41 protein-coding genes, 4 tRNA genes and 2 pseudogenes are annotated in these 42870 nt (G+C 46.8%); 36 read left to right on the top strand and 11 right to left on the bottom strand.

Going from position 1 to position 42870, the window contains the following annotated elements; translation table 11 throughout:
- Positions 1–108 precede the first annotated feature (108 nt).
- The 32 genes from ACZM6M_RS15880 to ACZM6M_RS15725 all read left to right on the top strand — a co-directional run bounded on the left by ACZM6M_RS15880 (position 109) and on the right by ACZM6M_RS15725 (position 27765).
- A tRNA-Gly gene (locus ACZM6M_RS15880) sits at positions 109–180 on the top strand.
- A 103-nt stretch (positions 181–283) separates the two neighbouring features.
- Positions 284–661, top strand: coding sequence for a VOC family protein (locus ACZM6M_RS15875; protein ID WP_178275909.1), 378 nt, complete (start codon positions 284–286; stop codon positions 659–661).
- Between the two features lie 198 nt (positions 662–859).
- Positions 860–1879 carry an ABC transporter permease gene (locus ACZM6M_RS15870; RefSeq protein ID WP_317439826.1) on the top strand — a complete coding sequence of 340 codons (1020 nt, stop codon included), beginning with the start codon at positions 860–862 and terminating at the stop codon, positions 1877–1879.
- On the top strand, positions 1879–2862 hold the full coding sequence (locus ACZM6M_RS15865) for an iron chelate uptake ABC transporter family permease subunit (protein ID WP_489490558.1): 984 nt from the start codon (positions 1879–1881) through the stop codon (positions 2860–2862). The genes ACZM6M_RS15870 and ACZM6M_RS15865 overlap by 1 nt, the downstream gene beginning before the upstream one ends.
- On the top strand, positions 2859–3611 hold the full coding sequence (locus ACZM6M_RS15860; RefSeq protein ID WP_178275910.1) for an iron ABC transporter ATP-binding protein: 753 nt from the start codon (positions 2859–2861) through the stop codon (positions 3609–3611). The genes ACZM6M_RS15865 and ACZM6M_RS15860 overlap by 4 nt, the downstream gene beginning before the upstream one ends.
- Positions 3612–3647: 36 nt before the next feature.
- Entirely contained in the window at positions 3648–4601 is a 954-nt protein-coding gene (locus tag ACZM6M_RS15855; protein ID WP_489490557.1) for a siderophore ABC transporter substrate-binding protein, read from the top strand.
- 67 nt (positions 4602–4668) lie between these two features.
- Complete coding sequence (gene truA, locus ACZM6M_RS15850; RefSeq protein WP_340277723.1) at positions 4669–5430, top strand: tRNA pseudouridine(38-40) synthase TruA; 762 nt, start codon at positions 4669–4671, stop codon at positions 5428–5430.
- On the top strand, positions 5427–6614 hold the full coding sequence (locus ACZM6M_RS15845; protein WP_066549926.1) for a cation diffusion facilitator family transporter: 1188 nt from the start codon (positions 5427–5429) through the stop codon (positions 6612–6614). Before truA ends, ACZM6M_RS15845 begins: the two co-directional genes overlap by 4 nt.
- Before the next feature lie 40 nt (positions 6615–6654).
- On the top strand, positions 6655–7170 hold the full coding sequence (locus tag ACZM6M_RS15840) for an RNA polymerase sigma factor (protein WP_066549923.1): 516 nt from the start codon (positions 6655–6657) through the stop codon (positions 7168–7170).
- Between the two features lie 54 nt (positions 7171–7224).
- A tRNA-Gln gene (locus tag ACZM6M_RS15835) sits at positions 7225–7297 on the top strand.
- A gap of 86 nt (positions 7298–7383) precedes the next feature.
- Positions 7384–7456 (top strand) — tRNA-Gln (locus tag ACZM6M_RS15830).
- Positions 7457–7492: 36 nt separating this feature from the next.
- Positions 7493–7565, top strand: a tRNA-Gln gene (locus tag ACZM6M_RS15825).
- A 113-nt stretch (positions 7566–7678) separates the two neighbouring features.
- The gene (locus ACZM6M_RS15820; RefSeq protein ID WP_066549920.1) at positions 7679–8407 is read left to right on the top strand and encodes an acyl-[acyl-carrier-protein] thioesterase; all 729 of its coding nucleotides are present in this window, start codon (positions 7679–7681) and stop codon (positions 8405–8407) included.
- Positions 8408–8422: 15 nt separating this feature from the next.
- On the top strand, positions 8423–9256 hold the full coding sequence (locus tag ACZM6M_RS15815; protein WP_066549914.1) for a CvfB family protein: 834 nt from the start codon (positions 8423–8425) through the stop codon (positions 9254–9256).
- Positions 9257–9371: 115 nt separating this feature from the next.
- Positions 9372–10229 (top strand): YitT family protein, encoded by an 858-nt coding sequence (locus ACZM6M_RS15810; RefSeq protein WP_066549907.1) that lies wholly within the window; start codon positions 9372–9374, stop codon positions 10227–10229.
- 194 nt (positions 10230–10423) lie between these two features.
- Positions 10424–11536 (top strand): ABC transporter ATP-binding protein, encoded by a 1113-nt coding sequence (locus tag ACZM6M_RS15805; RefSeq protein WP_066549900.1) that lies wholly within the window; start codon positions 10424–10426, stop codon positions 11534–11536.
- Between the two features lie 150 nt (positions 11537–11686).
- A complete protein-coding gene (locus ACZM6M_RS15800) occupies positions 11687–12775 on the top strand; it encodes a PucR family transcriptional regulator (RefSeq protein WP_066549897.1) in 1089 nt (362 codons plus the stop codon).
- Between the two features lie 15 nt (positions 12776–12790).
- Entirely contained in the window at positions 12791–13462 is a 672-nt protein-coding gene (gene ftsE, locus ACZM6M_RS15795; protein ID WP_066549895.1) for a cell division ATP-binding protein FtsE, read from the top strand.
- A gap of 57 nt (positions 13463–13519) precedes the next feature.
- Positions 13520–14422: a cell division protein FtsX gene (locus tag ACZM6M_RS15790; protein ID WP_418926605.1), complete on the top strand. Its 903-nt coding sequence runs from the start codon at positions 13520–13522 to the stop codon at positions 14420–14422.
- 19 nt (positions 14423–14441) lie between these two features.
- A complete protein-coding gene (locus ACZM6M_RS15785; protein WP_337433518.1) occupies positions 14442–15674 on the top strand; it encodes a murein hydrolase activator EnvC family protein in 1233 nt (410 codons plus the stop codon).
- 128 nt (positions 15675–15802) lie between these two features.
- A complete protein-coding gene (locus tag ACZM6M_RS15780; protein WP_489490556.1) occupies positions 15803–17068 on the top strand; it encodes a S41 family peptidase in 1266 nt (421 codons plus the stop codon).
- Between the two features lie 367 nt (positions 17069–17435).
- On the top strand, positions 17436–18476 hold the full coding sequence (locus tag ACZM6M_RS15775) for a LacI family DNA-binding transcriptional regulator (RefSeq protein ID WP_489490555.1): 1041 nt from the start codon (positions 17436–17438) through the stop codon (positions 18474–18476).
- A gap of 97 nt (positions 18477–18573) precedes the next feature.
- Positions 18574–19728 (top strand): ABC transporter substrate-binding protein, encoded by a 1155-nt coding sequence (locus ACZM6M_RS15770; protein ID WP_489490554.1) that lies wholly within the window; start codon positions 18574–18576, stop codon positions 19726–19728.
- A 72-nt stretch (positions 19729–19800) separates the two neighbouring features.
- Entirely contained in the window at positions 19801–20676 is an 876-nt protein-coding gene (locus ACZM6M_RS15765) for a branched-chain amino acid ABC transporter permease (RefSeq protein ID WP_489490553.1), read from the top strand.
- Entirely contained in the window at positions 20676–21689 is a 1014-nt protein-coding gene (locus tag ACZM6M_RS15760; protein ID WP_489490552.1) for a branched-chain amino acid ABC transporter permease, read from the top strand. The genes ACZM6M_RS15765 and ACZM6M_RS15760 overlap by 1 nt, the downstream gene beginning before the upstream one ends.
- Positions 21686–22480 (top strand): ABC transporter ATP-binding protein, encoded by a 795-nt coding sequence (locus ACZM6M_RS15755; RefSeq protein WP_489490551.1) that lies wholly within the window; start codon positions 21686–21688, stop codon positions 22478–22480. Before ACZM6M_RS15760 ends, ACZM6M_RS15755 begins: the two co-directional genes overlap by 4 nt.
- A gap of 2 nt (positions 22481–22482) precedes the next feature.
- A complete protein-coding gene (locus ACZM6M_RS15750) occupies positions 22483–23193 on the top strand; it encodes an ABC transporter ATP-binding protein (protein ID WP_337934131.1) in 711 nt (236 codons plus the stop codon).
- A 39-nt stretch (positions 23194–23232) separates the two neighbouring features.
- Positions 23233–24240, top strand: coding sequence for a dihydroxyacetone kinase subunit DhaK (locus ACZM6M_RS15745; RefSeq protein ID WP_337934132.1), 1008 nt, complete (start codon positions 23233–23235; stop codon positions 24238–24240).
- Positions 24241–24253: 13 nt separating this feature from the next.
- Positions 24254–24868: a dihydroxyacetone kinase subunit L gene (locus ACZM6M_RS15740; RefSeq protein WP_337934133.1), complete on the top strand. Its 615-nt coding sequence runs from the start codon at positions 24254–24256 to the stop codon at positions 24866–24868.
- A gap of 22 nt (positions 24869–24890) precedes the next feature.
- Positions 24891–25820, top strand: a complete 930-nt coding sequence (rbsK, locus tag ACZM6M_RS15735; protein WP_337934141.1) for a ribokinase — start codon at positions 24891–24893, stop codon at positions 25818–25820.
- A gap of 28 nt (positions 25821–25848) precedes the next feature.
- Positions 25849–26643 carry an SDR family NAD(P)-dependent oxidoreductase gene (locus tag ACZM6M_RS15730; RefSeq protein WP_337934134.1) on the top strand — a complete coding sequence of 265 codons (795 nt, stop codon included), beginning with the start codon at positions 25849–25851 and terminating at the stop codon, positions 26641–26643.
- 96 nt (positions 26644–26739) lie between these two features.
- A complete protein-coding gene (locus ACZM6M_RS15725) occupies positions 26740–27765 on the top strand; it encodes a uroporphyrinogen decarboxylase family protein (RefSeq protein ID WP_337934135.1) in 1026 nt (341 codons plus the stop codon).
- A 144-nt stretch (positions 27766–27909) separates the two neighbouring features.
- Here ACZM6M_RS15725 and ACZM6M_RS15720 read toward each other — a convergent pair whose 3' ends face one another.
- Entirely contained in the window at positions 27910–29298 is a 1389-nt protein-coding gene (locus tag ACZM6M_RS15720; RefSeq protein WP_337934136.1) for an alanine/glycine:cation symporter family protein, read from the bottom strand.
- Between the two features lie 192 nt (positions 29299–29490).
- On the opposite strand from ACZM6M_RS15720, the gene ACZM6M_RS15715 reads away from it, so the two are divergent.
- Positions 29491–29667, top strand: a complete 177-nt coding sequence (locus ACZM6M_RS15715; protein WP_167544890.1) for a hypothetical protein — start codon at positions 29491–29493, stop codon at positions 29665–29667.
- 123 nt (positions 29668–29790) lie between these two features.
- Positions 29791–31278: an AAA family ATPase gene (locus ACZM6M_RS15710; protein ID WP_489490550.1), complete on the top strand. Its 1488-nt coding sequence runs from the start codon at positions 29791–29793 to the stop codon at positions 31276–31278.
- 6 nt (positions 31279–31284) lie between these two features.
- Here ACZM6M_RS15710 and ACZM6M_RS15705 read toward each other — a convergent pair whose 3' ends face one another.
- From ACZM6M_RS15705 to ACZM6M_RS15690, 4 genes are all read right to left on the bottom strand, one after another.
- Positions 31285–32541 (bottom strand): RelA/SpoT domain-containing protein, encoded by a 1257-nt coding sequence (locus tag ACZM6M_RS15705; protein ID WP_337433517.1) that lies wholly within the window; start codon positions 32539–32541, stop codon positions 31285–31287.
- 123 nt (positions 32542–32664) lie between these two features.
- Positions 32665–33468, bottom strand: coding sequence for an ABC transporter permease (locus ACZM6M_RS15700; RefSeq protein WP_417045979.1), 804 nt, complete (start codon positions 33466–33468; stop codon positions 32665–32667).
- Positions 33461–34228 (bottom strand): ABC transporter ATP-binding protein, encoded by a 768-nt coding sequence (locus ACZM6M_RS15695; protein WP_337433515.1) that lies wholly within the window; start codon positions 34226–34228, stop codon positions 33461–33463. The genes ACZM6M_RS15700 and ACZM6M_RS15695 overlap by 8 nt, the downstream gene beginning before the upstream one ends.
- A gap of 77 nt (positions 34229–34305) precedes the next feature.
- The gene (locus tag ACZM6M_RS15690) at positions 34306–35817 is read right to left on the bottom strand and encodes a polysaccharide deacetylase (RefSeq protein WP_337433514.1); all 1512 of its coding nucleotides are present in this window, start codon (positions 35815–35817) and stop codon (positions 34306–34308) included.
- A 182-nt stretch (positions 35818–35999) separates the two neighbouring features.
- Here ACZM6M_RS15690 and ACZM6M_RS15685 point away from each other — a divergent pair, with 182 nt between their 5' ends.
- Both ACZM6M_RS15685 and ACZM6M_RS15680 read left to right on the top strand, forming a co-directional pair.
- Positions 36000–36440 carry an HIT family protein gene (locus ACZM6M_RS15685; RefSeq protein ID WP_317439370.1) on the top strand — a complete coding sequence of 147 codons (441 nt, stop codon included), beginning with the start codon at positions 36000–36002 and terminating at the stop codon, positions 36438–36440.
- Between the two features lie 135 nt (positions 36441–36575).
- A complete protein-coding gene (locus ACZM6M_RS15680) occupies positions 36576–37862 on the top strand; it encodes a D-alanyl-D-alanine carboxypeptidase family protein (RefSeq protein WP_417045978.1) in 1287 nt (428 codons plus the stop codon).
- On the opposite strand, the gene ACZM6M_RS15675 is transcribed toward ACZM6M_RS15680, so the two are convergent.
- The 6 genes and pseudogenes from ACZM6M_RS15675 to ACZM6M_RS15650 all read right to left on the bottom strand — a co-directional run.
- On the bottom strand, positions 37859–39301 hold the full coding sequence (locus tag ACZM6M_RS15675; RefSeq protein WP_337433513.1) for an amidohydrolase: 1443 nt from the start codon (positions 39299–39301) through the stop codon (positions 37859–37861). The two genes, ACZM6M_RS15680 and ACZM6M_RS15675, sit on opposite strands and share 4 nt — an antisense overlap.
- Positions 39302–39320: 19 nt before the next feature.
- Positions 39321–40082 (bottom strand): amino acid ABC transporter ATP-binding protein, encoded by a 762-nt coding sequence (locus ACZM6M_RS15670; RefSeq protein ID WP_331467962.1) that lies wholly within the window; start codon positions 40080–40082, stop codon positions 39321–39323.
- The gene (locus ACZM6M_RS15665; RefSeq protein ID WP_066549861.1) at positions 40072–40737 is read right to left on the bottom strand and encodes an amino acid ABC transporter permease; all 666 of its coding nucleotides are present in this window, start codon (positions 40735–40737) and stop codon (positions 40072–40074) included. Before ACZM6M_RS15665 ends, ACZM6M_RS15670 begins: the two co-directional genes overlap by 11 nt.
- A gap of 60 nt (positions 40738–40797) precedes the next feature.
- Positions 40798–41742: a substrate-binding periplasmic protein gene (locus ACZM6M_RS15660; protein ID WP_489490549.1), complete on the bottom strand. Its 945-nt coding sequence runs from the start codon at positions 41740–41742 to the stop codon at positions 40798–40800.
- 128 nt (positions 41743–41870) lie between these two features.
- Positions 41871–42452, bottom strand: a pseudogene (locus ACZM6M_RS15655) (ABC transporter substrate-binding protein); the annotation flags it as partial.
- A pseudogene (locus ACZM6M_RS15650) lies at positions 42424–42870 on the bottom strand (recombinase family protein); the annotation flags it as partial. The pseudogenes ACZM6M_RS15655 and ACZM6M_RS15650, both read right to left, overlap by 29 nt.

Here is a 42870-nt window from a genome sequence, read left to right as displayed (position 1 = left end):
AGCTGACTGATACTAATCGGTCGAGGGCTTGACCAGAAGGTTTAGGGAAAACGGTTGTGGCTTGGTTGTTCAGTATGTGGTTTTGAAGGTATATGTGAAAATATCAATGCGCGAGTGGCTCAGTGGTGGAGCACCACCTTGCCAAGGTGGGGGCCGCGGGTTCGAATCCCGTCTCGCGCTTTTTTTATTGGCTGGAATTGCTTGATTTTTCAAGAATTTCAGCCATTTTGTATTCTCTGAAAATTGGTAGACAGTTGTAGACAGGAAGAAAGGAAGATCGACCATGAAGCTGAGGAACATTCTTCTTGCAGTAAAAGATATCGAAAAATCAAGGCAATTTTATCACAAACTCTTTGGCCTTCAGACCGTGCTTAATAGTGAAGGAAATATGATTTTAACGGAAGGCCTTGTGCTTCAGGATGAAAAAATCTGGAGAGAAGCTCTGGGAAAGGAGATTATTCCTGAAAATAATTTCTGCGAGTTGTATTTTGAAGAGCCGGAGATAGAAGCTTTTATCTGTAAATTGGAAACACAATATCCGTCGATTCAGTATGTCAATCGGCTTACAGAGTACAGCTGGGGACAGAAGATGGTGCGGTTTTATGACTTGGATGGAAATCTGATTGAAGTAAGAACACCCATGTACAAAGGAAAGCTATAGGCATTTGGAAAACAGCTGCCGAGTTCTGCAAGATAATTCTTGACAAAAAATAAAAGTTAGTGTATTCTAATCGTGCTCATGTGCATCGACTGCGATACTTTAAAAGGTCAGCAGCAGATACACATTTTATTTTATTCAAAAGTTAGATAGAACTAACTAAAAAAAGGAGGTACTACTATTAATAGTCGATTTTTAACGGTGATTCTGGCCCTGGCTCTTTTATGCCTGTCTGCGGCATCTTTGTTCATTGGAGTAATTGATCTTACGCCATCCCATTTGATTACGGGAGGGGCAGAGCAGCTTGAGATTTTACTGATTTCCCGTCTTCCCCGCCTTCTTGCGATTCTCTGCACAGGTGTGGGAATGAGCGTAGCAGGGCTGATGATGCAGCAGCTTTGTATGAATAAATTTGTATCTCCTACCACAGGAGCTACTATTTCATCAGCGCAGTTTGGCATCCTTCTGGCACTTTTGTTTATGCCAGGTTCTACACTTTGGGGACGGGCGCTGTTTGCATTCGGAGCAGCGTTGGCAGGCACCTGGATTTTTGTCTGGTTTATTCAGAGGATACCGTTCAAGGATGCGGTTATGGTTCCGCTGGTGGGAATTATGTTTAACAATGTGATTTCCGGAATGACCAGCTATCTGGCATATAAATATGAAATGACACAGGCATTATCTTCCTGGCTGGTGGGACATTTTTCCATGGTTTTAAGAGGAAGGTATGAAATCGTTTATCTGACAGTCCCGCTGGTAATCCTGGCATTTCTTTTTGCCAATCACTTCAATATTGTGGGAATGGGACGTGATTTTTCGGAAAATCTCGGTGTGCCCTATCACCTGATCCTGTTTCTGGGGCTTACCATTTCAGCTATGATCACAGCCTCTATTGTAGTGGTGGTCGGTTCCATTTCCTATATCGGCCTTATCGTTCCCAATGTGATTTCCATGATAAAGGGGGACAGGATCAGAGGTACGCTGACAGATACCGCACTGTTTGGAGCCGTGTTTGTTCTGGCCTGTGACATGATTGGGCGAAGCGTGATTGCCCCTTATGAACTTCCAATCGAATTGATTGTAGGGATTGTAGGAAGTATCCTTTTCATTGCCATTATATTTTACAGGCTGAAGTACGGAAAAAAATCCGTTGTATTCAAGCTTCCTCAGATAAAAAATATGAGAGTTATGGAAGCAGGGAAAGGGAGGAAAATACAGTGATGCAGAAGAACGCTCATAAAACCCGGGCCGGGCTGCTCCTTATGGCAGTTCTGGCGCTTGGCGCGGCAGCCCTTTATATGCTTGTAAATGTGGATTTTGAAAATGAGAAGCTGTTTGCATATGCCATGCGTATTCGTGCTCCCAAACTGTTTGCCATGATGATCACAGCATTTGCCATTGGCGGGGCATCTCTGGTATTTCAGTCCGTTATCAATAATACCATTGTGACTCCCTGCCTTTTGGGAATGGATTCCCTCTATATGCTGATTCATACGGCAGTTATCTTTGCAGCAGGATCAGGCAGTATACTGGCTGTTAATGCAAAGGCAGCCTTTGGAGTGGATTTATTGATCATGGGAACCGCTGCAACGGTGATTTACAGCACACTGTTTAGGAAAACCGGCCATAATGTGCTCTATGTACTTCTGATCGGTACTGTGCTCAATTCATTTTTCGGCAGTGTGCAGTCTGCACTTACGCGGATTATGGACCCCAATGAGTATGACAGCCTTCTTGCAGATCTGGTAGCAAGCTTTGCAAATGTAAATTCTGAAATTATGGTCATTGCGGCTTTAGTGCTGGCGCTTGTGGTGTTTGCTCTGAGGAAGGAGTTAGCACTTCTGGATGTGATCACATTGGGAAAGGATCAGGCAGTTAATCTGGGGGTAGATTATGACAGATGCATCCGTCGTCTGCTTCTTGGAGTGGCATTATTTATCGCAGTGGCTACGGCCATGGTAGGACCGGTTTCCTTTTTAGGACTGATTCTTGCGAATCTTTCCCGTCAGCTTCTAAAGACTTACCGCCACAGCCAGTTGATTTTAGGCTCCGTATTTTTTGGGATCATCATCCTGGTGGGCGGGCAGCTGATCGTGGAGCAGGTATTTACCTATACAGTACCGGTAAGTGTTTTTATTACATTTTTTGGCGGCATTTATTTTCTATATCTGCTGCTTACTGAAAGGAGGCGTCGCGGCCTGTGAGAATTAGAGAACTGATTAAAAAATATGATGGAAAAACAGTGGTGGATTCGGTCAGCTTTCAGATCCCCAGGGGAAAGGTAACTTCCTTTATCGGCCCGAACGGAGCAGGCAAATCTACGGTTATGGGAATGATTTCCAGACTGCTTCAGAGAGACAGCGGGCTGATCGAGTTTGAGGGGAAGGATATCAAAGGCTGGAGGAGCAGGGAGTTGTCCAGACGGCTTGCAATCCTGACCCAGAGCAACCAGATCCAGATGAAACTTACCGTAGAAGAGCTGGTGGCATTTGGGCGTTTTCCCTATTCCGGAGGCCGTTTGACGGATGAGGATAAACGGATAATTGACCGGGCGATTTCCTATATGGAACTGGAGGCCTTCAGGGAGCGGTTCATAGATGAGCTGTCCGGAGGCCAGCGCCAGAGAGCCTATATTGCCATGGTAATTGCTCAGGATACAGAATATATTCTGTTGGACGAACCCACTAACAACCTGGATATTTACCATGCCACGAATCTGATGAAAATGGTGCGCCGTCTCTGTGATGAGCTGGGAAAAACAGTAGTGCTGGTGCTTCATGAGATTAATTATGCGGCCTTTTACTCTGATTATATCTGCGCATTTGCAGATGGAAAAGTAGAAAAATTTGGAAAAGTAGAAGAGGTTATCACAAAAGAGACTTTGTCAAAACTGTACAGGGTAGAGTTTGAGATTATGGAGATTGAGGGAAAACCTCTTTCAATCTGGTATTAAAAAAAGAAAACAGGATTATTGATACTTGCTGCGGTTATGGTGCTGGGGCTTTCCGCCTGCTCCGGTTCAAATGAGACAAATCAAAGCCAGACGGAGGCTGTTACAAAGGCAGAACCGTCGGTTGTTACCGTTAAAACCTTAAATGGAGATAAGAAGGAGGTGGATTTGGAGGTTCCCTTTGACCCAAAGAGGGTTGCTGTGATGGATATGGCGGCGCTGGACATTTTAGAACAGCTGGGACTGGAAGAACGGGTAGTGGGCGCTTCCGATACTTCCTTAGATTATCTTGAAAAATATATGGAAAAAGAGCAGGTTGCAGCTCTCGGCACGATTAAGGAGGCGGATATGGAGGCAGTGATGGCCAGTGGGCCGGATGTGATTTTTATAGGCGGCAGACTGGCAAAGTCTTATGATGCTTTAAGCGGGATCGCTCCTGTCGTGTATCTGTCCATAGATACCCAGCTTGGAACATTGGAAAGTGTCCGAAAAAATGCCGGGATCATTGCGTCCATATTTGGATTGGAGGAGCAGGCAGACCAGCTGCTTGAGGGATTTGAGGAATGGCTTGCAGCGCTGGCTGGATTTTCAACGGATAAGACAGCGATTGTGGGGATGGTTACAAGCGGAGGTTTTAATGTTCTTGGGAATGACGGCAGATGCTCCCTGATCAGCCGGGAAGCCGGATTTGAGAATATTGGAGTTGATGCAGAGATTGACACATCAACTCATGGAAATGAAGCATCCTTTGAGTTTGTTGTGGAAAAGGAGCCGGATTATGTGTTTGTACTGGACCGGGATGCTGCAGTGGGAACAGAGGGCGCGAAGCTTGCACAGGAGATTATGGAAAATGAGCTGATAATGGGAACAGAAGCGTATCGGAATGGAAATCTGATTTATCTGTCCAATCCGGCTGTATGGTATACCGCAGAGGGCGGTATCCGTGCTCTGGATCAGATGATCGGGGATCTGGAATTTGCACTGTTAAAATAAAGTTGTAATAGCCGGTTTTTTGTACTATAATAGGCGGGATACTTAATAGTTAGAAAGGACAGAGCAGATGAATTACAAGATGATTCTGGCCTATGACGGTACCCGGTACAATGGCTGGCAGAAGCAGGGAAATACAGACCGGACCATTCAGGGAAAATTAGAGCAGATTCTTACCAGGATGGCAGGCAGACCCATAGAGGTTTTCGGCTCCGGGCGCACGGACAGGGGTGTTCATGCGGAAGGTCAGACAGCAAATTTCCATTTAAAGCAGACAGAAGAATATGAAGACAAAAGTTTACAGATTCTGGAATATATCAACACCTACCTTCCTGAGGATATTGCGGTTCTTTCCTGTGAGGCAGTACCGGAACGCTTTCACAGCCGTTTAAGCGCAGCGAGAAAGACGTACCGTTACCAGATTGAGATGAGCCCTAAAAAGAACGTATTTCAAAGAGATTATTATTATGGTCTTGGTTGCAGGCTGGATCAGAAAAAAATGGAAGAAGCGGCAGCGTTTCTTATCGGAACCCATGATTTTAAGAGTTTTTGCGGCAACAGCCGGATGAAAAAATCAACCGTCCGCCGGATAGACTCCATTGAATTTGAAGCAGCGGGAGAGAGCCGCCTGCATATCCGCTATACAGGAAATGGCTTTTTGCAGCAGATGGTTCGGATTCTTACAGGAACGCTCATCGAAGCAGGGCTGGGAAAGAGAGAGCCTGAGCAGATGAAGGCCGTTCTGGAAGCCCTGAACCGCCAGGCAGCAGGGTTTACGGCTCCGGCTCAGGGGCTTTTTCTGGAAAAGGTTGAATATGGTGAGGGAAAATGACAGAATTTCTGGTAAAACATTTTGTAAAAGGATATGAAAATACGGAAAAAGATGAGGTGCGGACTTCCTACGGCATTTTAGCGAGTATCGTAGGAATCTTCTGCAATCTTCTTCTCTTTGGAGCCAAGCTTTTTATCGGGCTTCTGGTAAACAGCGTTTCTGTTATGGCAGATGCATTTAACAACCTGTCCGATGCGGCCTCCTCCATCATCGGCTTTATCGGCGTGAAGATGGCAGGTAAGCCGGCCGATGCGGATCACCCCTTTGGACACGGAAGAATTGAATATATTTCTGCTTTTATCGTGGCATTTCTGGTCATCCAGGTGGGCTTTTCTCTGTTTAAAACATCTGTGGGAAAGATCCTTCACCCGGAGCCTATGACCTTTAAATGGATTTCGGTAGTGATTCTGATTTTATCAATCTGCGTGAAATTCTGGCTTTCCGCGTTTAACCGGAAGCTGGGAAAGCGGATCAATTCAAAGGTGATGCTTGCCACAGCTGCAGACGCAATGGGAGATGTGGTCACAACGGGAGCAGCAGCCCTGTCTCTTCTGGTATTTGGCCTCTGGAATGTAAATATTGATGGCATTACAGGTCTTATGGTGTCAGCAGCAGTGCTTTTTGCAGGCTACAATATTGCAAAGGATACGCTGGCGCCTTTGATCGGAGAAGCCATTCCTCCTGAGGTCTATGAGGAAATATCCAGCTTTGTAGAAGGGTTTGACGGTATTTTGGGTACCCATGATCTCATTGTTCACAACTACGGTCCATCCAAAAGCATGGCCTCTATTCACGCAGAGGTTTCAGCGGGCGCGGAAATTGCAGAATCCCATGCGATCGTAGACCGGATTGAGAGGGAAGCCGCCCGGAAAATGGGACTTTTGCTGGTAATCCATATGGATCCGGTAGAAACAGATAATGAGCGGTTAAATACATACAGGAAAATGCTGGAAAATGTTTTGGCAGATGTGGATGTACGTCTGTCCTTCCATGATTTCCGCATGGTAGGGAAGGATAAAAATGTCTGTCTGATTTTTGATCTGGTGATTCCAAGAGAATATAAAGACGGTGCAGTGGGAAAACTGAGAACAAGGATCAGCAATGAAATGCGCCGGAGAGATCCGGACTGCCGTTGTGCTATTACAGTAGAAAACAGCTACCGTTCAGAAGAAGGAGTAAAGTAGGGTTTCATAAAAAGCTGATCCCTGAAAGGGGATACCATTGATGAAAGAGGAATGGATACAGAAGATCGCGGAGGGAGACAGGGATACCTTCCGCGATTTTTATAAAGAGGCTGCGGGGCCGGTATACAGCTTTATCCTGTCTCTCACAAGGGATGTCCATGAGGCAGAGGATCTGATGCAGGATACCTTCTTATGCGTATGGGACAGGGCAGAGGACTATGAACCGCAGGGAAAGCCCCTGGCCTGGGTGTTTACCATAGCCAGACATCTGTGCTACATGAGATTCAGACAGCGCAGGAGGGAAACGGAGCTTTCTGAATGGGATAAAGAGGAAGAGGGGGAGGTATACGCGGCATTGGAACAGGCGCCGGAACGTAAGGTTTTGTCTGATGCTCTGGCTGCCTTAAGGGAAGAGGATCGGCAGATCGTGCTTCTTCATGCGGCAGCAGGCTTAAAACACAGGGAAGTGGCTTCAGCTTTGGGCCTTCCTCTGGCTACAGAGCTGTCAAAATACAACCGCTCCATGAAAAAGCTTCAAAAAATCCTGCAAAAATAAAAAAATACTTGACGTGACTCTATAGCTGATATATAATATATAACGTTGTATTGATGGGCTATCGCCAAATGGTAAGGCAACGGACTCTGACTCCGTCATTTTCAAGGTTCGAATCCTTGTAGCCCAGCTAAAGCATTTTTATAAAAAGTGCTTGACGAAATTTGTTATTCTGTGTATAATAATTTTCGCAGCTGCGGATGCGGCAAAGAATAATGGGCTATCGCCAAATGGTAAGGCAACGGACTCTGACTCCGTCATTTTCAAGGTTCGAATCCTTGTAGCCCAGCTGAGAAGCATATGGCGTCTCTACATAATTAAATAGTGGGCTATCGCCAAATGGTAAGGCAACGGACTCTGACTCCGTCATTTTCAAGGTTCGAATCCTTGTAGCCCAGTTGAAAAGCCTTTAGATGCAGATGCATTTGGAGGCTTTTGTTTTGCCTGAAAGTATGATATACTTACAGAATAGGAGATTTGGCCTGAGGGCCCAAAGCAGAGAGAGGCAGCTATGTATCAGTTTAAGAGCAGGATCCGGTACAGCGAAACAGATGAAACAGGACGGCTGAGCGTACCGGGAATTATCAATTATATGCAGGATTGCAGTACCTTTCAGTCAGAGGATGGCAGAATGGGAATAAGCTATCTGAAGGAGCATCATCGCGCATGGCTTCTTTCAGGCTGGCGGATCGTGATTGACCGTTATCCGAAGCTGGGGGAGGAGATTACTGCGGGAACCTGGCACTGCGGCAGCAAAGGGTTTTACGGGTATCGTGATTTTGTGCTGCTGGATCAGGAAAATAACCCTCTGGTCCGGGCAAATTCTCTCTGGTTTTTCTATGATACAGAAAAAAATATGCCGGTGCGTATCCAGCCAGAAGATATCCTTCCTTACGGAATACCGCAGCCGTCTCAGGATCTGGGAGAAGCACCCAGAAAGATTCTCATTCCGGAGAAATACGAAACAGCAGCAGCTGTAGTGATCGGCCGTCATCATCTTGACACCAATCATCATGTAAATAATTCCCAGTATGTGGAGATTGCAAAGGATGCCATCCCTGTGGGGCTTAAGATCCGTGAAATCCGGGCAGACTATAAAAAGGCAGCTCGTCTGGGCGATACGGTGATTCCCAGAATCACGCCGGCAGGCCAGGGCCAGTGGACTGTGGCCCTTGTAAATGAAACGGGAGAGCTTTATGCAGCGGTATGGCTTGGAGGACAGGAGCAGCCGGGACAGTAAAAGAGGAGCAGACATATGATAGAATTAGGAAAAGTACAGGAGCTTGAGATCGTCAGGACAAAGGAATTCGGCGTATACTTAAGCGAAAAAGCAGGAGATGAGGCAGCAGTCCTTCTTCCGAAGAAACAGGTTCCCCAGGGAGCGCAGATCGGAGATAAGGTGGAGGTTTTTGTATACAAGGATTCCTCGGATCGCTTGATCTCTACCACAGCCAGACCGAAGCTTCAGGTGGGGGAATGTGCCATTTTGGAGGTAAAGGATGTAGGAAAGATAGGAGCATTTTTGGATATGGGACTGGAAAAGGATCTGCTTCTTCCCTTTAAAGAGCAGAGCCATCCGGTGCGTCGGGGAGAAAAATGCCTGGTCTGCCTTTATGTGGACAAGAGCAGCCGTCTGGCAGCTACCATGAAGGTATATTCCCATATGAGCAATCAGTCTCCTTATAAGGCAGAGGATTGGGTGGAAGGTACGATCTATGAGATCAACGAACAGATCGGAGCCTTTGTAGCAGTGGACAACCGGTATTATGGTTTGATCCCCAAAATAGAGATGTACGGCCGTTTCAGAGAAGGCGATCAGATAAAAGCCAGAGTCATGAGGGTTCGTGAGGACGGCAAACTGGATCTGTGCGTAAGGGAAAGAGCCTATGTCCAGATGGGAGCAGATGCAGAGCAGGTTTTAAAGGTCATTGACGAATTTGACGGAGTTCTCCCTTTTAATGACAAGGCGCGTCCTGAAACGATTCTCAGGGAGTTTAACATGAGTAAAAATGCCTTTAAGCGTGCCGTGGGCCGCCTTTTAAAGGAAGGAAAGATAGAGATTACAGAAAAGACCATCCGCCGGATCTGATTGATGTGTGTTTACAGGATACCAGGATCAAACGATCACAGGGTGGAGATTACAGGGCAGTTCTAAAAGGGCTGCTCTTTTTTTACAGGAAGTCCGGACAGAAGGAGGTTTGGTTATGACAGAAAAGAAACAGCAGATTCGGGATTATCTTGCAATTACCGTAGGAACGATCCTTATCGCGTTTGCTATTAAAAATATTTTTGATCCTGTGAGCATGGTAACCGGAGGCGTTTCGGGCGCGGCCATTATTTTAAAAGAACTCTGGCAGGTTCCTCTGTGGCTGACTAATACGGTTTTGAATATCCCACTGTTTTTGGCTGCCTTTCGTATGATGGGCTGGCAGTTTATCGGACGCACTTTGTACTCCACGGCCATGCTGTCTGCGGCTTTGTATGTGCTTCCGGAGATGGGACTTGTGAAGGAAGATATGATTTTATCGGCTCTTTTTGGCGGTGTTCTCAGCGGCGTGGGGACAGGGCTTGTATTCCTTGGAGGCTGTACCACAGGCGGAACGGATATGCTGGCCGTGCTGATCCGGGGAAGGCTGCGCCACTATTCATCGGCACAGATCATGCAGGTTTTGGACGGAGGTATTGTAGCAGCCGGCGCTCTTGTGTTCGGGATCAGGCCTTCTTTATATGCGATGATCGCCATTGTCTGCGTATCCAGAGTTACGGATCGCCTGATCGAAGGAATGAAGTTTTCAAAAGAGGCCTGGATCATTTCAAAACAGGACAAAGAGATTGCGGAAGCGGTGATGGAACGCCTGGGAAGAGGAGTTACCAGCATAAAAGCAGTGGGTATGTATTCAAAAGAAGAGAAAAACCTGCTGTTTTGCGTGGTTTCTCCCAAGGAAATTGTAAAAATCAAGTCAATTGTGCGTGAGTTTGATCCGCATGCGTTTTTTGTTGTCAGCGACGCTCGTGAAGTTTTCGGGGAAGGGTTTATCGAGAAGGAAGACAGGATAACATAATAAACAAAATTTTTTCAGAAAATATTGGAATGTGTTGACAGATTGGATATTTTTTTTATTCGATATACAATTTAGCTAAAACACAAAATTGAACTTTGTGGATTTACAATATGGATTAAAAAGGGACTTTCATGTATGATATAGGCAAGTCGCAAATGAGTTTACAAAAACCCAATTCAGGAGGAAATTATAATATGGCAAGCTTATCCCTTAGAAATGTTACCAAGAAGTACCCCAACGGTTTCGTTGCTGTTAAGGACTTTAACCTTGAGATTGCAGATAAGGAATTTATCATCTTCGTAGGTCCGTCCGGCTGCGGTAAGTCCACTACCCTTCGTATGATCGCAGGTCTGGAGGATATTTCCTCTGGTGAGCTGTACATCGACGGCAAGCTGGTAAATGACGTTGAGCCAAAGGACAGAGATATCGCGATGGTATTCCAGAACTACGCTCTGTATCCTCATATGTCCGTATATGACAACATGGCATTCGGCCTGAAGTTAAGAAAGACTCCAAAGGATGAGATCGATAAGAAGGTTCATGATGCAGCCAAGATCCTGGATCTGGAGCATCTGTTAGACCGTAAGCCAAAGGCTCTGTCCGGCGGTCAGAGACAGCGAGTAGCTATGGGTCGTGCGATTGTCCGCAGTCCTAAGGTATTCCTGATGGATGAGCCTCTGTCCAACCTGGATGCAAAGTTAAGAGGACAGATGCGTGTTGAGATTTCCAAGCTGCATCAGAGACTGGAAACAACGATTATCTACGTTACACATGACCAGACCGAGGCTATGACACTGGGTACCAGAATCGTTGTTATGAAGGACGGCGTGGTACAGCAGGTAGACAGCCCTCAGAATCTGTATGACAGACCGTGCAACAAGTTCGTTGCAGGTTTCATCGGCGCTCCTCAGATGAACATGATCGATGCTCAGGTTGCAAAGGCTGGTTCTGACATTACCTTATCCTTCGGCGGTCACACAGTAGCGCTTCCTGCTGCAAAGGGCAAGGGCTTAGAAGAGGGCGGCTACATTGGAAAGACCGTTACTCTGGGTATCCGTCCAGAGGATCTGCATGATGAGGAAGCATTCCTTGAGGCAAATCCAAAGAGCATTTTCCAGGCTGAGATCCGTGTATACGAGATGTTAGGTTCTGAGGTTCTTCTGTACTTCGATATCGATGATGCTAACTTTACTGCAAAGGTAAATCCTCGTACAACTGCAAGACCTGGCGATTCCATCAAGGTTGCTATGGATCTGGATAAGGTACATATCTTCGATAAGGAAACAGAGAAGGTAATCATCAACTAATAGGGCAGCAGATTTCATAAATGAAAAAATCTGATTGTAAAAAAAGGCAGGAGAGGTGACAACTCTCTTGCTTTTTTTGTAATTTTGCATTAAAATATGAAAATAGAGAAAGTGGAAACTTTTGAAATACGTCAAAAAGGAGAGTATGGAATGATTTCAAATCAGATACTCCAGACTACACTGGATGGATTAAAAGCAATCACAAGAATTGATTTAGGTATTTGCGACACAGAAGGAAAGGTGCTGGCATCCACCTTTACAGACGCGGAAGAGTCAGAAAGTTCGATCCTGGTATTTGTGGATTCTCCGGCAGACAGCCAGGTGATCCAGGGATACCAGTTCTTTAAGGTATTTGACGAGCATCAGCTTGAGTATATCCTGCTTGCAAAGGGAGCCAGCGATGATGTATATATGGTAGGAAAGCTGGCTGCATTCCAGATCCAGAACCTTCTGGTGGCCTATAAGGAGCGCTTTGATAAGGACAACTTTATCAAGAACCTGCTCCTTGACAATCTGCTGTTAGTAGATATCTATAACCGTGCCAAGAAGCTTCATATTGAAACAGATGTGAAGCGCGTGGTATTTATCATTGAAACACACAATGAAAAGGATGTAAATGCTCTTGAGACCGTGCGCAGCCTTTTTGCATCCAAGACAAAGGACTTCATTACAGCAGTGGATGAGAAGAATATTATCCTTGTAAAAGAGGTTCGTCAGGGAGAGTCTTACGGAGAGCTGGACAAGACTGCCAACACAATTTTGGATATGATGAATACGGAGGCTATGACAAAGGTTCGCGTATCCTATGGTACGGTGATCAATGATATTAAGGAAGTGTCACGTTCCTACAAGGAGGCCAAGATGGCTCTGGATGTAGGCCGCATCTTCTATGCAAACAAAAATGTAATCGCTTACAGCAATCTGGGTATCGGCCGTCTGATCTATCAGCTTCCCATCCCGCTGTGCAAGATGTTTATCCGCGAGGTATTTGACGGCAAGTCACCGGATGAGTTTGACGAGGAGACCCTGGCTACGATCAACAAGTTCTTTGAGAACAGCCTGAACGTATCCGAGACTTCCAGACAGCTGTATATCCACAGAAATACCCTGGTTTACCGTCTGGATAAGCTGCAGAAGAGCACCGGACTGGATCTTCGCGTATTTGAGGATGCCATTACCTTTAAGATCGCGCTTATGGTAGCCAAATACATGAAGTATATGGAAAGCCTGGATTATTAAAATGAGGTCGGGGAAATGATAGAACTCAGTCATGTGAACAAGGTCTACAGCGAGGGAAACCGGGCTGTGAAGGATCTGAGCCTGACCATAGATGACGGAGAATTTGCCTTTATCGTAGGACGAAGCGGCTCCGGAAAGAGTACGCTTTTAAAGCTCCTTTTAAAGGAGCTTGAGCCTACTTCCGGGCGGATTGTGGTCAATGATATGGATCTGGGGAAGATGCCCCGAAGATATGTTCCGAAATACCGGAGAAAATTAGGTGTGGTCTTTCAGGATTTCCGTCTCCTGAAAGACCTTACTGTCTTTGAAAACGTTGCATTTGCTCAGAGAGTCATCGGCGTGCCGGGAAGGGTGATCCGTGACACCGTGCCCGAGATGCTGCGTCTTGTGGGGCTTTCTGCCAAATACAAGGCATATCCGGCTCAGCTTTCCGGAGGAGAGCAGCAGCGCGTGGCCATTGCAAGGGCATTGATCAACCGGCCGGAGGTTCTTCTGGCAGATGAGCCTACAGGCAATTTAGACAGCTTTAACGCCCATGAAATTATGCATCTGCTGGAGGAGATCAATCAGCGTGGAACCACGATGATCGTGGTGACACACAGCCATGAGATGGTGCAGCAGATGAAAAAACGGGTCATTACCATGGAACGCGGGGCAGTGATTCAGGATGAAGGCGGATCCAGATAAGAAAATGAGGCGCTTAAGCGTCCGGACGGGTCTGCCGGAAAGGCATAATGATTAAAAATGAGTACATTCTGGTATTGCCTGAAACAGGGCATTGCTAATATATGCAGAAATATTTTGTTTTCGCTGGCATCCATAGCGACGATTTCTGCATGTATTTTTTTATTCTGCCTTTTTTTCTCACTGGCAGCCAATGTGATCCATGGCGCCAGGACAGCCCAGGAAACGGTGGGAATCTCTGTCTTTTTCGATGAGGGGATGACAGAGGATGAAATTCTGGCAGCGGGAGAAGAAATAAAAGGCTGGAAAGAGGTGCGTCAGGCAGAGTACACCTCAGCCGAGGAAGCCTGGGATACATTTAAGGCTCAGTACTTTGAGGGAGCCGAAGATTTGGCCGAAGGGTTTGAAAACGATAATCCTCTGGCAAATTCTGCTTCCTTTGAGATTTTTTTAAACGATATTTCCGATCAGGAGTCGGTTGCAGACCGCCTGGAGGCCATGGATGGGGTGCGCCGGGTGCGGTATTCCAGTACCCTGGCAGCAGGATTTACAAGCGTTGGAAAGATGATCGGATTGATTTCGGCTCTGATCATCGGCGTGCTTCTTGCGGTAGCTGTTTTTTTGATCAGCAATACTATTTCTGTGGCAGCGGCATTCCGCAGGCGGGAAAATGAGATCATGCGCTATATAGGAGCCACTAACTTTATGATACGGGCGCCCTTTCTGGTAGAAGGCCTGCTTCTGGGACTTCTGGGAGCTCTTGTGCCTCTTGGGGGCATATGGGTTCTCTATGAAAAAGGAATGTTGTATCTGGAAGAAAATTATTCCATGATCACAGATCTGGTTGAGCCACTTGCGCTGGGAACCATATTCCCCTATATGACAGGGGGAGCTTTAATGTTAGGCGTCGGAATCGGACTTTTAGTAAGCTTTGTGACGATCCAGCGCCATCTGAGAGTTTAGGCAGGATAAACGAGGGCATATGAGAAAAAAGAAGATAGCGGTTTTGGCAGCAGCGGCCGCCTTGACCTTGGGAACGGTATTTTCCTCCTATGCCACCAGTAAGGCTATAGAGGATGCGAAAAAAAAGGTTTCTTCCATGGAGGAGGAAAAGAAAAAGGTAGAGTCTACTTTAAAGGAGCTGGAGGGAAAGAAGTCAGATACAGCGGCCTATGTAAAGGAGCTGGATCGAAATCTGTCCGCCCTGGCAGGGGAGCTTACAAAGCTGGAGGGAGATATTTCCCAGAAGGAAGAGCAGATAGAGGAAGCGAAAGTGGAGCTGGAAACAGCCAAAATTACGGAGAACCGCCAGTATGAGGACATGAAGCTGCGGATCCAGTATATGTATGAAAATGGTCAGACTGGCCTGTTGGAGTCCATGATGCAGTCAGAGAGCATTGCAGAGCTTTTAAACCGGGCAGAGTATGCCAGCCAGATTACCTCCTATGACAGGAAAATGCTGGAGGAGTACAGAAAAACCAGGCAGGAGGTGGCTTTAAAGGAGGAAGCTCTTAAGACGGAGCATCAGGAGCTTCTTACCCTTCAGGATTCCACGAAGGCAAAGCAGAGCTCGGTAAAGACACTGATGGCTTCCAAGGAGGCAGAGCTGGCTTCCTATGAGACGAAGATCGCTTCTGCACAGGGAGAGATTGACCAGTATAATGCGGATATCAAAGCCCAGGAGGAGCATATGGCCCGTGTGGAGGCGGAGATACGGAGAAAGGAAGAGGAAGCCAGAAAAGCAGAAGAAGCCAGAAGGGCAGAAGAAGCCAAGAAAAATCAGTCTTCTGCCGGTGGGGATAGTACGGTAAAAAAAGGGAACACTAATTTTATATGGCCCTGTCCTGCAAGCGGACGGATTTCATCCGCGTTTGGGGACCGGAGCTCACCGACCGAGGGAGCTTCTACCAATCATAAGGGAATTGACATTCCGGCGCCGTCCGGTTCCTCTATTGTGGCGGCAGCAGATGGCAAGGTAGTGATCTCTACATACAGCTATTCGGCCGGAAATTATATTATGATCGATCATGGCGGCGGGCTTACTACTGTATATATGCACTGCTCTCAGCTTCTCGTGAAGGAAGGGGAGACTGTAAAACAGGGACAGACTATTGCAAAGGTAGGATCGACAGGATATTCCACAGGGCCTCATCTGCATTTTGGCGTTCGGTCCGGCGGAAGCTATGTAAATCCTTCCGGTTATGTAAGTCCATAAAGGGGCATACAGTGTAACAGGACAGAGAGGCCCCTTAAAGGCCAGATAGGAGACAAAAAGTGGAAGATCAAAGATATGACAGACAAAGCGAGAGAGGAAAGGCGGCAGGAAGCCAGAACCGGTTCTGGATGGGAGTTCTTACGGGAGCTCTCGTCATGGCGTTTGTGGGGCTGATCATCGTAGGTATGTCTGCGGGAATCTACCTGTTCGGACGGCGGGTGATCAGCCGTCAGCCTCAGCCCGGCGCTCCCTCTATTACGGAGGAGCCTGCAAAGAGAGTGGACTTTGAGCAGGTGACCTCAAAGATGGAGATGATCCAGCAGATCATAGACCAGGTATTTCTTTATGACGAGGACGCTCAGAATGTAGAGGATTTTATCTACCGCGGTATGATGGCAGGCCTGGATGATCCCTATTCTGTATATTATTCCGAAGAGGATTATAAGCTGATGCAGGAAAGCACCAGCGGCACCTATTCCGGAATCGGGGCTATGATTAGCCAGAACCGCACTACCGGCCTTTGTACGGTGGTAAAGGTATTTGACGGCTCTCCGGCTCTGGAGGCAGGGATGCGGCCGGGGGATGTGGTCTATAAGGTAGAAGATACGTTAGTAGCAGGGGAAAGCCTGGATGTGATCGTGAGTAATTATGTAAAGGGAGAAGAAGGAACTCCGGTGCAGATTACCGTATACCGGGCAGACGAGGACGCCTATGTGGATCTGACTCTTACCAGAAAGAAAATAGAGGTTCCTACTGTGGAGTCCCGGATGCTGGAAGAAACAACAGGTTATGTGGCTGTGAGCGAATTTGATCTGATTACAGTAGATCAGTTTAAAACAGCCATTGATGACCTGACGGCAGAGGGAATGAAGCAGCTGGTGATCGATCTGCGGAATAATCCCGGAGGTATATTAGACAGCGCCGTAGCCATGGTGGACTATCTGATTCCGGATGATATGATGGATTTTAAGAAGGGAGAGGGAAAATCGCTCATTGTTTATACGGCTGACCGAAACGGAGAAGGGGAAACCTATACCGCTTCCGATGGCCATGCAGTGGATCTTCCTATCGCCATTCTGGTAAATGGTGATTCTGCAAGCGCTTCGGAGGTGTTTACAGGTGCGATGAAGGATTATGGAAGAGCAGTCGTGGTAGGAACTACCAGCTACGGAAAGGGAATTGTTCAGAATCTCATTCCTCTGGGAGATGGTTCTGCCATTAAGCTTACGACCGCCCACTATTATACGCCGAGCGGTTTTGACCTTCATGAAAAAGGAATTGTGCCGGATGTGGAGGTTCCTTTGGATGAAGCTTTAAGAACGCAGGCAGTAATTCGCCCGGAGGATGACAATCAGCTTAAAAAGGCTGTGGAGGTTTTAAATAACGGGCAGTAGGATGAAAATAAAAACGGCAGTGCCGGACAGACTTGAAAGGAAGTCTTACGGTACTGCCGTTTTTATGACGTTTGGGAAACATAAGGATTGAAGCGAGTGATTTAACAGCTATGTGAGAAATAGAAAAGTAAGCGCTTACTTTTAAAGTGAAAAATGAGCAGAAAAATGATGTGTCATATAGGCAAAGTTTACAAAAAGCATGAAATAAAACTGACAATATAACTAAAAATAGATTTAGATTTGAAAAAACAAATGGGCAGTATTGACATAAAAAGGAAGAGGGTGTATGATGAGTGCATAGAAAAGAAAACGGTTACAAAAATGGCGAGTTAGTATTATCAGTTGCATAAAAAGAGGAAGACAAACGATGAAGCACCAGGAAACGAGTATTTATACAATTGCAGAAGATGCGGGAGTGTCTATAGCAACAGTTTCCCGCGTGATTAATCAAATTCCGTCTGTCAGCGAAAAGAACAGGCAAAAGGTTCTTGCTTCAATTAAAAAGTTTAACTACATTCCAAATGTTTCGGCAAGAAACCTAAGTACATCACGTACAACTTCAGTGGGTGTGTTTGTTCCAGATATTTCAAACCGATATTTTATGCAGCTTTTGCGGGGAATTACAAAAGAAGCAGATGAATTGGGCTACAACATTGTCCTGTTTGACACGGCAAATGATGTGATGCGTGAACGAAAGCTGCTTGATTCTGCAAGAGAATTGCGTTTGTGCGGAATCATTATTGCGCCAGTTTCCTATATAGGCTGGATCAATATACAGAAAATGAAAGATTTGGAAGCATTTGGTATCCCGATTGTTTTGATGGATCGAGAATTGATCGTAGATGAGTTTGACCGTGTTGTTTCAACAGATGAGGAGGGAAGCTTTCAGGCGGTATCGGAGCTGATTCGTTTGGGCCATCAGAAAATTGCGTTAATCAGCGGACCGGAAACCGTTTACAATGTTTGCAAAAGAATGAATGGATATTATAACGCAATGCGGGCTGCAGGGATTATGGTAAGGGAGGAATACATCAGAAAAGGTGATTTTACAGTTGACACTGCATACCATGAAGCAATGATATTGTGCAGATTGCCTGATCCGCCAACAGCAATCTTCTCTTTTAATTATGATACAACATATGGTTGTCTGAAGGCATTTGCAGAGTTAAATTTGAGAGTTGGTGAAGACATTGCACTGATTGGTTTTGATGATATCGAAGAATTGGAACACCTTCACTATAATATTACAGTGGTTAGCAGGGATGCGCCGCATATGGGGAGACTTGCGGTAAGACAGCTGTCGAAACGAATTACACTGGAGGAAACGAAAAAAGAAACAACAACAGCTTTTGTGGAAACAGAACTGATTTTAAGAGGGTCTGAGAAGTATCCTTTGAGAACAGTTTAATGAAAGTTTTCAAAATATTTATGGAAAGGGGGAAAGATGATTTCGTTTCTTAATTAGGTTGCAATATATATAATGTAAAAATGGAGGAAAAGCAAAAATGAAAAAATTAGTTGCAGTTACACTCTGCGCCGCTCTGTCAGTGGGGATGATGACCGGTTGTGGAAAAGAAGAAAAGAAAGCAGATGACAGTGTAATCAAAATTGGTGTGCTGGCGCCGCTTACTGGAACCAACGCCGAGTATGGCAAGGGTTTTGAGATAGGAACCCAGATGGCGGCTGATCGTATCAATGCGGCAGGCGGTGTGAACGGACGTAAGATTGAGATGGTTGTAAAAGACTCTAAGGGAGATTCAAAAGAGAGTTCTGATCTTTGCCGTATGTTTGCAGATGATGAAGAAATTATGGCGATCATCGGAGATTTTACCAGTGGGGCTTGTATGGCAAATGCGCCGATTGTTGATGAGGCACAGATCGTACAGCTGTCTCCAACCGCATCTAACCCTGATTATGCAGGCATGAGTGATTATTGCTTCAGTATCATGGGACGTCAGGATGGAGAAGCACCGTTTTATGCAAAATATATTTTAAATAAGTACATGGGTGCAAAACGCCTTGGTGTTATTTATATCAACAGTGACTGGGGTAAATCCTGTTTTGATAACTTCAAGGTACAGTGTGATGCAGATGGCTTGGAAATCGTAGAAGCTGTTAACTATGTACAGGATGAGAAGGATTTCTCCTCTCTTATTACAAAGCTGAAAGCAGCGGATCCTGATGTTATCTGTATTATGGATCAGGGTGCGGTTCCACAGGTAATTAATCAGATCAGAAGTTCCGGCTGGACCGATATTCCGATTACAACTTTAGGCCCTGGAACATCTCAGCAGCTGATTGACCTGTGTGGTGAAAATGCAGAGGGACTGCTGTTAACATCACCATTCTTCTTTGATCCGAAAGATGAAGAATTAATGGCCTGGAAAGACGAGTTTGTTTCCAAGGCAGGATTTGAGCCTACGATCCATCCGGTTGACGCATTTGACTGTGTTTACCTGTTAGCAGAAGCAATTGAAGCCTGCGGAGATGATATAAACCGTGTCAGCATTCGTGACAACCTTGCAAAGGTTGAAATGACAGGCGTATCCGGCCCGATTAAATTTAACGAAGATGGAGATATTACACGTCAGTATTTAATCTGCGGCGTAGAAAATGGAGAATATGTCATCAAAGAAGGATTTGAATATTCCCAGGAATAAAATTGATAAAAGCAAGCAATGCCTACTCGTGTCGGCATGGGCAGGCATTGCTTTTGTTCAGAGGAGGACAGTATGGAATATTTTTTGAATCAGTTGGTCAATGGACTGTGTCAAGGATCCATGTATGCCTTGATGGCCATTGGTTATTCCGTTGTCGTCGGTGTCGTAGGTATGGTTACATTTACCCACGGTGAAGTAATTATGATTGGCGCCTTTGCTGCATTTTATATGTTTAACGCATTCGGCAACAATCTGTTACTGGGAATTATAGCGAGCTTCTGTGCATCTTGGCTTATCGGTATGTTAGTCTATAAAGTCTGCTATGAACATTTCTTCAATGCACCACGTCACATTTCACTTATCTGTACCATTGGAATCAGCACCTTAATTAAAAATCTGGCACAAATCGTGTTTGGGCCAAACCAAATGCCAATGCTGAATATCGTTGAAAACAGCATCTACGAGATTGGACCGATTCAAATTTCAAGTGTTCAGATTCTTGTACTTGTTATTGTTATTATTTTGGCGGGCACCCTTTCTGTCGTATTTAACAGAACAAAGTGGGGCATTGCGCTTCGTGCTGTCAGCCAGGATAAAACGGCAGCATATATGGTGGGTATCAATGTAAAACGCACAGCAATGATTGGAAACTGTATTGGCTGCGGACTCGGCGGCGTAGCAGGTATGCTGTTATCGATTTACTATCAGAGCCTGAGCGCTACCATGGGAGGACCTTACGGTATGAAAGCGTTTGCTTCCTCTGTGCTGGGTGGTCTGACAGATGTTCGTTTTTCTGCAATCGGCGGCGTATGTATCGGAATCATCGAGAACATTGGAATCACAATTTCTTCCGCAAGTTTCCGAGACGTATTTGCATTTGGTTTCCTGATCCTGGTTCTGATTATCAGGCCTCAGGGATTTACATCTAAGAAGGGAGCACGTCCATAATGAGAGAACTGGTTTATAAAATCGAGGAATTCTACCAAAAGCACAAACTGGTGGTTTTGCTTGGCGTATTGATTGTTCTTGCACTGCTGCCTTTCGTGTTTACAAAAAGTTATATTCTGGGTGTATTTTGCCGTATGCTTTTATATGCAACACTGGCGGGCTCTTTGAATGCGATCAATGGATACAGTGGTCAAACCTGTATTGGACATGCCGGATTTTTCTGTATCGGAGCCTATACAGAGGCGATTTTGGCAACGCGCCTTGGTGTACCGTTCTGGGTTGCTTTAGTTGCCGGCGGTGTGGTAACCGCAGTATTCGGCGGACTGGTTGCATTGCCGACACTGAAAATGAAAGGTGTTTATCTTTCCATCGTTACACTGGGATTTTCAGAGATTGTACGTCTTGTGGCACTGAACTGGGAGCCGGTTACCGGAGGCCCTATGGGTATTAAAGGAATTCCGGTTCCAACCTTCTTTGGAATGGAGTTTTCCGGTTCACGTACATACTATTATATTTTCCTTTTCATTGCAGTACTGTTCCTTTTTATAACAAACCGTATTATTAAGTCCCGTATGGGGCGCGCGTGGGTTTCGATTCGTGAAGACGAACTGGCGGCAAAATCACTTGGCGTACAGATCTCCCGCTATAAAGCAGTAAACTTCATGTATGGTGCGTTTTGGGCAGGTATTGCTGGCGCGGCATATGCACCGTATGTACGTTTTATTGACTCTACCATGTTCTCTCTGGATGAGGGATTCAGCATTTTATCCATGGTAATCGTTGGCGGACAGGGTACTTTAATCGGACCGGTTATCGGTTCAGCGATCATCAACGGAATGACAGAGTTCCTGCGCCCGATCGGCCAGTGGAGAATGGTGGCATATGGCCTGCTGATCATCGTTATGATGTGGTGGAGGCCGCAGGGACTTGTTGGAGCATCCGACAGTATCCTTGCAGGAAATAAGGCAAATAAAAAGTCTGCCAAGAAACAGAAGAAAGGGGGATCAAAATGAGCGTTTTGTTAGAAGCACGTGATGTGTGCATGTATTTCGGCGGTTTAAAGGCAGTAGAATCTGTTAATATGTCCGTAAATCAAGGCGATATTTTTGGAATCATTGGACCGAATGGTGCAGGAAAAACCACTTTCTTTAACGTTTGCTCTGGTATTTATCAGCCAACAAAGGGTGAAATTATTTTAGACGGAAAGAAAATATCTGGTATGTCATCGGATCAGATTGCCGGCCAGGGAATGGCGAGAACGTTCCAGAATATTCAGCTGTTTCGGTATATGAGCGTTTTGGATAATGTAAAGATTGGTTTCCACAACCGAACCAAAGCCGGTCTGTGGGATGCAATTGCACATACGAAGCGCTATAAAGAAGACGAGGCATTTGTTGTAGAACAGGGAATTGAGGTTCTGAAAAAAGTAGGGCTTTTGGAATACAAAGATACCCTGGCAGGAAATTTGGCTTACGGCGTTCAGCGAAAAGTAGAAATTGCGCGTGCACTTGCACTGAATCCGAAGATTCTTCTGCTGGATGAGCCGGCAGCGGGAATGAACCCCCTGGAGACACAGTCCCTTATGGAATTTATCAAACAGCTGAATGCAAGCGGATATACAATTGTCGTTATTGAGCATGATATGAAGTTTGTTATGAATTCCTGCAATCGGATTTTGGTTTTGAACTTTGGCCAGAAAATTTGCGAGGGAACACCGGATGAAGTAAAGAATAATCGTCAGGTTCACGAGGCTTATTTCGGTAAGGGCGTGATTGCCGGAGATGTAGTGAAGGGAGATGCTTAAATATGTTGAAAATAGATCATCTTTCCGTGAATTATGGGTATATTACAGCACTGACTGATATCAGCCTGGAAGTTAAGAAGGGCGAGATCATCACACTGATCGGCGGTAACGGAGCTGGAAAGACAACAACCATGATGTCCATATCAAATCTTGTAGAAAAGGAAAGCGGAAAAATCTTTTTTAAGGATCAGGATATCACCAATACAGCGCCGGATAAAATTGTAAAAATGGGCTTGGCACATGTGCCTGAAGGGCGAAAGATTTTCCCGTCCCTGACCGTTTATGAAAACCTGCAGGCAGGAACACTGGGAAATCCGAAGCTGACAAAAGGGGAAATCAATGATTTGATCGTTCAGTGCTATGACCTGTTCCCGCGTCTGAAGGAACGCAGTACGCAGGGCGGCGGAAGCTTATCCGGCGGAGAGCAGCAGATGCTTGCCATTGCAAGAGGCCTCATGATGGATCCGGAGCTCATTATGCTGGATGAGCCGTCTCTTGGTCTGGCCCCCATTGTGGTAGAGGAAATTTTTGAGCTGATTTTAAAGATCCGAGATATGGGAAAGACGGTTTTGCTGATTGAACAGAATGCATCTATGGCTCTTTCCATTGCGGACAGGGGCTATGTTTTGGAAACAGGAAGTATTACCCTGAGCGGAAAGGGAAAAGAGCTTCTTGTGAACCCTGAGGTTATGAGGGCATATCTGGGAGCATAAATAATTTGAGAACAATTGATCGTGACAGGAGGAACTACCATGAAAAAAATAATCAATAAGCCGGAAAATTTCGTAGATGAGACCATGGAGGGAATTATCTGTGCTTATGGAGACCGGGTAAAACTGCTCAATGGAGATAAGCGTGTGCTTGTGACCAATTATCCTGTGCAGAAGGGTAAGGTTGGTATTGTGACCGCAGGCGGAAGCGGGCATTTGCCGGTATTTCTTGGATATGTAGGACAGGGAATGCTGGATGGCTGCGCAGTCGGAAATGTATTTGCATCTCCGTCTGCACAGAAGATGGCAGATATGATTCAGGCCTGTGACTACGGCAGCGGCGTTTTATGCCTCTACGGAAATTATGGCGGAGACAAAATGAACTTTGCCATGGCGTGTGAGATGGCTGAATTTGAGGATGTTGAAACCCGTACCGTACTGGTTTGTGACGATGTGTGCTCAAGCCCGAAGGAAACGGCAGAACGCCGCCGCGGTGTTGCAGGCATGGTCTATGCATTTAAGATTGCGGGTGCAGCAGCAGAAAAGATGATGAGCCTTGACGAAGTAGCGGCAGCTGCACAGAAAGCGCTTGATAATACGAGAACCATGGGCGTTGCACTGTCTCCCTGCATTGTTCCGGAAGCAGGAAAGCCAACCTTTACGATTCAGGATGATGAAATTGAGCTTGGCATGGGCATCCACGGAGAGCCCGGAATTGAAGTACGAAAGATGATGACTGCAGATGAGATTGCAGAGGTTATTTTGAATAAGATTACAGAGGATATGCCGCTTCAGGATGGAGACGAGGTTTCTGTTATGGTTAATGGTCTTGGGGCAACACCTCTGGAAGAGCAGTTGATTGTTTACCGGAAGCTTCATGCGCTCCTTAAGGAAAGGGGAGTGAGCGTATATATGCCGCATATTGGAGAGTATGCGACATCTATGGAAATGGCAGGCTTGTCTGTTACAATTATTCGTTTGGATGCTGAGTTAAAGGAACTTTTGAGAAGTCCGGCTTCCACACCGTTCTATACCAATTCAAACAAATAAGGAGGAATTTTGTATGAATGCAGAAAGCTTGAAAAGAGCAATGGCGCAGATCAGTGCGGTAATGAATGAAAACCGGGAATATCTGGTAGAGCTTGATTCGCGAAATGGAGACGGAGATCTGGGGATCTCCATGAGCAGCGGATATCAGGCAGTAAAGGATTATCTGGCAACAAGCGAGGAAAGAGATCTGGGAATTCTTTTGAAAAACTGCAGCAGTGTATTTAATGAAGCGGCTCCGTCTTCTCTTGGAACCATTACTTCATTCGCTTTGCTGGGGATGGCAAAAGCTCTGCGTAAAAAGGAAGAGTGCACATTGGAAGAATTAGCAGACGCAATGGCTGCAGGTTTACAGATGATTATGGACAAAGCCGGATCAAAACCAGGAGAAAAGACCATACTGGATGCGCTTTGCCCGGCAGTTGAGGCGCTGAAGCAGAACAGCGGAGCCGATACCAAAACAGCATTTGAGCTTGCTGCAAAAGCAGCAGCAGAGGGTTCGGAGAGCACAAAGGAGATGCGTTCTGTTCACGGGCGCGCGGCATATTACGGAGATAAGAGTATTGGGCTTGTAGATGGCGGTTCAGTAGTTGGAAAATTGATTTTTGAGGGAATTTATACAGCTTGCTAATGCTGTGAAGGATTCGGAAGGACTGGGAAATATGAAACAAAAAATTACTGTTTTTGGAAGCTATGTGACGGATCTTATGAGCCGTACACCGCACCTTCCGCTCCCTGCTGAAACAGTAAAAGGAACTGTTTTTAGTATGAGTGCCGGAGGAAAGGGGTTCAACCAGGCAATCGCAGCAAAAAAGATGGATGCAGATGTAGTCATGGTTACAAAAATGGCAAAGGATCCATTTGGAAAACTTGCTTTAGACCTGATGGATGAGCTTTCCATGGACACTTCTCATATTCTGTACTCAGAGACAGAGGGAACGGGAACTGCACTTATTATGGTGGATGAGTCTACCGGACAAAACGAGATTGTTGTAGTTCCTGGAGCCTGTGGTGCGGTCACACTTAAAGAGGTAGAACGTTGCGCGCCGTTGATTCAAAAAAGCGGATACCTTTTGGTGCAGTTTGAAGTCAATATGGACGCGATGGAGCGTGCAGTAGAAATTGCACACGAAGCAGGCGTATGTATTGTAATGAATCCGGCGCCGTATCAGGATGTTTCAGATAAGCTGCTTGGTATGGCAGATATTGTCACGCCAAATGAGGTAGAAGCAGAGGGACTGACGGGAATAAAAGTAGATAGTGAAGAAAGCGCACGTCTGGCTGCTGAAATCCTGCATAAAAAAGGCGTTGGCACAGTGGTGATTACGATGGGGCATCGCGGCAGCTTTGTCTCAACAGGTGAGGAGCATCGTCTTTTACCACCGTTTACAGTGGATGCTCTTGATACCACTGGTGCCGGAGACGCTTTTAACGGCGGTATGGTTGCCGGACTGGCTGAGGGAATGGATATATGGCAGGCAGCGCGTTTTGCCAGTGCTGTGGCAGCGCTTTCTGTAACCAAAATAGGAACATCCAAGGCGATGCCCCAGAGATCAGAAGTTGAGGCGCTTTTGGCAGAGTAGCAGGACGAAAGAGAAGAGGGGGATTGCTGTGGATTTAGGACTTAGCGGGAAGACTGTGGTTATTACAGGTGCAAGTAAGGGAATCGGGCTTGCAGCGGCAGAATTGTTTTTGGAAGAGGGCGCAAAAGTTGCCATTTGCGCGCGGTCAGAAGAACAGCTTATGGAAGCAGTGAAGCTTCTTTCCTCGAAAGGAGAAGTCTTAGGCATAGTAGCAGATGTTTCCAAAGCAAATGAGATGTATCAATTTGCAGAGAAGGTATTTCAGCATTTTGGAAGGATTGACTGCTGGGTTAATAATGTGGGCGCCTCCATGGAAAGAAGAGGAGAAGAATACTCTGAAGAAGAAGTGGAGTGGACCGTTGGCGTATGTTTTAAGTCGGCTGTATATGGATGTCAGGCAGCGTTTCGATATATGAAAGAGCACGGCGGAAGTATTATAAACATCAGTTCCCTTGCAGCACGCTGTGGAACGGTTGGAAGAAGCACATTGTATGGTCCGTTGAAGGCAGCAGTGGTTCAGCTGGCAACGATGTTTGCGGGGGAATATGCAGCATATGGTATTCGTGTGAATGCGGTTCTGCCCGGTTTTACCATGACGCCTGCAGTACAGAGAAATATCCCAAAAGAGGAATTGCAGAAAAATGCAGAGGGTACACTTCTTCACCGCGTTGCGATACCGGAGGAAATTGCGTCGGCAATTGTATTTTTAAGCAGTCCGCGTGCAAGTTATATCACAGCAACGTCTTTGGAGGTTTCAGGAGGACGCAGCGTTGTGCTGAATCCATCCTATTCTTATGAGCAAAAGGCTATAAGAGAACAGTAAAGAAAAATCTGGGAAAACAAAAAATATATGGTAAAAGAGGGATACCTATTTTTCCATAAAATATAAAATTTTTTAATGTTTAAGGAGGGTATTTTTATGAACCGGAAAGAATTAGTATTAAAGACATTTCACAATGAGCCAACCGAAAAGCTGCTTGTAGGTTTTTGGCATCACTTCCTGCAGGATGAGTTAGTAGATGGTCTGCACAATCCTCATTATATGGAAGAGAATCTGGAAGGCGCTAAGAAATTTAAAGAAGCATTTGATCCGGATTTTGTAAAGATTATGACAGACGGATTATTTTTTATGCCGTTTAACTATGAAGACATCCAGTGTGCAGCAGACTTAAGAAACCTTAAGGCAACAGAGGATATGGATCTTTACTTTGAGAGAACCATTCAGTTTGTAAAGGATTTGAGAGCCATTTACGGAAATGATGTGCTGATGTACTACAGTGTATTTTCACCAGTATTCCAGATTAACCACAGAATGGATCAGACTCATCCCGGTAAATTTAACAGCGAGGTTGAGGCGCCGATTGCTGCTCTTTTAAAGGAAGATCCGGAAGCAACGAAGGCTGCAATGGAAATGATTGGCGGATATATCGAGCGTCTGCTTGACGTTGTTGTTGGAGAAGGACTGGCGGACGGAACGTTCTTCAGTGTTTCTACCTTCAACAGAGGGATTGAATATGATATGTACAGAAAGTATGTAACTCCAACAGAGCATCGCATCATTGCAAAGGCAAACTCACTTGCACAGGATAATCTTCTTCATATCTGCGGCTGGAGAGGTATGAGAAATGATCTGTCTATTTTCCTTGATTATGATTTCAGTGTTATTAACTGGGCTGTTTATGCAGAGCACGTTTCTGTTGCAGAGGGCAAAAAGATGTTCCACAACAAATGTGTAATCGGAGGTTTTGGCAATAACAATACAGATTTAATTTGTGTAGGAAATAAGGAAGATATTCAGAACTACGTAGAACAGATCGTTGAAGAGGCAGGAACAACCGGAGTTATTATCGGTGCAGATTGTACGATTCATTTAGACACGCCATATGAGCACTTATACTGGGTATATGAGAAGGCAGCTGAGATTAGCGAGAGACTTCTGAAGTAAATAAGCGGTTTCACAATTAAAAGATTTTTTAAACTAAAAAGAGGATGCGTGGCAGACTGTAACTTGCCAGCATCCTTTTTGGGTATTATGGCTCAATGACAACCATAGACGGGGACACAGATACCGCTCATGCTTCTATGATGTTTATGCGTTCTTTGAAAAATACTCCCGCGTCAGCCGAATTACCGTTCCGGACAGCAGGAAGACAGCAATCAGGTTGGGAATGGACATAAGGCCGTTAAAGGTATCGGCAATGCTCCACAAAAGCCCCAGATCCATAGTAGCTCCGGGAATGGATACCAGAGCGTAGATTACCATAAAGGGCTTTATAAAGGCTGCGGAAAGGAGAAATTCCACACATCTTGCGCCGTAAAGCCCCCAGCCTAAAATGGTGGAGAAGGCAAAGCAGCACATGGCGATCGCGGTAAAAATGGACACCCAGTTTCCGTAGGTAGAGGTAAAGCCCAGGATCGTAAGCTCTGCTCCGGCATCCTGTCCATAGGTTATGGGAATACCGCTGCAGAGAATTACCAGAGCAGTAAGGGTACAGATCACAATGGTATCTGCAAATACCTCAAAAATACCAAACATACCCTGATGGACAGGATTATCTGTATCCGCACAGGCGTGGGCAATAGAGCCTGTACCAAGTCCGGCCTCATTGGAGAAGATGCCTCTGGAAACGCCGCGCTTCATACTGGTAAAGAAGCTTCCTACCACTCCGCCGGTGACAGCAGAAGGAGAGAATGCTCCCTGGATGATTGAGGAAAATACGCCGGGAACATTTTCCAGATGGAAAAATACCACGCCAAAAGACAGAAGAATGTAGAGCAGAGCCATGAAAGGAACCAGCTTTTCCGCTACACTTCCGATGCGCTTGATGCCGCCAAGGAGCACCAGAGCGACAGAGGAAGCCAGAAGGATGCCCATAGCCAGATTAAAGGTACCGACAGCAGAGTCAGGCAGGATGCCGTAGCCTGTGAGGGCAGACCGGACAGCCGTTGTGATGGTGTTGACCTGAGTGGCATTTCCGGTTCCGAATACAGTAAGGATACCGAAAATGGAAAAAAGATAGGCGAGCCACATCCATTTTTTCCCAAGCCCATTTTTGATATAGTACATGGGACCTCCGGCCAGATCGCCGTCCGGATTAGTTTCCCGGAAATGAACCGCCAGAGTAACCTCGGAAAATTTGGTGCACATTCCTAAAAATGCGGAAATCCACATCCAGAATACAGCGCCCGGACCGCCGATGGCAATAGCTCCGGCTACACCGGCGATATTTCCCGTACCCACAGTAGCCGCAAGGGCAGTACAGACTGCCTGGAAGGGGGTAATGGCGCCTTCGGAGGCATCTTTTTTGCTGAACATGCGGCCCAGAGTGGTGCGGATGGCATAGGGAAAGCGGCGGATCTGGATAAAACGGGTGCGAAGGCTTAAGAAAAGTCCTACTCCGATGATGCAGATCATGGCCGGTACTCCCCAGATAAAGCTGTTTACAGCTGTGTTTACGGAAGTAATAAATTCGATCATGATTATCCTTTTTAACCCTTTCTTTTGTACTGCATTTCATTATAATGGTAAAGTTTGCTTTATGTCAAACGATATAGAAGAAAAAGGGATATTTATACAACCTTAATACAGGCATTATGGATACTTATGCCGCTTTTATACAGCACAGGGTATAATAAAATAAAAGAGCAGAAGTAAGGGGATGTGAAGAGGATGAAAGAAATTATTCTGCTGGGTGCTTTGGCTGTACTGTATAAAATAGGCGGCCGTCTGTTTGACAGGCTGGATCATTTCTTCGAAGGACTTATGCCGCCTCGGGAGTCTTCGTATGAGCCTGAGGAAAGAAATCTGGAAGACGGTTGGAAAATAGAAAAAATGAAACATGCATAAAGGATGTATAAAGAAAATCGCTCCGCCGGTTGTTGGCGGAGCGATTTCATGTTACACTAAAAAGGCACGGTTTTGGAAAAGATTCCTGGCCGTAGATCTTTGTACAAAAAGGGGAATTTGATTATGCCAGTGTTTGATTTTAACCATACGCCGGAAACGGAAGATACAAAGGGAGCAGAGTGTACATACAGTATTTTTTATTCGGATGCTCCTCAGGCAGCGCCGGAGCAGCCGATTCTGGTATTAGACACAAAAGGACAGCAGTGGGAGCATCACACCTGCGGTCTCTTTAGCAATCCTGTAAGGGGAACTGCTTTTGAGTTTAAGGATGGAGGCGAAACGGTCAGTGGAAATATTTTAAAAATAGACGCCCGGTTTGTAAGCCTGATCCGGTGGCTGGGGGAAAACCATATCAATGTGCGTCTGTCCGGAGAGAACAGGGAGGAAGGCTATTCCGTTTACCGCATCCGTGAAACAGCCTTTGGGGGAGGAACCAAGCTTTCAGCAGAGGACGGCTTTTTGCAGTTTATGATTGAGCGTCTGTTTGCCAGCAGTGCGCCTTCTGAGACAGAGGAGGAAGAGGAAACTGAAGAAGGAGATGATATGAAGCTTACCAGTCTCCAGAGCATTACGGATTTTATGACCTGTGCAGGAAAGACCCTTCCGGATCACATCCGTCTCTGGGCAAGAAGAAACCTGGCAGTGGCAAAGTCACATGAGGTATCCCCGGAGGAGCGCCGCCATGCTCAGAGAGCGCTGTCTATTATGATGAACGTGCGGTGGAAGCATGATTATTTTGAAGCCATTGATCCGATAGAGGCAAGACGGATTTTAGATGAAGAGCTTTACGGCATGGAGCGGGTAAAGCAGAGGATTATAGAAACCATTATCCAGATCAACCGAACTCACACGCTGCCCGCATACGGCCTTTTGCTGGTGGGGCCTGCGGGTACGGGAAAATCCCAGATCGCTTATGCGGTGGCAAGAATCTTAAAGCTGCCGTGGACAACTCTGGATATGAGCTCCATCAATGACCCGGAGCAGCTGACAGGAAGCTCCAGAGTCTATGCCAACGCAAAGCCGGGAATTATCATGGAGGCATTTTCCATGGCAGGAGAGTCCAATCTTGTATTTATCATCAATGAACTGGACAAAGCGGCTTCCGGAAAAGGAAATGGAAATCCGGCAGATGTGCTTTTAACCCTGCTTGACAATCTGGGCTTTACGGATAACTACATGGAATGTATGGTGCCTACCTCAGGCGTATATCCCATTGCCACAGCTAACAATAAGGAGCAGATCAGCGCACCATTAATGTCCCGTTTTGCGGTGATCGATATTCCGGACTATACATTGGAAGAAAAAAAGATCATTTTCTCAAAATTTGCTCTGCCAAAGATCCTGCGCCGCATGAGCCTGCGCAAAGAGGAGTGTATCCTGACCGAAGAGGCTCTTGATACCGTAGTGGAGCTTTATTCAGATACGAGCGGAATCCGTGATCTGGAGCAGGCTGCGGAGCATATCGCTGCCAATGCCCTGTATCAGATCGAGGTGGATCATCTTGAAAAGGTGGTATTTGACGGAAAAATGATCCGGGAGCTTTTGGGATAATAACCTTTAGTCTGCCTCGTCCTTTTCCGGCTCAAGGAGTTTTAAAAGAGTTTCATTCAGAGCCCGGGCCTGTTCGGCCAGCTCCCGTATGCAGGAGATTTCCGGAACCTCAATATCATGGATCAGGGTATTGCGCATTTTTCTAAGAAATGCAATCTGATTCAGGCTGTCTTTGTCAAAAAGCCCGGTCCGTTTCAGGGCGTTGATATTAAAGACGCTTAAGGAACGGGAGCTGCGCTTGGTGGTGCGGTTTAAAAGCGCTTCCAGGGGAACCCATTGACTGAAAAAGGCGCTGATGGCTTTCAGACGTTCCTCATCCTCTTTAGAGCCGGCTGCCTTTAAGGACTGGTAGGCCAGATACCGCTTTTCATTTCCGCTGATGATCTGGTCAATAATCTGCTGGGAAATGTTCCGTTTGTCCTTTTCAAATTTAACTGCCTTTAAAATAGGGCCCATGTACTTTACGTCCAGCAGCTTCAGGCTGGACAAAAGCCGGAAGAGCAGCTCAATATTTCCCATCCGCAGTTCGATATCCTCCGGGCGGAAATTGCTGCTGAGGTAATTGTAAAGATAGGAAGCCAGCTCGTACTGGTTGTTAAAAACAGCATTTTTGCTGCGGATCCGTTCATTTCCTGCAGCCTGCAGGCGCTCCAGGGCGATTTCTCCTGCAAGGACAAGACCGTTTAACTCGTCTAGGATGGCAAGCTCTTCTTTGGAAAGCGTACCCTGAAGGGGTTTGTAGATTAAGTCATGTTCTACCTCAGACCAGGCGTGCATCAGGACGGACGCTACCTGAATTTCGATTCTGGCCCGGCAGTAGCGTTTTTCTGAGGGTTGTACCAATTCTTCTCTCAGATAGACACGGTAGTGGTTGGCCCAGTAGCCGGAAAAACGCTTATGATAAGTAGGAGGCTTTGACTGCTCCGGGAACTGCTTGCTTTCCAGAATGTGGAACTGATCCCGGATCAGCTGGTCTGCCTGAAGGCGGTCTCCGGGGAAATAGAGGGAAACCCGGACACCGCAGAGATCGGCGATGTCCTCATAGATTTCCTTTATATTCCGGTAAGGAACCGGGCGCTTGGCATTGCGGCGGAGAACCTTGCTTTTTAAGCGTCCCGGATTTTTGGCCCGGTAGGTAACCATGGCCCGGATACCGGAGGAGCGCAGCACAGCCTCCAGCTGACCGGCTGCAAGACGGCCTACAGATTCATAGTAGTTAAATTTCTTTTTGTAGTTGTCAATAAACTGGTTGATCAGGTCCATTGATTTCTCCTTTTTGCGGGCTTTATCGGCGGAAATGCTCTGCTTTAATCAGATGGTTTCATCATATCATAGGAGAAATGGGAGTGCAAGCAGACCGGTTTTTGAGTTTTTGCATTTTGCATTTTATCGTGTCAGCTTCTTTTCCACACAGGCAATGGCCTGATATAAAAGCCAGGACAGCAGGCACAGAATCATGATGGAGGTCATAAGCACCGTCATGGTAAAGGTCTGGGCGGAGTAGGTGATCAGATATCCCAGTCCTGCCCGTGCGGAGAGAAATTCACCAATGATGACGCCGACCAGGCACAGGCCGATATTGACCTTCATGTTATTGATCACCATGGGGAGGGAGCCTGGCAGAAGAACCTTAAGGAGTACGTCTGTTCTGGTTCCTCCAAGGGAACGGATCAGGCGTATTTTGTCTTCATCGGTCTGACAGAAACCATTGTACAGAGTAAGGATCGAGCCAAAGAGAGCCACGGAAACGGCCGCTGTGACAATGGTGGTGGTATTATTTCCCAGCCATACGATTAAAAGCGGAGCCAAAGCGGATTTGGGCAGACTGTTTAAAAGAACTAAGAATGGCTCTAAAACGCTGGCAGCAGAGGGACTGGCCCAGAGAAGAAGGGCACAGACCAGACCGGCTGCGGTACAGACAGCAAAGCTTATAAGCGTCTCCATGAGGGTAACGCCTGTGTGGAGAAAGATGGTTCTGTCGGCAGTCATAGAAATCAGGCATTTGAGGATCAGGCTTGGACTGCTGAAAATAAACCGGTCGATGAGACCTAAACTGGCTGAGAGCTCCCATAAAGACAGAATCAGGATCAAAAGAAGGATGCGCCAGATACGGATCATACTCCGGCGGCGCAGCTGGTCGGCCAGGTATTCCTGCTGGGCTAACGAGGGGGAGAGTAAGGGATTATTCATCTGTTTTTAGCTCCTTCCATACAGCGTTGAAATATCCGGAAAATTCAGGACAGTTACGTCTTTTTAAAGGTGTTGCACAGTCAGCCGGGAAATGGATGGGAAGGATTTTTTTGATCCGTCCGGGCCGGGGTGTGAGTATGATGATCCGGTCTGCGATGCTGATGGCTTCTGAAAGATCGTGGGTCACAAGAACGGCTGTTTTTTTAGTGCTCCGTAAGATAGAACTGATATCGTCACATACAGAAAGCCGTGTCTGGTAATCCAGAGCAGAAAATGGCTCATCTAAAAGAAGAAGATCCGGTTCCAGCGCCAGAGTACGGATCAGAGCGGCCCGCTGGCGCATTCCTCCGGAAAGCTCAGAGGGCCGGGCGTGTTCAAAGCCTTCAAGGCCGTAGGCTGAGAGCATTTCCTTTAAGCGGGCAGTTGTCTTTGGGGTAAGGCGGTTCTGGATTTCCAGTCCCAGAGATACATTGGATAAAATATCCCTCCACGGAAAAAGATGATCCTTTTGGAGCATATAGCCGGTATCAGACGGCGATTGGCGCAGCGGATGGCCGTCTAAGAGGATCTGCCCCGTATCAGGTTTGGACAAACCGCAGAGAAGAGAAAGAAGGGTGGATTTTCCGCAGCCGGACGGGCCGACCACGGCTGCAAATTCACCGGGAGACAGGGAAAATGATATATCAGAAAGAGCCAGCGTTTCTCCTTCCAGCGTATGGTAGGAAAAGCTGACTCCGTTTACATCCAGTTTGGGTGTCATTTTGTAAAATCTCCTTTCACCTAAGTACGTCTTTGATGTAGTATACGCGAAAGGAGACAGGATGGTTCAGATCTGGTTTACTGGGAAGCAGCGCTTTCGGATGGAACTGTTTCCGGTGCTGCCGGGGCAGAGGCATCTGCGGCCGCTTCATTCTGTGTATAGCTCCAAGTCACGGGAGTGGGCCGTGAGGCATCAAAGATCTGAGAAGCGTCAAAGAGATCGGACAGCCGTTTTTTGGATGGATCCGTCTGGATCATATCCTCGTAAAGACGGTAGCCGTCCAGATTCCGTCTGGCCATCCGCAGATGGTCGCTTCCCTTTTGGATCCAGGCGGGCTTGCTTGCGTCCACATTGCAGAAATACCGGAAGCCCTTGGAATGGAGATATTTAAAACGGTAATTATCCTCTGTATAGGGCCGCCAGTCTGCCACATCATTGCCGTTGGGATAGATGTAGATATCGGTTGGCCCGATAAGAGATTCTACCTCTGCTTCCCACTTGTCCGTATCTGTATAGAAGCGCTCGTCGCTGATCTTGAAGGTTTCTCCGGGTACGGAGGAAACGCCCATCCACAGATGGCCCCAGCTGTGGCTTGCAAGCTCCCAGCCATTGTCTTTTAAACACTGGGCTACCTTTGCAGCCTGCTCTCTATCCTGTTCATAGTTCGGACTGTCACTGTAGGAAGCAGCAGTGCGGTAGCCTAAAATTCCTTCATAGCCCGTAAAGGCGATGATCGCTCTGGCACCTTTATAGGAAAAATCGGGGTGTTCTTCGATGAAATCTTCTAAAATCGGGATTAGGTCATAAGGGCCGGTGGAAATGGAGCCGTCTTCCATGACCATTTCAGCAGTGGGTTTTCCGTCCTCTCCGATGACGATCCGGCGTGCAAAGCCGTCCTTTTCCATATAAGGATAATAGCATACGTCATCCTGGGACATGACCAGAGGTTTTTTGCCCTCAGGAAGCAGGATTTCTCCCCAGGAGAAAACGGTATTTCCATTTTCATCTGTAGTCTCAGAGGCAATATCCCGGATGCGTACCAGAACATAACCGTCCTCATAGAAAGCATCCAGCATCTTTAAAAATTCATCCTTTGTAGTCATGACGGAATTGTAGCCGGGAGTCCGGCTGTCGCCGTCAAAGGCTTTGGCAGTGTCCATGATAAGAGAATGGAAAAATACATGGGGAACGTTCTGCACATCAGCTGGTAAGAGAGAAGCCTTTGCTTCCTCATAAGATGTGATCGCTTCCAGGGCAGCGGGGTCTTCTGCCAGAGAGGAGTCTTCTTTAATGAGAGCAATGGCACGGTCGTAGTCATAGCCCGCAGCGATATATGCGGCCTGAGCAAGTGTGCCAGAGGCCGGGGAAGAGATAGGCTGTGCCGGATCTTCGGAGGTTGTTTTGGCTGTACTGGAGGAGGCGGAAGCAGATGATATGGGCTGTCTGTTTAAGACAAAGCGGGTCAGTGCAAAAACGCCTGCTGCCAGGGCTGAAAACGCCAGAAACAGTGCAAGTATAATAGGAAGATGCCGGACAAGCTTTCTTCGCTGTCTTTGGGCCTGCCGGCGTCTGAAATCATTTCGGCTCATAAGTTGTAAATCTCCTGTTTGAATGAAAGTAAAATTGTATCAATTTAATTATAACATAAAATTCAGGAAATGAAAGTGATTGAAATTTGATGGAAGCCGTGGTATGTTTAAAATAGAAATTACCCAAAAGCGGCGGTTGCTTTTTGACACAGCAGAGCCGGCTATGAAAAGGAGATAAAATTATGGCAGAAATGGTAAAAGATCCAAATTGCGCATACTGTATGCAGGGAGAGCTGGCAGCAAAATTTGCCTATCCGGTCTGCGAGATGAAGACAGGCTTTCTTTATGTATTTAAGGAGCAGAGTAAAAAGGGAAGAGTGATCCTGGCTCACAAAAAGCATGTCAGCGAGCTGATCGACTTAACAGATGAAGAGAGAAATGATTTCTTTGCAGAGGTGGCTCAGGTGGCAAGAGCCGTACACAAGGTATTTCATCCCGATAAGGTAAACTACGGCGCATACGGCGACACAGGCTGCCACCTTCATTTCCATATCGTTCCCAAATATAAGGGCGGAGAAGAGTGGGGCGGTACCTTTGAGATGAACAGCGGAAGAACCATTCTCACAGACGCTGAGTATGAGGAGATGGCAGAGGCCTTAAGACAGGCTTTAAAGGAAGTATAGGAACACATAGTATAAAATAACCTCTGGCAGCGGCAGAAGCTGCAGCCGGGGGTTTTGTCTTTTTTGATGCGACATAAAGCGTTTGTCCGGTTTCATATATTAGGCAGAGAGCAGCAATGTTTGGAGGAATCGTGTATGAAACGGACAAAAGCAGCAGGCTTTTTGCTTGCGCTTCTTATGACGGCAGGGCAGGTGACGGCAGCATTGGCTTCTGAACCGGAGCTTGCGCTTCCGGCCGGGGTGCCGGCCAGAGCGGTAAGCAGAGAAACTGCGCAGATACAGGCAGAAGCGGGAGATGCGGCAGCTTCTCAGACGGCAATCCAGATATCAGCGCCTTCAGCCGTTCTCATGGAGGCATCTACGGGGCAGATTATATATGAAAAAGGGGCGGATGATAAAAGAAATCCTGCCAGCGTTACAAAGGTCATGACGCTGATCTTGATTTTTGATGCCCTGGCAGAAGGGAAGATCCACCTTTCCGATGAGGTCGTTACCAGCGCTCATGCAAAGTCCATGGGCGGTTCCCAGGTATTTTTGGAGGAAGGGGAAACGCAGACGGTGGAAACACTGATTAAATGCATCGTGATCGCATCAGGAAATGATGCTTCTGTAGCCATGGCGGAGTATATTTCCGGTACAGAGGAGGCCTTTGTACAGCAGATGAATGAACGTGCCGAAGGTCTGGGGATGACGAAAACCCATTTTGTGGACTGCTGCGGTCTTACAGAGGATCCCTCCCATGTGACAACTGCCAGAGATATTGCTCTTATGAGCCGGGAGCTGATCGATCAGTATCCTCAGATCCACAATTATTCAACAATCTGGATGGAAAATATTACTCATGTGACAAAACAGGGGACAAAGGAATTTGGTCTTTCCAACACAAATAAACTTTTGCGGATGGCAACGAATTTTAAGGTTACCGGCTTAAAGACAGGCTCCACCTCTCTGGCAAAATACTGTCTGTCAGCTACGGCAGAGAAGGATGGGGTGCGCCTGATCGCTTCGATCATGGCTGCTCCTGATTTCAAGGCACGTTTTGCAGACGCACAGACGCTGTTAAACTATGGCTATGCAAACTGTAAGCTTTATGAGGATAAAGAGGGGATCACACTTCCGGAAATTTCGGTAGAAGGAGGAATTAAAAGCGGGGCAGAGTTGGTTTTGAACGGTACATTCAGATATCTCAGCCTTAAGGGAGAAGATCTTTCATCTGTGGAAAAGAAGCTTGTTCTCTCCGAGTCCCTTCCGGCTCCGGTGGAGCCGGGCCAGAAGGCTGGGGTGCTGGAATATCTGTTAAACGGAGAGAAGATCGGAGAGATGGATGTAGTGACCGCAGAGGCGGTGCGGGAGGCGCAGTATGGAGATTATCTGAAATGGATGATAAAAATATGGAGGCTTGAGAAAGCTTTTGACTTTTAATATGTCTCTAATGGAGGAAGCACGTGATCGGGAAGGGGACAGGTATAATGACCGCCGTTTCTTTTAAGAGTCTCTGTCTTGGCGGCGTCAATGATGTCAGGGCGCTCCATGGTGCGGATCGCAGACAGGGCAATCATCTTTCCGGCCGTCAGGAGCCCTTTATGGGCAATGGGGCTGCAGGTTTGGGCCGTCATCTGCCAGGTGTGCCCCACATTGCCCACACAGCAGGCGGCAACCCGCAGATTTAGAGTAGGAACTGCATAGCCCACATCGCCTACGTCGGTAGAGCCTGCAGTCTGGATGATATGGTTGGGATCGAAAGGATGGATCTCACTGTCTAAAGGTTTGGACAGAATTTCCTCAAGCCGGTCTTCTCCATAGATCTGAATGATTTCGTCACGGATCATTTTCCGGGCAGTATCATCATAAGAATCCAAAAACTGTCTGGCCAGCCGGTAGTCCTCCTCGGTCCATTTTGGTGCGCCTATCTCCTGCATACAGGCGTCTGCGATCTGGGCAAGGGCTTTGTTGGGGAGGTATTCCGTAAAGGCCATAGACAGATCATAATTCATGGAAGTGCCGGTCATAAGGGCGGCACCCTTTGCCACATCCACGACACGGTTGAACAGCTCTGTCAGCTGGCGGACATAAGGGGAACGCACTTCATACCGGACGGTGGAGCGGTCCTGTACCACATTGGGGGCAGTGCCGCCGGCGTCAATGTAGGCATAATGGATCCGGGCTTCCGGAATCATGTGTTCCCGCAGATAATTGCAGCCTACGCTCATCAGCTCTGCGGCGTCCAGGGCGCTTCGGCCCAGATAGGGGGCAGAGCCGGCGTGGGAAGTAAGTCCTTTAAAGTGGAAATTGGCTCCCATAATCGCGTTATTGTGGGAGTTGTCCACCTGATTGATGGAGTCCGGGTGCCAGGTATAAACAAAATCCACCTGATCGAACAGCCCGGCTCTGGCCATGAACTGTTTGGAACCGGCCCCCTCCTCTGCCGGACAGCCAAAATAGATGACTGTGCCGCTTTTTTTGAAGGTTTTCAGATATTCCTTGACGGCAATGGCGGCTGCCAGAGCTCCGGCACCCAGGGCACTGTGTCCACATCCGTGGCCAGGTGCTCCCTGGATGATAGGTTGTCTGGACGGGCAGGCAGCCGCCTGGTTTAAACCGGAAAGGGCGTCATATTCTCCCAGAATACCAACGACCGGTTTTCCGCATCCATAGGAATAAGTTCCCTGAAAACAGGTGGGGATACCGGCCAGACCGGTTTCTACCGTAAAACCTTCATCCTTCAGAAATTGGCAGAGCAGCCCGGCAGACTGATATTCATGATATGCCAGTTCGGCAAATTCCCAGATTTGATCGTTGGCCTCGATGATACGGGTTGATTTTTCTTCGATAATCTTTTCGATAAACTCCAAGGTTTTCATAGGTACTCCTTCCATATACTTATAATATTTTTCCCAGAAATTCTCTGGTTCTGGGGTTTTGCGGATTCAGGAACAGTTCCTCCGGACTTCCCTTTTCCTGAACAATGCCGTCTGCAATGAAGAAGATGCGGTCGCTGACCTCCCGTGCAAAGCCCATTTCATGAGTGACGATGAGGATGGTCATGCCGGAGCTGGCAAGATCCCGGATTACGTTCAGCACCTCTTTTACCATTTCCGGATCCAGGGCGGAGGTGGGTTCGTCAAAGAGCATGATCTCCGGCTCCATCGCCAGAGCACGGACGATGGCCAGCCGCTGTTTCTGGCCCCCGGAGAGCCGGTTGGGATATTCGTCTTTTTTGTCCGAGAGACCTACCCGTTCCAGCAGACGGAGAGCGGCGGCTTTTGCCTGCGCTTTTGGAATCTTTTTTTCCAGCACCGGGGCGAGGGTGACATTGTCTATTACCTTCAGATGGGGGAAAATGTTAAAATGCTGGAAGACCATGCCCAGATGCTGACGATATTGGTCTACGTTGACAGAACGATCCGTGATATTGGAGTTTCGGAACAGGATGGTGCCGGAGTCCGGGGTTTCCAGCAGATTCAGGCAGCGGAGAAAGGTGCTTTTTCCGCCGCCGCTGGGACCAATGATAGAGACTACTTCGCCTTCGTAAATAGTTTCAGAAATCCCTTTCAGGACTTCCAGCTTTCCAAAGGATTTTGTCAGATTGTTTACCTGGATGATGGGCCGGGCTTCGGCACAGATTTTGTTTTCAGCGTTCATTTTGTTTCATCCTCCATTCAGCATAAGCCATAATCCGGCCGAGTATTGTGGTCACCAGCAGATAGATGATGCCGGCAATGATAATGGATTCCACCTGCCGGAAGGTAGCGGAGGCTACGGTTTTGTATGAGGTGGTCAGTTCATTGATAAAGAAGACAGACGCCAGGGAAGCCTGTTTAATCATGGTGATAAATTCATTTCCAAGGGCAGGAAGGATATTTTTAACTGCCTGAGGAAGGATAATTTTAGTCATGGTATTCCGGGCGGTCATCCCCAGGCTGCGGGCTGCCTCCGTCTGTCCGATATCTACGGCCTGGATGCCGGCCCGGATGATTTCCGATACGTAAGAGCTGGCATTGACGATCAGGGCGATGATGATGCAGGTGGAGTCAGGAATTTTAATCCCGGTGGCTCTGGGAAGGAAGATCCAGAAAAAATAGAGCTGCAGAAGGATTGGTGTTCCCCTGAGAACCCAGACATAAAACTGTACGAACCACTGGAAGGGTTTGATGCGGGAACGCCGCATGATGGCCAGGAGAGTGCCCAGTACGGTGCCGCACAGTACGGTGATGGCGGCCAGACACAAGGTTCCCGTCAGTCCCTGTATGTATACATAGCTGTATCGATTCCACATTTTGATGATCGTTGCCCACATATCGGAAGTCACCTTTCTTTCATTTTCTTTATTATGTGTATCCCTGCAGGGAGCAGGATGTCATAATCCCAGAGTTTTTGCATATGCTGTGTATTTCTCATACCATTCGTCATATATGCCTGAGGCTGTGACCTCATCAATGATCTCATTGATCCTGTTTAAAAGAGCTGTTTCGCCTTTGGGGATTCCGATCCGCGTTCCGGAAGTGCTCTCGTCAACGACGAAGGAAAAATCGGGAACAATGACCATACTGCTTTCCGCGTTGGCTGCGATAAAAAGCTCTGCTGTCTTTTTTTCAGTCACAACCGCATCTGCTTTTCCTTCCTGAACCATTAAAAAACCGTCGGTGGTAGCAGATACCCGTTTCAGCTCCCTGCAGGCCGGAATCTGCTCTGTAGCAAAGAGCTCCTGCAGGGAGCCGCTCTGGCAGACTACGATTTTATCGGTCAGGTCATCAGCGCTTTTGATCGTGTCCAGATCTCCGCTGCGAATCATCAGACCATAATTGTTGGCGTTATCCTCATCAAAACGGTAGCCTTTTGACATTTCCATAGCCTCTGCGCGGGCCGGGGTATAGGCAAGAGCCGAAATCGCCAGATCGTATTTGCCTTCGGTAACGCCGGTTAAGACTGCGGAGAATTCCAGAGGAACGATCCGGCACTCTACCCCCAGCTTGTCGGCAATATAACGGGCTAGCTCAACGTCGGCTCCAACGTACTGTTCCTCTCCTTGTCTGGAAGGATCGATAAATTCATTGGGAGCAAAATAAGGCTCCATGGCTATCTCAATATATCTGCGGGCCAGGATATCGTTTAGGCGGCTTCCTCCATTGCTGCCGGTGGTTTCTTCAGAGGCGGCTTTGGCAGCTTCAGAGGAAGCGGATATGGTATCAGGGATTGTTTCTGATGGCAGAGTGGGGGCAGAACCTATGGCAGAGCAGCCGCTTATGGCGGTCAGAGCGGCTGCAGAGGCCAGAACGATTAACATCTGAACTGTTTTTTTCATAATAATCCTCCCTTTTAGCGGTTTTGTAAGGCTTTAGCATAAGGATGATGCTAAAACTTTAGCATGGTAATGTGATACAGTGATAATTAGGGGAATTATATATGAATAGAGAGTATTTGTCAAGGGTGTTATTGAGAATTTTTTGCTGCTTTTTTGGAGAAATCCATTGTCACAAGTTCGTTATAGGGGACTTCTGCCTTTAATTCCCCTGCTTCCTCCAAAATACGTTTTAACAGCGTAAAGCTGTTTTCTTCAAAGACCGTATCCTCCTTCCAGGTATCCTGGGATTTGTAGCGCTCTACAATCAGGGCCAGCTTATCCACCGGCGTTTCCTTAAAATGCGGGGAAATGACCTTGGCAATTTCTTCAGAGGAATGGCTGTTTACATAGTCCAGACCTTTCTGGATGGCATTGGTAAAGCTTTGGATTACCTCCGGGTGCTGCTTCAGATAGCTTTTTCTGGCGCTGTAGGCCGTATAGGGTACATAGCCGGATTCTGTTCCGAGAGACGCCACCACCGCACCGCTTCCCTCCATTTCAAGGGTTGTGGCGAAAGGTTCGAATTCGATGGTATAATCCGCAGCACTGCTGGTAAATGCCGCCGCGGTGAGGCCAAAGCTGATGCTCTGGTCGATGGTGAGGTCATTAACAGGATCAAGACCGTTCTTTTTTAAGATATATTCAAATACCATCTGGGGCATACCGCCTGCCATCACTGCTACCATGTAAATAATCATCTGATATCTGTTTTGCGGTAGTTTCTGCTGATAGATCCGGCAGATATTCTTTGGTAAGCTGCAAGATTTTTTCTTTTGACTTTACAATATGGTATGGCTTCAATGGATTATCTGTGGATTCAAGAATCCCAAGTTTCTTCATTAGCTCAATATATGGAAGAATACTCTGCTTTGTTTTCTTGAATCCAAGGTCAGTAATATGCTCTGACAGATATTTTGCAGAAGTAAACCCACGTTCATCCTCAGCAATCAGTTTCATCACAATCGCAATCATGGTATTTTCTCTTCGATTCATTTCATCAGCAGGACTGTAACTAATCAGATTAGACAAGCCGTATTTCAGTGTAATTTCCGGCATCCCGTCTTCGTCCACTACGATTTTTTCAATCAG

It is taken from the genome of Enterocloster sp. (assembly GCF_057861365.1).
Note: the sequence above shows the minus strand (reverse complement) of the source record. Positions and strands in the feature narration are given on the sequence as shown.

Coding starts and splice junctions, on each gene's coding strand:
- ACZM6M_RS15695 (WP_337433515.1), bottom strand. CDS start 34,228: ATGACACCCAAACTGGATGTAAACGGAGTCAGCTTTTCCTACCATACG.
- ACZM6M_RS15705 (WP_337433517.1), bottom strand. CDS start 32,541: ATGGACCTGATCAACCAGTTTATTGACAACTACAAAAAGAAATTTAAC.
- ACZM6M_RS15815 (WP_066549914.1), top strand. CDS start 8,423: ATGATAGAATTAGGAAAAGTACAGGAGCTTGAGATCGTCAGGACAAAG.
- ACZM6M_RS15865 (WP_489490558.1), top strand. CDS start 1,879: ATGCAGAAGAACGCTCATAAAACCCGGGCCGGGCTGCTCCTTATGGCA.
- ACZM6M_RS15660 (WP_489490549.1), bottom strand. CDS start 41,742: ATGAAAAAAACAGTTCAGATGTTAATCGTTCTGGCCTCTGCAGCCGCT.
- ACZM6M_RS15785 (WP_337433518.1), top strand. CDS start 14,442: ATGAGAAAAAAGAAGATAGCGGTTTTGGCAGCAGCGGCCGCCTTGACC.
- ACZM6M_RS15715 (WP_167544890.1), top strand. CDS start 29,491: ATGAAAGAAATTATTCTGCTGGGTGCTTTGGCTGTACTGTATAAAATA.
- ACZM6M_RS15765 (WP_489490553.1), top strand. CDS start 19,801: ATGGAATATTTTTTGAATCAGTTGGTCAATGGACTGTGTCAAGGATCC.
- ACZM6M_RS15755 (WP_489490551.1), top strand. CDS start 21,686: ATGAGCGTTTTGTTAGAAGCACGTGATGTGTGCATGTATTTCGGCGGT.
- ACZM6M_RS15800 (WP_066549897.1), top strand. CDS start 11,687: ATGATTTCAAATCAGATACTCCAGACTACACTGGATGGATTAAAAGCA.
- ACZM6M_RS15700 (WP_417045979.1), bottom strand. CDS start 33,468: ATGAATAATCCCTTACTCTCCCCCTCGTTAGCCCAGCAGGAATACCTG.
- ftsE (WP_066549895.1), top strand. CDS start 12,791: ATGATAGAACTCAGTCATGTGAACAAGGTCTACAGCGAGGGAAACCGG.
- ACZM6M_RS15840 (WP_066549923.1), top strand. CDS start 6,655: ATGAAAGAGGAATGGATACAGAAGATCGCGGAGGGAGACAGGGATACC.
- ACZM6M_RS15780 (WP_489490556.1), top strand. CDS start 15,803: ATGGGAGTTCTTACGGGAGCTCTCGTCATGGCGTTTGTGGGGCTGATC.
- ACZM6M_RS15760 (WP_489490552.1), top strand. CDS start 20,676: ATGAGAGAACTGGTTTATAAAATCGAGGAATTCTACCAAAAGCACAAA.
- ACZM6M_RS15690 (WP_337433514.1), bottom strand. CDS start 35,817: ATGAGCCGAAATGATTTCAGACGCCGGCAGGCCCAAAGACAGCGAAGA.
- ACZM6M_RS15805 (WP_066549900.1), top strand. CDS start 10,424: ATGGCAAGCTTATCCCTTAGAAATGTTACCAAGAAGTACCCCAACGGT.
- ACZM6M_RS15750 (WP_337934131.1), top strand. CDS start 22,483: ATGTTGAAAATAGATCATCTTTCCGTGAATTATGGGTATATTACAGCA.
- ACZM6M_RS15680 (WP_417045978.1), top strand. CDS start 36,576: ATGAAACGGACAAAAGCAGCAGGCTTTTTGCTTGCGCTTCTTATGACG.
- ACZM6M_RS15720 (WP_337934136.1), bottom strand. CDS start 29,298: ATGATCGAATTTATTACTTCCGTAAACACAGCTGTAAACAGCTTTATC.
- ACZM6M_RS15665 (WP_066549861.1), bottom strand. CDS start 40,737: ATGTGGGCAACGATCATCAAAATGTGGAATCGATACAGCTATGTATAC.
- ACZM6M_RS15685 (WP_317439370.1), top strand. CDS start 36,000: ATGGCAGAAATGGTAAAAGATCCAAATTGCGCATACTGTATGCAGGGA.
- ACZM6M_RS15845 (WP_066549926.1), top strand. CDS start 5,427: ATGACAGAATTTCTGGTAAAACATTTTGTAAAAGGATATGAAAATACG.
- ACZM6M_RS15740 (WP_337934133.1), top strand. CDS start 24,254: ATGAATGCAGAAAGCTTGAAAAGAGCAATGGCGCAGATCAGTGCGGTA.
- ACZM6M_RS15855 (WP_489490557.1), top strand. CDS start 3,648: ATGGTGCTGGGGCTTTCCGCCTGCTCCGGTTCAAATGAGACAAATCAA.
- ACZM6M_RS15775 (WP_489490555.1), top strand. CDS start 17,436: ATGAAGCACCAGGAAACGAGTATTTATACAATTGCAGAAGATGCGGGA.
- ACZM6M_RS15790 (WP_418926605.1), top strand. CDS start 13,520: ATGAGTACATTCTGGTATTGCCTGAAACAGGGCATTGCTAATATATGC.
- ACZM6M_RS15710 (WP_489490550.1), top strand. CDS start 29,791: ATGCCAGTGTTTGATTTTAACCATACGCCGGAAACGGAAGATACAAAG.
- ACZM6M_RS15725 (WP_337934135.1), top strand. CDS start 26,740: ATGAACCGGAAAGAATTAGTATTAAAGACATTTCACAATGAGCCAACC.
- ACZM6M_RS15670 (WP_331467962.1), bottom strand. CDS start 40,082: ATGAACGCTGAAAACAAAATCTGTGCCGAAGCCCGGCCCATCATCCAG.
- ACZM6M_RS15875 (WP_178275909.1), top strand. CDS start 284: ATGAAGCTGAGGAACATTCTTCTTGCAGTAAAAGATATCGAAAAATCA.
- ACZM6M_RS15745 (WP_337934132.1), top strand. CDS start 23,233: ATGAAAAAAATAATCAATAAGCCGGAAAATTTCGTAGATGAGACCATG.
- ACZM6M_RS15820 (WP_066549920.1), top strand. CDS start 7,679: ATGTATCAGTTTAAGAGCAGGATCCGGTACAGCGAAACAGATGAAACA.
- ACZM6M_RS15675 (WP_337433513.1), bottom strand. CDS start 39,301: ATGAAAACCTTGGAGTTTATCGAAAAGATTATCGAAGAAAAATCAACC.
- ACZM6M_RS15810 (WP_066549907.1), top strand. CDS start 9,372: ATGACAGAAAAGAAACAGCAGATTCGGGATTATCTTGCAATTACCGTA.
- ACZM6M_RS15770 (WP_489490554.1), top strand. CDS start 18,574: ATGAAAAAATTAGTTGCAGTTACACTCTGCGCCGCTCTGTCAGTGGGG.
- truA (WP_340277723.1), top strand. CDS start 4,669: ATGAATTACAAGATGATTCTGGCCTATGACGGTACCCGGTACAATGGC.